At 43.7% G+C, this 57,006-nt stretch carries 59 protein-coding genes, 9 pseudogenes and 1 other annotated feature (1 of these 69 running past the window's edge); of the genes and pseudogenes, 51 read left to right on the top strand and 17 right to left on the bottom strand.

The genetic code is table 11. The features are described 5' to 3' along the window. Positions 1-105 precede the first annotated feature (105 nt). From Y79_RS1000000121575 to Y79_RS0117560, 4 genes are all read left to right on the top strand, one after another. Complete coding sequence (locus tag Y79_RS1000000121575; RefSeq protein WP_162829238.1) at positions 106-261, top strand: hypothetical protein; 156 nt, start codon at positions 106-108, stop codon at positions 259-261. A gap of 171 nt (positions 262-432) precedes the next feature. Continuing rightward, complete coding sequence (locus tag Y79_RS0117550; RefSeq protein WP_016938850.1) at positions 433-972, top strand: class I SAM-dependent methyltransferase; 540 nt, start codon at positions 433-435, stop codon at positions 970-972. Between the two features lie 205 nt (positions 973-1,177). Continuing rightward, a complete protein-coding gene (locus tag Y79_RS0117555; RefSeq protein ID WP_016938851.1) occupies positions 1,178-1,744 on the top strand; it encodes a TetR/AcrR family transcriptional regulator in 567 nt (188 codons plus the stop codon). A 27-nt stretch (positions 1,745-1,771) separates the two neighbouring features. Next, on the top strand, positions 1,772-4,933 hold the full coding sequence (locus Y79_RS0117560) for a bifunctional cytochrome P450/NADPH--P450 reductase (protein WP_016938852.1): 3,162 nt from the start codon (positions 1,772-1,774) through the stop codon (positions 4,931-4,933). Between the two features lie 149 nt (positions 4,934-5,082). Here the strand turns inward: Y79_RS0117560 and Y79_RS0117565 are convergent, their stop codons facing one another. After that, positions 5,083-6,291: an MFS transporter gene (locus tag Y79_RS0117565; protein ID WP_016938853.1), complete on the bottom strand. Its 1,209-nt coding sequence runs from the start codon at positions 6,289-6,291 to the stop codon at positions 5,083-5,085. Positions 6,292-6,506: 215 nt separating this feature from the next. Here Y79_RS0117565 and ybaK point away from each other — a divergent pair, with 215 nt between their 5' ends. Together ybaK and Y79_RS0117580 are read left to right on the top strand one after the other, a co-directional pair. Continuing rightward, a complete protein-coding gene (gene ybaK, locus Y79_RS0117575; RefSeq protein WP_016938855.1) occupies positions 6,507-6,989 on the top strand; it encodes a Cys-tRNA(Pro) deacylase in 483 nt (160 codons plus the stop codon). A gap of 45 nt (positions 6,990-7,034) precedes the next feature. Further along, positions 7,035-7,952: an MBL fold metallo-hydrolase gene (locus Y79_RS0117580; RefSeq protein WP_016938856.1), complete on the top strand. Its 918-nt coding sequence runs from the start codon at positions 7,035-7,037 to the stop codon at positions 7,950-7,952. A 136-nt stretch (positions 7,953-8,088) separates the two neighbouring features. Here Y79_RS0117580 and Y79_RS0117585 read toward each other — a convergent pair whose 3' ends face one another. Then, the gene (locus Y79_RS0117585; RefSeq protein WP_016938857.1) at positions 8,089-8,814 is read right to left on the bottom strand and encodes a MurR/RpiR family transcriptional regulator; all 726 of its coding nucleotides are present in this window, start codon (positions 8,812-8,814) and stop codon (positions 8,089-8,091) included. A 220-nt stretch (positions 8,815-9,034) separates the two neighbouring features. Between Y79_RS0117585 and Y79_RS0117590 the strand changes: the two genes are divergently transcribed. The 9 genes and pseudogenes from Y79_RS0117590 (at position 9,035) to Y79_RS0117625 (ending at position 15,150) form a co-directional block, all read left to right on the top strand. After that, positions 9,035-9,847 (top strand): Cof-type HAD-IIB family hydrolase, encoded by an 813-nt coding sequence (locus tag Y79_RS0117590; RefSeq protein WP_016938858.1) that lies wholly within the window; start codon positions 9,035-9,037, stop codon positions 9,845-9,847. 32 nt (positions 9,848-9,879) lie between these two features. Then, the gene (locus tag Y79_RS0117595) at positions 9,880-10,704 is read left to right on the top strand and encodes a Cof-type HAD-IIB family hydrolase (protein ID WP_016938859.1); all 825 of its coding nucleotides are present in this window, start codon (positions 9,880-9,882) and stop codon (positions 10,702-10,704) included. A 247-nt stretch (positions 10,705-10,951) separates the two neighbouring features. After that, complete coding sequence (locus Y79_RS0117600; RefSeq protein WP_016938860.1) at positions 10,952-11,215, top strand: DUF2651 family protein; 264 nt, start codon at positions 10,952-10,954, stop codon at positions 11,213-11,215. A 176-nt stretch (positions 11,216-11,391) separates the two neighbouring features. After that, positions 11,392-11,892: a DinB family protein gene (locus Y79_RS0117605; protein WP_016938861.1), complete on the top strand. Its 501-nt coding sequence runs from the start codon at positions 11,392-11,394 to the stop codon at positions 11,890-11,892. A gap of 156 nt (positions 11,893-12,048) precedes the next feature. Next, a pseudogene (locus Y79_RS1000000120420) lies at positions 12,049-12,556 on the top strand (GNAT family N-acetyltransferase). Positions 12,557-12,657: 101 nt separating this feature from the next. Further along, entirely contained in the window at positions 12,658-12,720 is a 63-nt protein-coding gene (locus tag Y79_RS1000000122020) for a tetracycline resistance efflux system leader peptide (RefSeq protein ID WP_134816631.1), read from the top strand. A 33-nt stretch (positions 12,721-12,753) separates the two neighbouring features. Next, entirely contained in the window at positions 12,754-14,130 is a 1,377-nt protein-coding gene (tet, locus tag Y79_RS0117615) for a Tet(L)/Tet(K)/Tet(45) family tetracycline efflux MFS transporter (RefSeq protein WP_016938862.1), read from the top strand. 98 nt (positions 14,131-14,228) lie between these two features. Then, positions 14,229-14,447 (top strand): hypothetical protein, encoded by a 219-nt coding sequence (locus tag Y79_RS0117620; protein WP_015240260.1) that lies wholly within the window; start codon positions 14,229-14,231, stop codon positions 14,445-14,447. Between the two features lie 166 nt (positions 14,448-14,613). Continuing rightward, a complete protein-coding gene (locus tag Y79_RS0117625) occupies positions 14,614-15,150 on the top strand; it encodes an ATP-binding protein (RefSeq protein ID WP_016938863.1) in 537 nt (178 codons plus the stop codon). Between the two features lie 439 nt (positions 15,151-15,589). Here the strand turns inward: Y79_RS0117625 and Y79_RS0117630 are convergent, their stop codons facing one another. Together Y79_RS0117630 and Y79_RS0117635 are read right to left on the bottom strand one after the other, a co-directional pair. Then, positions 15,590-16,117: a PadR family transcriptional regulator gene (locus tag Y79_RS0117630; protein WP_029575366.1), complete on the bottom strand. Its 528-nt coding sequence runs from the start codon at positions 16,115-16,117 to the stop codon at positions 15,590-15,592. Continuing rightward, on the bottom strand, positions 16,114-16,956 hold the full coding sequence (locus tag Y79_RS0117635; RefSeq protein WP_016938865.1) for a sialate O-acetylesterase: 843 nt from the start codon (positions 16,954-16,956) through the stop codon (positions 16,114-16,116). Before Y79_RS0117635 ends, Y79_RS0117630 begins: the two co-directional genes overlap by 4 nt. Before the next feature lie 102 nt (positions 16,957-17,058). Between Y79_RS0117635 and Y79_RS1000000120425 the strand changes: the two are divergent. From Y79_RS1000000120425 to Y79_RS0117650, 4 genes and pseudogenes are all read left to right on the top strand, one after another. Beyond that, positions 17,059-17,636: pseudogene (locus Y79_RS1000000120425) on the top strand (recombinase RecT); the annotation flags it as partial. After that, a pseudogene (locus tag Y79_RS1000000122025) lies at positions 17,582-17,812 on the top strand (ATP-binding protein); the annotation flags it as partial. The pseudogenes Y79_RS1000000120425 and Y79_RS1000000122025, both read left to right, overlap by 55 nt. Before the next feature lie 304 nt (positions 17,813-18,116). Next, positions 18,117-18,460: pseudogene (locus tag Y79_RS1000000120430) on the top strand (RusA family crossover junction endodeoxyribonuclease). 77 nt (positions 18,461-18,537) lie between these two features. After that, a complete protein-coding gene (locus tag Y79_RS0117650) occupies positions 18,538-18,744 on the top strand; it encodes an XtrA/YqaO family protein (RefSeq protein ID WP_016938868.1) in 207 nt (68 codons plus the stop codon). Between the two features lie 61 nt (positions 18,745-18,805). Here the strand turns inward: Y79_RS0117650 and Y79_RS0117655 are convergent, their stop codons facing one another. After that, positions 18,806-19,072: a hypothetical protein gene (locus tag Y79_RS0117655; protein WP_016938869.1), complete on the bottom strand. Its 267-nt coding sequence runs from the start codon at positions 19,070-19,072 to the stop codon at positions 18,806-18,808. 259 nt (positions 19,073-19,331) lie between these two features. Here Y79_RS0117655 and Y79_RS1000000120435 point away from each other — a divergent pair. Continuing rightward, positions 19,332-19,775: pseudogene (locus Y79_RS1000000120435) on the top strand (sigma-70 family RNA polymerase sigma factor). A 130-nt stretch (positions 19,776-19,905) separates the two neighbouring features. On the opposite strand, the gene Y79_RS0117665 reads toward Y79_RS1000000120435, so the two are convergent. Then, positions 19,906-20,346: a hypothetical protein gene (locus Y79_RS0117665; RefSeq protein WP_016938871.1), complete on the bottom strand. Its 441-nt coding sequence runs from the start codon at positions 20,344-20,346 to the stop codon at positions 19,906-19,908. Positions 20,347-20,861: 515 nt separating this feature from the next. On the opposite strand from Y79_RS0117665, the gene Y79_RS1000000121335 reads away from it, so the two are divergent. Together Y79_RS1000000121335 and Y79_RS1000000121415 are read left to right on the top strand one after the other, a co-directional pair. Beyond that, complete coding sequence (locus Y79_RS1000000121335; RefSeq protein ID WP_016938873.1) at positions 20,862-21,035, top strand: hypothetical protein; 174 nt, start codon at positions 20,862-20,864, stop codon at positions 21,033-21,035. Positions 21,036-21,224: 189 nt separating this feature from the next. Further along, positions 21,225-21,334, top strand: a pseudogene (locus tag Y79_RS1000000121415) (phage terminase small subunit); the annotation flags it as partial. Between the two features lie 212 nt (positions 21,335-21,546). On the opposite strand, the gene Y79_RS0117685 reads toward Y79_RS1000000121415, so the two are convergent. After that, positions 21,547-21,996 (bottom strand): MerR family transcriptional regulator, encoded by a 450-nt coding sequence (locus tag Y79_RS0117685; protein WP_016938874.1) that lies wholly within the window; start codon positions 21,994-21,996, stop codon positions 21,547-21,549. Between the two features lie 170 nt (positions 21,997-22,166). Here Y79_RS0117685 and Y79_RS0117690 point away from each other — a divergent pair, with 170 nt between their 5' ends. Beyond that, positions 22,167-23,018 carry an aldo/keto reductase gene (locus Y79_RS0117690; protein WP_016938875.1) on the top strand — a complete coding sequence of 284 codons (852 nt, stop codon included), beginning with the start codon at positions 22,167-22,169 and terminating at the stop codon, positions 23,016-23,018. A 372-nt stretch (positions 23,019-23,390) separates the two neighbouring features. Here the strand turns inward: Y79_RS0117690 and gdh are convergent, their stop codons facing one another. The 5 genes from gdh to sigK all read right to left on the bottom strand — a co-directional run bounded on the left by gdh (position 23,391) and on the right by sigK (position 27,901). Continuing rightward, positions 23,391-24,176: a glucose 1-dehydrogenase gene (gene gdh / locus Y79_RS0117695; RefSeq protein ID WP_016938876.1), complete on the bottom strand. Its 786-nt coding sequence runs from the start codon at positions 24,174-24,176 to the stop codon at positions 23,391-23,393. A 67-nt stretch (positions 24,177-24,243) separates the two neighbouring features. Beyond that, positions 24,244-25,095: a RhaT/GlcU family sugar-proton symporter gene (locus tag Y79_RS0117700; RefSeq protein WP_016938877.1), complete on the bottom strand. Its 852-nt coding sequence runs from the start codon at positions 25,093-25,095 to the stop codon at positions 24,244-24,246. Positions 25,096-25,610: 515 nt separating this feature from the next. Then, positions 25,611-26,246 (bottom strand): FMN-dependent NADH-azoreductase, encoded by a 636-nt coding sequence (locus tag Y79_RS0117705; protein ID WP_016938878.1) that lies wholly within the window; start codon positions 26,244-26,246, stop codon positions 25,611-25,613. Positions 26,247-26,317: 71 nt separating this feature from the next. Then, positions 26,318-26,635: a winged helix-turn-helix transcriptional regulator gene (locus Y79_RS0117710; protein ID WP_016938879.1), complete on the bottom strand. Its 318-nt coding sequence runs from the start codon at positions 26,633-26,635 to the stop codon at positions 26,318-26,320. A 537-nt stretch (positions 26,636-27,172) separates the two neighbouring features. After that, positions 27,173-27,901, bottom strand: a complete 729-nt coding sequence (gene sigK, locus Y79_RS0117715) for an RNA polymerase sporulation sigma factor SigK (protein ID WP_016938880.1) — start codon at positions 27,899-27,901, stop codon at positions 27,173-27,175. 179 nt (positions 27,902-28,080) lie between these two features. Then, positions 28,081-28,310: a binding site (T-box leader), on the top strand. A gap of 47 nt (positions 28,311-28,357) precedes the next feature. Between sigK and Y79_RS0117720 the strand changes: the two genes are divergently transcribed. Together Y79_RS0117720 and Y79_RS0117725 are read left to right on the top strand one after the other, a co-directional pair. Next, the gene (locus Y79_RS0117720) at positions 28,358-29,614 is read left to right on the top strand and encodes an MFS transporter (RefSeq protein ID WP_016938881.1); all 1,257 of its coding nucleotides are present in this window, start codon (positions 28,358-28,360) and stop codon (positions 29,612-29,614) included. Beyond that, complete coding sequence (locus Y79_RS0117725; protein ID WP_016938882.1) at positions 29,580-30,050, top strand: GNAT family N-acetyltransferase; 471 nt, start codon at positions 29,580-29,582, stop codon at positions 30,048-30,050. The genes Y79_RS0117720 and Y79_RS0117725 overlap by 35 nt, the downstream gene beginning before the upstream one ends. Before the next feature lie 16 nt (positions 30,051-30,066). Here Y79_RS0117725 and Y79_RS0117730 read toward each other — a convergent pair whose 3' ends face one another. Beyond that, positions 30,067-30,693, bottom strand: a complete 627-nt coding sequence (locus Y79_RS0117730) for a TVP38/TMEM64 family protein (protein ID WP_016938883.1) — start codon at positions 30,691-30,693, stop codon at positions 30,067-30,069. Positions 30,694-31,063: 370 nt separating this feature from the next. Here Y79_RS0117730 and Y79_RS1000000121585 point away from each other — a divergent pair. The 3 genes and pseudogenes from Y79_RS1000000121585 to Y79_RS0117750 form a co-directional block, all read left to right on the top strand. Next, positions 31,064-31,297 (top strand): annotated as a pseudogene (locus tag Y79_RS1000000121585) (peptidoglycan-binding domain-containing protein); the annotation flags it as partial. A gap of 113 nt (positions 31,298-31,410) precedes the next feature. Then, positions 31,411-32,145 (top strand): polysaccharide deacetylase family protein, encoded by a 735-nt coding sequence (locus Y79_RS0117745; protein ID WP_016938884.1) that lies wholly within the window; start codon positions 31,411-31,413, stop codon positions 32,143-32,145. Positions 32,146-32,217: 72 nt separating this feature from the next. After that, the gene (locus Y79_RS0117750; protein WP_016938885.1) at positions 32,218-32,949 is read left to right on the top strand and encodes an SGNH/GDSL hydrolase family protein; all 732 of its coding nucleotides are present in this window, start codon (positions 32,218-32,220) and stop codon (positions 32,947-32,949) included. A 339-nt stretch (positions 32,950-33,288) separates the two neighbouring features. On the opposite strand, the gene sda is transcribed toward Y79_RS0117750, so the two are convergent. Beyond that, entirely contained in the window at positions 33,289-33,429 is a 141-nt protein-coding gene (gene sda, locus Y79_RS0117760; protein WP_003152850.1) for a sporulation histidine kinase inhibitor Sda, read from the bottom strand. A gap of 360 nt (positions 33,430-33,789) precedes the next feature. Between sda and Y79_RS0117765 the strand changes: the two genes are divergently transcribed. The 8 genes from Y79_RS0117765 to Y79_RS0117800 are packed head-to-tail and all read left to right on the top strand — an operon-like array spanning position 33,790 to position 38,794. Next, positions 33,790-34,308, top strand: a complete 519-nt coding sequence (locus Y79_RS0117765) for a YqeG family HAD IIIA-type phosphatase (protein ID WP_014470710.1) — start codon at positions 33,790-33,792, stop codon at positions 34,306-34,308. A 2-nt stretch (positions 34,309-34,310) separates the two neighbouring features. Next, on the top strand, positions 34,311-35,411 hold the full coding sequence (gene yqeH, locus Y79_RS0117770; protein WP_016938887.1) for a ribosome biogenesis GTPase YqeH: 1,101 nt from the start codon (positions 34,311-34,313) through the stop codon (positions 35,409-35,411). A gap of 19 nt (positions 35,412-35,430) precedes the next feature. After that, positions 35,431-36,273, top strand: coding sequence for a shikimate dehydrogenase (gene aroE / locus Y79_RS0117775; protein WP_016938888.1), 843 nt, complete (start codon positions 35,431-35,433; stop codon positions 36,271-36,273). Next, a complete protein-coding gene (gene yhbY, locus Y79_RS0117780; RefSeq protein ID WP_003152858.1) occupies positions 36,267-36,557 on the top strand; it encodes a ribosome assembly RNA-binding protein YhbY in 291 nt (96 codons plus the stop codon). The genes aroE and yhbY overlap by 7 nt, the downstream gene beginning before the upstream one ends. A 10-nt stretch (positions 36,558-36,567) precedes the next feature. Next, positions 36,568-37,137 (top strand): nicotinate-nucleotide adenylyltransferase, encoded by a 570-nt coding sequence (locus Y79_RS0117785; RefSeq protein ID WP_016938889.1) that lies wholly within the window; start codon positions 36,568-36,570, stop codon positions 37,135-37,137. Further along, complete coding sequence (yqeK, locus tag Y79_RS0117790) at positions 37,127-37,687, top strand: bis(5'-nucleosyl)-tetraphosphatase (symmetrical) YqeK (protein WP_016938890.1); 561 nt, start codon at positions 37,127-37,129, stop codon at positions 37,685-37,687. The genes Y79_RS0117785 and yqeK overlap by 11 nt, the downstream gene beginning before the upstream one ends. A gap of 16 nt (positions 37,688-37,703) precedes the next feature. Further along, positions 37,704-38,060, top strand: a complete 357-nt coding sequence (gene rsfS, locus Y79_RS0117795) for a ribosome silencing factor (RefSeq protein WP_016938891.1) — start codon at positions 37,704-37,706, stop codon at positions 38,058-38,060. Then, positions 38,057-38,794 carry a class I SAM-dependent DNA methyltransferase gene (locus Y79_RS0117800; RefSeq protein ID WP_016938892.1) on the top strand — a complete coding sequence of 246 codons (738 nt, stop codon included), beginning with the start codon at positions 38,057-38,059 and terminating at the stop codon, positions 38,792-38,794. Before rsfS ends, Y79_RS0117800 begins: the two co-directional genes overlap by 4 nt. A gap of 68 nt (positions 38,795-38,862) precedes the next feature. Here the strand turns inward: Y79_RS0117800 and comER are convergent, their stop codons facing one another. Further along, on the bottom strand, positions 38,863-39,684 hold the full coding sequence (comER, locus tag Y79_RS0117805; RefSeq protein ID WP_016938893.1) for a late competence protein ComER: 822 nt from the start codon (positions 39,682-39,684) through the stop codon (positions 38,863-38,865). A 57-nt stretch (positions 39,685-39,741) separates the two neighbouring features. Between comER and Y79_RS0117810 the strand changes: the two genes are divergently transcribed. From Y79_RS0117810 to Y79_RS0117820, 3 genes are all read left to right on the top strand, one after another. Then, positions 39,742-40,356 (top strand): helix-hairpin-helix domain-containing protein, encoded by a 615-nt coding sequence (locus tag Y79_RS0117810; RefSeq protein ID WP_016938894.1) that lies wholly within the window; start codon positions 39,742-39,744, stop codon positions 40,354-40,356. Positions 40,357-40,421: 65 nt separating this feature from the next. Next, entirely contained in the window at positions 40,422-40,991 is a 570-nt protein-coding gene (locus Y79_RS0117815) for a ComE operon protein 2 (RefSeq protein ID WP_016938895.1), read from the top strand. Further along, a complete protein-coding gene (locus tag Y79_RS0117820; protein ID WP_016938896.1) occupies positions 40,992-43,343 on the top strand; it encodes a DNA internalization-related competence protein ComEC/Rec2 in 2,352 nt (783 codons plus the stop codon). 18 nt (positions 43,344-43,361) lie between these two features. Here Y79_RS0117820 and Y79_RS1000000121050 read toward each other — a convergent pair whose 3' ends face one another. Further along, a complete protein-coding gene (locus Y79_RS1000000121050) occupies positions 43,362-43,496 on the bottom strand; it encodes a YqzM family protein (RefSeq protein ID WP_003152870.1) in 135 nt (44 codons plus the stop codon). A gap of 40 nt (positions 43,497-43,536) precedes the next feature. On the opposite strand from Y79_RS1000000121050, the pseudogene Y79_RS1000000121345 reads away from it, so the two are divergent. Both Y79_RS1000000121345 and holA read left to right on the top strand, forming a co-directional pair. Beyond that, positions 43,537-43,691: pseudogene (locus Y79_RS1000000121345) on the top strand (hypothetical protein). Positions 43,692-43,730: 39 nt separating this feature from the next. Then, positions 43,731-44,772, top strand: a pseudogene (gene holA, locus Y79_RS0117830) (DNA polymerase III subunit delta); the annotation flags it as partial. Between the two features lie 17 nt (positions 44,773-44,789). Here holA and rpsT read toward each other — a convergent pair. Continuing rightward, a complete protein-coding gene (rpsT, locus tag Y79_RS0117835) occupies positions 44,790-45,056 on the bottom strand; it encodes a 30S ribosomal protein S20 (protein WP_003152876.1) in 267 nt (88 codons plus the stop codon). Positions 45,057-45,258: 202 nt separating this feature from the next. On the opposite strand from rpsT, the gene gpr reads away from it, so the two are divergent. From gpr to prmA, 10 genes are all read left to right on the top strand, one after another. Then, positions 45,259-46,365 (top strand): GPR endopeptidase, encoded by a 1,107-nt coding sequence (gpr, locus tag Y79_RS0117840; RefSeq protein WP_016938898.1) that lies wholly within the window; start codon positions 45,259-45,261, stop codon positions 46,363-46,365. A gap of 67 nt (positions 46,366-46,432) precedes the next feature. Further along, entirely contained in the window at positions 46,433-47,626 is a 1,194-nt protein-coding gene (spoIIP, locus tag Y79_RS0117845) for a stage II sporulation protein P (protein ID WP_016938899.1), read from the top strand. 16 nt (positions 47,627-47,642) lie between these two features. Beyond that, complete coding sequence (locus Y79_RS0117850) at positions 47,643-47,981, top strand: YqxA family protein (protein ID WP_016938900.1); 339 nt, start codon at positions 47,643-47,645, stop codon at positions 47,979-47,981. A 131-nt stretch (positions 47,982-48,112) separates the two neighbouring features. Then, positions 48,113-49,948 (top strand): translation elongation factor 4, encoded by a 1,836-nt coding sequence (lepA, locus tag Y79_RS0117855; RefSeq protein WP_016938901.1) that lies wholly within the window; start codon positions 48,113-48,115, stop codon positions 49,946-49,948. A gap of 58 nt (positions 49,949-50,006) precedes the next feature. Further along, on the top strand, positions 50,007-51,146 hold the full coding sequence (gene hemW, locus Y79_RS0117860) for a radical SAM family heme chaperone HemW (protein ID WP_029575368.1): 1,140 nt from the start codon (positions 50,007-50,009) through the stop codon (positions 51,144-51,146). A gap of 80 nt (positions 51,147-51,226) precedes the next feature. Continuing rightward, a complete protein-coding gene (gene hrcA, locus Y79_RS0117865) occupies positions 51,227-52,258 on the top strand; it encodes a heat-inducible transcriptional repressor HrcA (RefSeq protein ID WP_016938903.1) in 1,032 nt (343 codons plus the stop codon). Between the two features lie 59 nt (positions 52,259-52,317). Then, positions 52,318-52,893 carry a nucleotide exchange factor GrpE gene (grpE, locus tag Y79_RS0117870; protein ID WP_016938904.1) on the top strand — a complete coding sequence of 192 codons (576 nt, stop codon included), beginning with the start codon at positions 52,318-52,320 and terminating at the stop codon, positions 52,891-52,893. 24 nt (positions 52,894-52,917) lie between these two features. Next, positions 52,918-54,756 carry a molecular chaperone DnaK gene (gene dnaK, locus Y79_RS0117875; protein ID WP_016938905.1) on the top strand — a complete coding sequence of 613 codons (1,839 nt, stop codon included), beginning with the start codon at positions 52,918-52,920 and terminating at the stop codon, positions 54,754-54,756. Positions 54,757-54,936: 180 nt separating this feature from the next. Beyond that, the gene (gene dnaJ / locus Y79_RS0117880) at positions 54,937-56,064 is read left to right on the top strand and encodes a molecular chaperone DnaJ (RefSeq protein WP_016938906.1); all 1,128 of its coding nucleotides are present in this window, start codon (positions 54,937-54,939) and stop codon (positions 56,062-56,064) included. A 23-nt stretch (positions 56,065-56,087) separates the two neighbouring features. Further along, positions 56,088-57,006, top strand: the 5' portion of a protein-coding gene (prmA, locus tag Y79_RS0117885) for a 50S ribosomal protein L11 methyltransferase (protein ID WP_016938907.1). 17 nt of this gene lie beyond the right edge of the window; the window shows 919 of its 936 coding nt (coding positions 1-919); the start codon lies at positions 56,088-56,090; its stop codon lies off the right edge, out of view.

Raw genomic sequence — 57,006 nt, forward strand, 5'->3', positions numbered from 1 at the left:
ATTACACAATGGAGAAGGACCAGGTTTAGCTGGAATTTTGCTGTCACCGCGCAGACGGCCTGCATACCATGGTAAAGAAAGATAAATCGGTAAGCGGGTGATAGCATGCAGAGCGGACAGAACAAAATTCCATCTATCGGACACGGGTATGCGTCAATGCCCCATTCATTTAAACACGGCTACGGCAACCCGTATCGCCGTCAGAGAATGGCGGCGCTTTCCCGGCAGACAAGATATATAACACCGTATTATTGGTACTAGAGCAGGCGGAAAACCTATGTTTTCCGTCTTTTTTTATGAAAACTGATATAAATTTCAATTAAATCGAAACATTTATGAAGAGAAGTGCGTCTAATTAGCACCTCGTACTAATAGGAGGTAATATTATTTCTGAATAATAAATCTCAGAAATAGAAAAGCGGGTGTTATACAATGTTGCAACATACATCTTCAGCATTAAAACGAATGCGCGCGAAATACTTTGCTACATCAGAACCGGCACAACCAGTCATTCGGCAAATTATGATGGATATACAGGAATACGACCGCATTCTGGAAATTGGAACCGGAAACGGCTCAATGTTTAAACAAATCATCGGACAGCTTGAAAAGGGCAGTCTTAAAAGTATAGAAACATCAAAACGTAAAATACGGAAAACACAGCGCGCAAACCGTTCGGCCATAAAAGCCGGACTCGGAAACATTCAGCATGGGCGGCCTGAAAGCATTCCGTTCGACGACCGCAGCTTTCATAAAGTCTTCTCGTTACATACTGCTGAAACGGTCAGCGATTACCGGACAGCATGTAAAGAAGTGTACCGCGTGCTTCAAATTGACGGGTCCTTTTATATGGTTTTGAAGCCTTCACGAATGAGCGAAAATGATGTAATTCAGGTGCTGCGTGATCAGCATTTCAGAGACATTTCAGTAGTCAGCAGAGATGCATTCCATTTTATTACTGCCATTAAATAGAATATTTCTTGGGAAATAAAAGAGCTGCTTAAGTCATGGCAGCTCTTTTTTATAATTTGGGCATATTTCCTTATTTTTGGCTATTTCACACATGTTTTATATTAAAAAAAGTTTTTTTCTTATACAATAATGATCAGATGACCGTACATTAAAAATTTTGAACAAACGGAATGAATATTCATTCCGTATTTAAAAGGGGGATTAGATGACAGCTTCAAACAAAGTTGAACTCATTATGAAAGCGTCGCTTACTTTGTTTACAGAGAGAGGATTTGACGCAACGACGATCCCGATGATTGCCGCTCAGGCGGATGTCGGAACCGGCACAATTTACCGTTACTTTGACAGTAAAGAAACGCTTGTTAATGTGCTGTATCAGGAAAGTGCGCAGCGTTTTATGAAAAAAGTCAAAACTGATTTTTCGAAAATATCTGTAAGAGAAGGGTTCCATCACCTTTTTTATTGCCTGATTGATTTTACAAAGGAAAGCGAGTATGCATTGTTTTTTCTTGAAACGAATAAGGACGCCTACTTTCTGAATGAAACGAGCCGTAAGCTTCTTGATGAAATCACACAGATGCTTGACGTCTTTTTTCAGCGCGGCAAGTCTGAAGGCGTGCTCCGGAATCTGCCGTCCGATGTGCTGATGGCGATTTTGCTGGGGGCATATCTCAAACTCTATCAGCTTGTCCGGACGGGAAGCGTTGAAATCACAAAACCGTTTCTGAAAGAATTGGAGCAATGTTCTTGGGACGCCATCCGAACTCATTAATTATTCGCCGAAGGAAGGAAGATCGATATGAAACAGCTAAACGCTATACCGCAGCCGAAAACATACGGACCACTGAAAAATCTCCCTCACTTGGAAAAAGAAAAACTTTCACAATCGCTTTGGAAAATTGCCGAAGAATACGGCCCGATCTTTCGTTTTGAATTTCCGAGCTCTGTCGGGGTTTTTGTATCAGGCCGTGAACTTGCGGCAGAAGTCTGTGATGAAAAGCGATTTGACAAAAACCTCAGCAAAGCCTTGCTCAAAGTCCGTGAATTTGGCGGTGACGGATTATTTACGAGCTGGACAAACGAAAAGAATTGGCAGAAAGCGCATCGGATTTTACTGCCGAGTTTCAGCCAGAAAGCAATGAAAGGCTATCACTCAATGATGCTTGATATTGCCATGCAGCTCGTGCAGAAGTGGAGCAGATTAAATCCGAACGAAGAAATTGACGTCGCTGAAGATATGACGCGCCTGACGCTGGATACAATCGGTCTGTGCGGATTTCATTACCGCTTTAACAGCTTTTACCGCGATACACAGCACCCTTTTATCACGAGCATGCTTCGTGCGCTGCAGGAGGCAATGCGCCAATCACAAAGACACAGCCTGCAGGACAAGCTGATGATCAAAACGAGGCATCAGTTCCAGCAGGATATTGAAGTGATGAATGAACTCGTAGACCGGATTATTGCTGAGCGGAGGGAAAATCCGGATGAGAATCTGTCTGACCTTTTATCATTGATGCTTGAAGCGAAAGATCCTGTAACGGGTGAAAGGCTGGATGATGAAAATATCCGCTATCAAATCATTACTTTTTTGATCGCTGGGCATGAAACCACAAGCGGACTGCTTTCATTCGCGATTTACTGCCTGCTGAAAAATAAAGATAAATTGGAAAAAGCCGTTGAGGAAGCTGAACGGGTGCTGACCGGAGAGACACCTGAATATAAGCAGATTCAGCAGCTGACATATATCCGCATGGTGTTAAACGAAACATTGCGGCTTTATCCGACTGCCCCGGCATTTTCCCTGTACGCGAAGGAAGATACCGTTCTCGGCGGAAAATATCCGATTGAGAAAGGACAGCCGGTGACGATTCTGACTCCGCAGCTGCACCGGGATAAAAGCGCGTGGGGAGAAGATGCCGAGTTATTCCGCCCCGAAAGGTTCAGTGATCCCGCGGCAATTCCGGCCGATGCGTATAAGCCGTTCGGAAACGGACAGCGCGCATGCATCGGGATGCAGTTTGCCCTTCAGGAAGCGACAATGGTGCTCGGGCTTGTCCTTAAACACTTTGAACTGATTGATCACACGGATTATGAGCTTACGATTAAAGAAGCTTTAACCATTAAGCCCGGTGATTTTAAAATCCGTGTGAAAAACAAGGACGTGTCCAATCAGCAGCCCGCACAGAACCATAAAGCTGAAAACAGCGGTCACAAAGAAGAAACGGAAGAAATACCGTCTCACGGAATTCCGCTTCTCATTCTTTACGGATCAAATTTAGGAACTGCGGAAGGAATCGCGGAAGAGCTGGCTGACATCGGCAGAAGCAAAGGTTTTTCAACTGAAACCGGCCCGCTCGATGATTATGCCGGGAAATTGCCTGTAAATGGCGCTGTCGTTATTGTTACGGCTTCTTACAACGGAGCGCCGCCTGATAATGCGGCGGGTTTTGTGAAATGGATGGAAACCCTTGAAGACCAGGAATTAAAGGGTGTTTCTTACGCCGTCTTCGGCTGCGGAGACCGCAACTGGGCCTCCACTTACCAGAGGATCCCACGCCTTATAGACAAAGTGCTTGAAGAAAAAGGGGCAGCACGGCTGACCTCTCTCGGAGAGGGCGACAATGCCGATGATTTTGAGTACAGTCAGGAAGCTTGGGAAGACTCATTCTGGCAGGACATCATCAAGGCTTTTCATATAGAAGCCGCTCCAAAACAGCAGAATAAATCACAGTTATCAATAGAATATGTAAGTGAAGCAGCTGAAACGCCGATTGCCAAAACGTATAAAGCATTTGAGGCGGAAGTGATTACAAACAAAGAGCTTCATACCGAAAGCAGCAAGCGCTCAGTCCGGCATATTGAGCTGCGTCTTCCGGAAACAGAAACTTATCAGGAAGGAGACCATCTTGGGGTGCTTCCGCAAAACAGCGGGAAACTGATCAGCCGTGTTATTCGCCGGTTCGGTCTTGATCCGAATCAGCCTTTTAAGATCAAGGGACGGCAGTTGCCTCATCTCCCAATGGACCGGGCAGTTAATGCGCCGGAGATTTTGGCGTCATATGTAGAGCTGCAGGAACCGGCAACGAGAGCCCAGCTTCGCGAACTCGCGGCTCATACCGTATGCCCGCCGCACCAAAAAGAATTGGAGCATCTTTATTCTGATGACGCGGCATATAAAGAAAACGTGCTGAAAAAACGAATGACCATGCTGGATCTGCTTGAAGAATATCCGGCTTGTGAACTGCCGTTTGCACGCTTTTTAGAACTTCTGCCGTCATTGAAGGCGCGCTATTATTCAATCTCAAGCTCACCGAAGGCAAAAAGCGGAGAGCTCAGTATCACAGTCGGCGTTGTGACGGCTCCGGCGTGGAGCGGCCGTGGAGAATACCGGGGCGTGGCTTCGAACTATTTAGCCGGATTACAGAATGGCGATCATGCCGTATGTTTCATCCGCTCACCGCAGTCCGGTTTTTCACTGCCTGAAAATACGAAAACACCTCTCATTATGGTCGGGGCGGGCACCGGAATTGCGCCGTTCAGGGGGTTTATCCAGGCGCGGGCTGCCGAAAAAATGTCCGGTCACAGCCTGGGCGAAGCTCATTTATACTTCGGCTGCAGGCATCCTGAAGAAGACGACCTGTACAAAGATGAATTCGACCAGGCGGAGAAAAACGGCCTTGTGACCGTGCATCGGGCGTATTCCAGGTTAGATCAGGATTGTAAAGTATATGTACAGGATGTCCTGCTTCGCGAGGCTGCACAGATTATTGCGCTTCTTGACCAAGGCGGCCATCTCTATATATGCGGTGACGGAAGCAAAATGGCTCCGGCTGTGGAAAACGTACTGCTTCAGGCGTATGAAAAGGTGCATAACACTGATTCAAAAGTTTCCTTGAATTGGCTTGAACAGCTGCAAGCGGAAGGAAGATATGCGAAAGATGTTTGGACAGGTGTGTAACAGAAGCGTGAGGCAAATGAAGAATGTTATTTAATTGAAGAAAGCCGGCACGATATTTGAAATCTACTGAATCAAAAGGAATAGTTATAGGGAGTATCGTGCCGGCCTTATTTTTATTATCGGACAAAAGACACAAACCTTTAATGTTTTTATTGATTTATATGCAGGCGGCTATGTTTTCTTTTTTTGAATTCCGCCATAAATAAAATCGGATAAGACAATACCAGCAAAGCCGAAATAAAAGAAATGATGCCGATCCAATGAAAATGCGTCCAAAAGAAACCGCCGCAAGACCCAGCCGCACTTGAACCGATATAATATGCAAGCAGATATAATGAAGAAGCTTGCGCGCGATGATCACCGGCTGCCCGGCCGACCCAGGCGCTTGCGATTGAATGTGCGCCGAAGAAGCCGAAGGTAAACAAGGCAATGCCTGCAATTTTAAGGGCAAGCTGGGGCAAAAGTGTCACCGCTGCACCGGCCAGCATAATCAAAATCGCAATCTTAATCATTTTTGAGCTTCCGAAAAGGTCCGCTTTTTTCCCCATATAGACAGAGCTGAACGTTCCCGCGAGATAGACGATGAAAATAAAGCCGATCACAGTCTGCGACAAATGATAAGGAGCAGCCATTAGATGAAAACCGATATAGTTATATAAAGTGACAAAACTCCCCATTAATATAAACCCCAGAGAAATTAATAAAAGCAGCCGCTTGCGGTGTATGACCGCTCCATATTCTTTAAATGCCGCTTTTACGCCAGCATGCCGCTGAGATGAGTGGCGCGGAGCCGGAAGAAAACGCCAAAACAAATAGCTTAATATTATAGAAAGAATACCGATGATGGCAAGCGCCGGCCGCCAGCCGAATAAATCGGTCAGAAGCCCAGTTAACAGCCTCCCGCTCATTCCCCCGATGCTTGTGCCGCTGATATACAGGCCCATCATTTTCCCGAGGCCCTTCGGATCAAACTCCTCGCCTACATATGTCATAGCGACAGCCGGAACGCCTGCCAAAAAAATACCGAGCAGACCTCTCATCGCCAAAAGCGCCGGAAAAGCCGGACTGAACGCTGTTAATAGACCTAAAACAGAAGTGGCGGTTAGCGACAGCACCATCAATTTTTTTCTTCCGAATCCGTCAGATAACGAAGCGGCTGCCAATAATGAAAATGCCAAAACGGCTGTTGAGATGGATAAAGTTAAGCTGGCGGCCGCAGCGGAAATATGAAACTCTTCCGAAAACAAAGGCAAAAGCGGCTGTGTCGTGTAAAGCGTGGCAAATGTCACAAATCCGCTGATAAACAGAGCCAAGCTGGCCTTTCTGTACGCCTTTGTATGAGGCTGAATAAACGTCATGAATGTCCCTCTTTTCTCACTGTTGCTTATATGTGTATCGTACGCTTTTCATTTCAATGTGTCTAATTTATAATAACTATGGAATTAATGCGTGTAGGTTATGAAGGAAGGAGAGAAGCCGAAAATGAACTTTCATCATCAAATTGACAGCTTCATTGCAGCGGCTAAAATAGATCATATAAAACAGAAAGAAATACAGGTAACGGAGGAGCGTCATGGCAAAAAAAACAGTTAAAACAAATGCCGTCCGTATCATTGAACAGCAAAACATTTCCTATGAGCTATTAAGTTACAAAACAGATGGGGGACAGCCTGCAGACGGCCTTTCCGTTTCGGAGAAAATCGGATATCCCGCCGAAAATGTCTATAAAACGCTAGTAACATCGGCAGGAACAGAGCGTTATTACGTTTTTGTTGTTCCCGTTGCAAAGGAACTGAATCTGAAAAAGGCTGCAAAGGCAGCAGGTGAGAAGAAAGTAGAAATGATTGCCATGAAGGACCTTTTGAGAATCACCGGCTATATGCGCGGAGGCTGTTCTCCGATCGGCATGAAAAAATGGTTTCCGACTTTTATTGATAAATCCGCCGAAACACTGGAGTTTATGATTGTCAGTGCGGGGAAAATCGGATTGCAGGTGAAACTAGCGCCTCAAGATTTAGCCGCAGCAAGCCGGGCATCCTTTACAGACATTGTATAAATGTCCAATGAATCGAACGAAATACACGTTTCAAGGGAGAATGATATGAGAAAAAGATACGAAAACTTGAATGGCGTGAAGAATGAACATGGATTCAGGGACATGTGGAAATGGATGAAGGAACGAAGAGAGAAAAGTAAAGACTTAAGTGAGAACATTCCGAAAGCGGCCGGCAGGGATGTTCATGATGTTGCCGTCAATCGGACAAAAACGGCCATTACATGGATCGGCCATTCTTCATTTCTGATCCAAATACAAGGGCTTAACATGATCACCGACCCTGTATGGGCGCGGCGGATGGGCTTTCAAAAACGGCTGACAGATCCCGGATACGAATTGAGCGAACTGCCTGAGATTGATGCCGTGCTCATTTCACACGGGCATTATGACCATCTTGATTTTCCGAGTATAAAAAAACTGAGAGGAAATCCGGATTTTTACGTGCCTGCGGGACTGAAAAAGCTGTTCATCAAAAAAGGCTGCAAAAAGGTGTTTGAAATGAATTGGTGGGATCGTTTTGAGATGCGGGGAGTGAACATATCATTTGTGCCTGCCCAGCACTGGACACGGAGAACGCTTTGGGATACCGATACCTCCCACTGGGGAGGCTGGGTCATAGAAAGCGAAAACGGTGAATCCATCTATTTTGCAGGAGATACAGGCTATTTTGAAGGCTTCAAAGAAATCGGAGAAAGGTTTCATATTAAGGCGGCTCTGATGCCGATAGGCGCGTACGAACCGGAATGGTTTATGAAAGTGTCACATATCAATCCGGAAGATGCCGTGAAAGCGTTTTTGGAGCTGAAGGCTGACAGCTTCATTCCCATGCATTACGGGGCATTCCGGCTTGCTGATGATACAGGCCCGGAAGCATTAAGCAGACTGCACAGCGAATGGGACCGACTTGCATTACCTCCGGAAAAACTGAAAGCATTAGCGCTCGGAGAGACATTTTGGCTGTAACGAATAGAGAAGAAGTCATTTCCGAGACGAAAAACCGCTGTTCGGCTGTTTATAGTTTCTGGTTCAGCTTAAGCTGTTTAACATATCGATTTTCCTGCCCCCCAGTTCTCTTGCTGGGGGTATTTTGCATGAGTGTTTATTCTCTCAGCTTGTATACTTCCCGTGCCATGGATTCAAGTATGTACATGGCGGGGATTTGGGTGGTGATATTCGCATTTTCAACCCATTCTTCCGTCACGTAATATGAAAGGTTTACATCGGACATTTTGGCGATGGTCGAGTGTTTATGGTTTGTAATACTGATGACCCGGCTGCCTTCTTGTTCCAGCTGATTCAGATGAGTGACCGTAGAGTGGCCTTCACCTGAAACCGACAGAGCGATTGTTATGCTGTTTTGGCGGAAATGGGAATGGACCGGAAAGTAAGGATCTTTAATGTACATGGAGAGTTTCCCTAAGCATGAAAAATATCTGGCCCCGTATTCGGCAAGAATTCCCGAACTTCCCACTCCGATAAAAATGACGCTTTCTGCATCGGCCGCAAGGGCTGCGGCTTTCTTCAGCTTTTCTTCCATCCCCCTGCTCATTGTCCTCTCAAAAAATTCGGCAACGGAATGATGGGGGCTCTTTACATTTGTTTTTTTATTTGCCTCCGCATGCATTTTCAGCTTGACCTTAAATTCCGAAAACCCTTCACAGTTTATTTTTTTGCAGAAACGTAAAATAGAAGCCGTAGATACGTGGGTTTCATCTGCCAGCTCACGGATCCGCATATAGACGACTTTCTCGCTGTTTTGAGAAATATAGTTGTATAAAGAAGTTTCAAGCTCGTTAAATGAAGCAATCATTTCGTGTGTGAACATGCAGGGGGATTCTCCTTTTCATGAGAATGGTGAATGTACATCTAATCGTAACATATCATTTTAAAAGAAACATAGCGTGATATGTACGTGACAAATCACTTATTATGTCATTCAGAACAAGACGTCACCCAATGATTTACGGGATGAATAAAGTGCGGATATAATTCGTTCATACGCTATTCGAATCAATTCTTCAAGGGTCTGAAAAAAGGAGGACAATATGGGTGTTAAGCTGATAGCCGTTGATATGGACGGGACGTTTCTGAATGATGAAATGACATATAACAAAGAGCGTTTTATGAATCAGTATCGTGAATTAAAAGCGCGGGGAATTAAATTTGCCGTAGCAAGCGGCAACCAATATGCCCAGCTGAAATCTTTCTTTCCGGAAATCGAAAGTGAAATCGCTTTCGTTGCTGAAAATGGCGCCTTCGTCGTGAATGCCGGAGAAGAATTATTCGCGGGTAAAATGTCTGAAGATACAATACAAGCGGTATTCGATGCTTTAGAGCGGTATGATGTGAAAAACGTCATTGTCTGCGGAAAAAATAGCGCGTATATTCATGAAAATGCCGGAGAAGATGAATATCTGCATGCCGGTAAGTATTATCATGTGTTAAAAAGGGTGCCGCATTTTGAAAACATTGATGATGACATTTTAAAATTTTCCATCAGTTTTCCCGCCGAACATTGTTCCGCACTACTGAGCCATTTGAAAAACGACATCGGATCTTTCATGACGCCTGTATCAAGCGGGCACGGTGACATAGATCTGATCATGCCGGGGCTTCATAAAGCAAGCGGGATGAAGCTTCTCCAGAAACAATGGGGGATAAATGATGAAGAATGCGCGGCCTTCGGAGACAGCGGGAATGATTTGGAGATGGTGTCCGCCGTGAAATACGGAGTCGCCATGGACAATGCGCATGAAAGCATTAAACAGGCTGCCGTGCATATCACGCAATCCAACAATGAAGAAGGGGTCTTAAACGCGATTGATGCCATTCTCAAAGATGAAAAACCGTTTGTCTGAAAAAGACGTTTTAACTGCGGAGGTGCTGAACGATGATTAAGTTAGTGATTACGGATTTAGACGGCACATTTTTAAATAATCAAGGCGATTTTGACCGAACATTATTTGAAGAGACTAAACGAGTAATGGCGGAACAGCATGTCGCTTTCGCCCTCTGTACCGGAAAGCAGTGTGAAAGGGTGGAGGCTTTATTCGGAGAAGATGCGAAAGATTTTTGGATTTTAGGAGACAGTGCCACACGTATGAAAAAGAACGGCAAATTCATATATGAATCTTTGATCAGCAATGAAGCGGGACTATCAATTATAAAGGTTTTGGAAAAAATCAGCTGCGGGCACAGCATTATTGCCTGCACAAAAAAAGGCGCGATGGTGAAAGAGAACCTGTCTGAAAGTGAAATGAAATTCGTGAATGCCTCTTATGCTCATGTAACAAAAATAGCTGATTTCACTGAGATAAAAGACGACTTTATCAAGATTACGGTTCATGACCCCGACGCCAACTGCCAGGAAACGAGAGAAAAGCTGCATGAATTTTTTCATCAATTATATATCGTAGCATCAGAAGACACCTGGATGGACATTTCAAATATCGGAATACACAAAGGAACAACCGTACAGGAACTGCAGCGATTGTTAGGGGTTTCGCCCGATGAAACAATGGCCTTCGGAGACGGACGCAATGACAAAGAATTGATGGAAGCGGCATCCTACAGCTTTGCGGTCAAAAACGCCATTGACGAAATAAAAGATGCGGCGCATTTTGTCATTAAATCAAATGAGGAAAGCGGCGTCATGCATACGATTATGAGAATATTAGCGCTGCAGAAACAGAACATGAAGACATCACATGGGTAAATCGCGTGTGCTGAAGTCGGTGCGCAAGGACTTACTAGGGGACGAAAAAAAGCAGACCATCCGAAGGCTGCTTTTTTTCTGCAATAATGAATATATATCTATAAATGATTGAGTGTATCGGTGTAATATGTAATAAATGGAACGTAATAATGAGATAGGGAAAATCACTTCACATCACTTGATATTAGACAAAGCGCTGAATAAAAGCAGGGAATTTTCCCTTTTGAAATCATGAGGAGGTGTTTGTATGAGTCCGCTGTTGAGTCCTGCGTATATCATTCTCATCTTTCTTCCGGCGGCTTCTTTTCTGTTGGGGATTTTAGGATATTTCATCTTCAAAAAAGTATGGATGATGGTTGGTATTGTTTTTATTTTGTCCTTGATATTTATGTTTATTGTAATAGGTGCCGAGCCGACATTTTTCATTTGGGTGGCTATGATGACGGGGAGCTGTTTTATCTCCGGTTCAATCACTAAGACGATATGGACTTTTGCAAAGCGAAACAATTAGATAGAAGAATCCTGTTTGCACAGCTATACTTCTTTTTATCGATTATCTGTCGGATTCTTATTTTGTATGTTATTGTCAGATCGGGCTTTCTGTTAAAAATGTCATTAGACATGTCTGTTTTAACTTAAGGGAGCACTATTATTGAACTCGGGCGCATGGAAAAAAGGAGGATTTTTATGTTTCAAACCTTAGACCATTTTTTGAAATCTTGGGAGTTCGAAGCCGATGCGACACAGAAACTATTAAATACTCTGACTGATAAATCACTAAAACAAGAAATCACCTCACAGAACTGGACTTTAGGCCGTATTGCTTGGCATACTGTTGCTGCTATTCGCATCATCACATTAAACACAGATTTAACGTTTCGCGCCCCAGCTGAAGATTATCCTGTTCCCTCTTCGGCCCAGTTGATAGCTGACGGCTATCATCAAGCAAGCAATGCGTTCGTGCAGGCGTTAAAAACGCAATGGACTGACGATACACTTGAAGAACGTATCAACTTTATGGGACAGCAGCTGCCCAATGGTTCACTTTTACTGTTTTTAATTCAACATCAAAGTCATCATCGTGGACAAATGACCGTTCTTATGAGACAGGCGGGTTTACCTGTTCCGGGTATTTATGGCCCGGCAAAAGAGGAATGGAAAAAGTTTGGGTTGGAAGCTCCGGAATAAGATGTTGTTGTAAGAGCTCGAATGAAGAGATAATACCAATCGATGTTGGTATTTTTTTGTTTTAGTCTTAGAATTATTAAACCGGGATCCATGAAATGCCACGAATCACAGTTAAAAAGACGTAAAGCAAGGTGAATAAATGCAGAAAGGTGATTAATGATAACTAAAATGACTCGATTCAATATGAAAGACTTCAATAAACCAAACGAACCTATCGTTGTTTCAGGGAGAATCATCCCTTCATTTGAAAAATGTGTGGACATATACAGAGGAGATATTTGCTGAACCTTATGTCAAAAAATATGACGATGAAGAAATTGATGTCAGTTATATTGAAGAAGAGGATAAAGTTGTCTTTTTTTATTACGCAGAGAACCACTGTGTCGGCCGGAGTAAGCTTCGTTCTACTTGGAATGGATACGCACTGATTGAAGACATTGACGTTGCAAATAGAAAAAATGGTGTCGGGACGGCTTTATTACATAAAGCGATTGAGTGGGCAAAGGAGAATCATTTATGCGGTCTCATGCTTGAAACACAAGATATTAACATTTCAGCTTGTCATTTTTATGCTAAAAATAACTTTGTCATAGGAGCGGCCGATACAATGCGTTATTCCAATTTTTCAACAGCATATAGCGGGAGTGTCGCAATGTATTTATAATATCGGATTGAGGATTTTTCTTTTTTTGCATCGAGCCTTATTGTCGTATACCTTAATCTGTATATAATAAGATATATCAATCTATGCAGGGGGAGTTAAGTATGAAGTGCAAAAAAATGAACAGGGTACAATTAAAAGAGGGAAGCGTATCAATGGCCCTATAAACTGCGTCTGCCCTCATTAATGGAGGGGAAATTGTGAATACCCCTTATTCACAATCAACTTTACGGCACAACCAAGTGTTCATTTGGCTTTGTGTTCTGTCATTTTTCAGCGTATTAAATGAAATGGTTTTGAACGTCTCGTTACCTGATATCGCCAACGACTTTCATAAACTGCCAGCGAGTGCAAACTGGGTGAACACGGCCTTTATGCTCACCTTTTCCATCGGAACTGCTCTGTATGGGAAGTTATCGGATCAACTGGGCATCAAAAAGCTGCTCCTGTTTGGGATTATGGTCAATGGCTTCGGATCAATCATTGGATTTGTCGGACACTCTTTCTTTCCTTTACTCATTCTGGCCCGATTTATTCAAGGGGCTGGTGCTGCCGCATTCCCGGCACTTGTAATGGTTGCAGTCGTACGCTATATTCCGAAAGAAAACAGGGGTAAAGCATTTGGTCTGATCGGGTCGCTGGTGGCAATGGGGGAAGGTGTCGGACCAGCTATTGGCGGAATGATCGCTCATTATATTCACTGGTCATATTTGCTGCTTATTCCAACAGCAACAGTTATCACTGTTCCATTCCTGATAAAACTGCTTGAAAAGGAAGAAAGAATCAGCGGGCGCTTTGATATGGCGGGGATTATATTAATGTCTGCAGGCATCGTATTTTTTCTGCTGTTTACAACGTCATATAGAATGTCTTTTCTGATCATCAGTATTCTAGCTTTCCTGATATTTGTGAAACATATTAGGAAAACTCAAGATCCCTTTGTTGACCCTGCAATGGGGAAAAATGTCTTGTTTATGATGGGCGTCCTTTGCGGAGGCCTGATATTCGGCACTGCTGCAGGATTTGTGTCTATGGTTCCTTATATGATGAAAGATGTTCACCATTTAAGTACTGCGGTAATTGGAATCGGGATTATGTTCCCCGGGACGATGAGCGTCATCATCTTCGGTTACATTGGAGGATTGCTTGTTGATCGGAAAGGTTCTTTATATGTGCTCACCATCGGGATTGTATTGATGTCTTCCAGCTTTTTAATCGCTGCCTTTTTTATAGATGCGACACCTTGGCTCATGACCGTTATAATCGTTTTTGTTTTTGGGGGACTCTCCTTCACAAAAACGGTTATATCTACAATTGTGTCTGGCAGTTTAAAACAAAAGGAAGCCGGGGCCGGAATGAGTCTGCTTAATTTTACGAGCTTTCTATCAGAGGGAACGGGCATTGCGATTGCAGGCGGTTTATTATCGATCCGCTTGCTGGATCAAAGGCTGCTGCCTGTTAACGCTGATCATTCTGCTTATTTGTACAGTAATATGCTGATCCTATTTGCAGGAATCATCGTTATGAGCTGGCTGGTAACCCTGAATGTCTATAAACGTTCGCGGAGAAATGACTAAAAAGGGAAAAGGATCAAACTTGATAAAAGTTTTGATCCTTTTTTTGAGGAGCTTCCTTATTCCGAAACCTTTTGTCGATCAATGAAAGGAGAGTTAAGGTGAATTACATTTATAAGAAAAAGGAAAAGAAAAATGGAAATTGTATCATTTCAATCAGAGATAAATGGGAGAATGCACTTATTGAGTTTGAACAAAAAAATAATCAAATTGAGATCGTGATCAATTACCGTAACGAGAAAACAACTAAGTTTTCACTGCCAATCGAGACTTTTGAAAAAGTGTATGAGGATATTAAAATAGGCCGGAGAGAAAGTTAATCATTCTGTTTGAAAATGACCATGAAGTTCGTAAGCAGTATGGTTTTAACATGCATCTGGATTCCCCTAGAAAAGCAAAGGTTTTTGGGGATTTATGTTAAAATATAATAGTAAGAACCTTATGCAGCGGACAGGGAGTATTGTTGCTTAATAAGGAGATGGATCAATGAAAAAAAATATTCACATACTAGGAGCCTCTGGAGTCGGAACTTCAACATTGGGTGCTGCATTATCAAAGCATTTGCCTCATACGCATCTTGATACTGATGATTACTATTGGACAGATAAATTCACTAAAAAAAGAGAAATTCCTGAAAGAAGAAAGCTGCTTGATAAAGACTTAACAATAAATGAGAAATGGATTCTTTCCGGCGCAGTGTGCCGCTGGGGCGATGATCTAAAAAGTGATTTTGACCTTGTCATCTTCTTATGGATTCCGCAAGATATCCGGCTTAAGAGATTAAGGCATAGGGAATTTCAGCGTTATGGAAACGAAGTGTTAGCCGGCGGCAGTAAATATGAAGAATCAAAAACATTTTTAGAGTGGGCATCGCTATATGATAATGCTGGAATGGAAGTTAGAAGTAAAGCTTTACACGAACATTGGATGGCAGATTTATCTTGTCCAGTGTTAAGAATTGAAGGAGATTACTCAGTCAATGAAAGAGTTGACCGTGTCTTGGATTATTTGAATTCTAATTAAACTAACGGAGATAACTGCATAAGAGAAATTCAATTGAAAGTAGCTTTCGCAGAGGTATATAAAAAATTTTAGTTTATGTTGAGAACGATGTTCACCTTCACTGCTTGTTCAATTAGAGGAAGTGATTCTTCCTTAAGGGAGATCACTTTTGCTTATTCGACTAAAGCAGCAGTTTAGCGGAAGAAGGAGAAAAATCAGAATACTAAATGGTGTAAAACGAGGTTATTAATACGAAGGATTGAAAAAAGAAGAACACGCAACAGATTCACTTGCTCTTGTTGGGGGGGGCAAGTGTTGACAACCCTATTACTGGTTTAATTAAAGAAGGAGTATAAAACCTGTGTCAATGATGTTACGAGATATCTGCGACACAGGTTTTATATGTAGGTAACTCATCTTCTTATATATTTAACATTGCATTTTTTTATTATGCAATCGTTCATTCTATTTCTGCTTTCAATTTTTCGAACCATTCTAAATTAACCAAGTGATGTGAACGGGAATTTTCGTTCATACGGCGAAAGTAATTGATTGTGCCCGGAATTTCTTGAGTGACAGACAGGTATTCATCAAGGAGCTCGATTCGAGTTTTAGTCTGATCGATTTGTGATTGGATCAGATCCAGTAATTTATTTTTGTCGAATTCATCGGCAAAGAGTAACGCCCCATAAAATTGCAGGTTCACATATTCCGATTTGGTGCCGTATTTGATCATTAATTTCTCGAATTCTGCCCTTCCCGATTCTGTGACGTTAAAGTTACGGATTTCACGCCCGCTGGCTGAGGGTTTCTGATGAATCTGTTCGATAAAACACTTTTCTTCAAGTTGCTGCAGATTGTAATAAAATGAACCTTTTGTGAAGTTAACAATGTATTTGTAATGACGTTTTTCCATTAAGGCCAGAAGTTCATAGCCATGTGCGCCGGGATTTTGGATGAGCAGGCCAAGGATAAGTAAGGGAATTATGGTTTCATCACCTTCGCCATCCGCGCCTCAAATTCCGCGTACGTGATTTTGCCCGAAGCCAAATCCATACTATGAAGGTAAATCTGTTCTGTTTTAGAATAGCCACCCTTCACTCTCAGTGATTGCTCCTCTCCCGAAATAGGTTTCAGGATATGGCACTTTTTCGAAAAAGCCTCGAAATAGCGGTAACCGAATTTGCGTTGTGAAGCTGCGTCTAAATGAATGCCATCAGGATTCGCAGTCAAACCTGTTGCCGTAACAAAATAACAATTCGGTTGTTCATTAGCGAAACGCAGCAATTGTTCATTAACCTGTCGAAATTCGGTCGCATGCTGTCCAAAACCGGTCTTCCCAAGAAAGTCACCAAGCCCTCCAATCATCAACGGTACCTCATCAAGTTTCAACTCGTTTCTTAGCGTCTCGATGATAAGGGTTAATTTCTCGTAATAAGTTTCATGCAGCGAACGATAACTGTCACTCTCACCTTGGTGCCAAAGGATTCCGCAAATTTGACTGGACCGGAGGGCGAAGCGGGCTTCGGACAAAGCATGCTGAAAAAGGATGCCTTCCGGATGCCAGTCATTCAATGAACTGCCACCTTCCGCACAAGGGATCAAGCCAATTTCTTCATCGGGATGAGCTTTCGACCATGCATCTGCAAAAGATGCCGCCAGGCCAACGCCGGAAACCGGACGGTCGTAATTGATCGGCTCTGTCATCATCTGCCACTGTCCATTGCGCAGCATTTTTATTTTTTCATTATAGATAGGATCTACTTCATTCAAAAATCCACGGCCCGCCATATTCGACTGCCCCAACATCAAAAAAGACTTTATCATCTTATTTTTCACTTCTTTACATCAATATTTGGTCTAATTAGACTATAGTCAATTCAGTTTGTCTTGTAAAGTTTTAACAAGGTTTTATTAGTATGTATGATAAGCGCTCCTGTGGCAGCTACACTCAACCTGCCTATACATAAAAACTTAGGGTTATGCCTGGAAAGGATCAATTCCAGCTTGGATACAAAGGGTACATACAGCTTGCTTTGCAACGTCCATCAATTGCATACCGATTCATGAAGGCGAATTGCAGAAGTGGAATCCGCTGACCGAGGAGATAGAGATTGATTTTGAAAAACGAGAATCAGATGCGGTAATTGGTTATGCAGCTTATTTTGAGTTGATAAATGGCTTCCGAAAAACAGTGTACTGGACAAAGTCACAAGCAGAAAAGCACAAAAAGAAATTCAGTAAGTCTGATGTTGGATGCAAAAATGACTGGGATGCGATGGCTCTTAAGACTGTATGAAAAGCAGTTTTGAGCAAGTGGGGGATTCTTTCTAAAAAGCAGTTATTAATGAAACAGACAGTTCAGAAATTATCGATTCCGAGCCTTCAAACAAAGAAAATACAGAAAACCAAGCGTGCAAGAAGCCGATCCTTTTGATGGCAAGCCTGTAGAAACAGTGATCCAAGGGCAAACGATTGGCAGGTTGATCAAATCCAGTCAGTCTTAAATTATCGATATTTGAATCACAAGCTTTTGCTGATTTCTTCGGAGTTAATACTCGATGAGATTTTGGACATTGACGAGGCTCTTGGTTCACGAATTTACCAGATGTATCGTGATTACATAGTGATTATTAAAGGCGATCGAATGCAATTAAATCATAGGTTAGGTGCTTGGGAATGAAGGGAAAAACGAATGTAAAAGCAGCTGATGGACTTTATATATTTGGACCTCTAAGTCTTACAGAATTACTCTAACTAATCCGTTTACTTGAGGAAAAAATAAATAGAGCGGTTGCTGAGTGCTTAAAGCAGTCGTGTCTCTGCTGACAATTTTAGTCTCCGCACCGAGAATAGAAAAAGAAATTCAGCTATGGGAACAGCTTGACGGGAGGTAAAGAACAGTTGAATTGCATTAAGTTCATTGTTTATGGTGAGCCAATCGCACAGGGGCTGCCAGTGGATCAATACGAAATGGGAAGGTGCATATGCGTGATCCAACGAAATCAAAGTATTTCAAACAGTATGTGGCATTGGTTGCGTCTCAGCATCGTCCAGAAACAATTATTACTGGTCCTGTCTTTATGGATGTCAGAGTGTATAGACCTATGCCGAAATCAATTTCAAACTCAAAAAAGAAGAAAGAACAAGCTGAAAAGGGACTTCTGCAGCCGACAACTAAGCTTGATATTGATAACTATGTAAAGGGTGTAAAAGATCCCTGAATCATCTTATTTACAAAGATGATAGTCAGGTTGGGGATCTGAAAGTAAGCAAGTTTTATAGCGCAGAGCCGAGAGTGGAGATCAAGATAAAAGAGGTTTCTGCCTAAAAATAAAAAACACCGAAGCGCTTAGCCTCGGTGTTCATGATATGGACTGGTCCTTCATAACACAGGGGGCGCTTTTAGTGTACAACCCGAGAGAAATAAGCATCAAAAAAGACTTCAATATTCAGCAGAAAATTGACCCAGGGAAGGTTAAGATAATTGTTTTAGATGGGAATCAAGGAACTGCCCATGTTTTAGATGATCTGGAGCATGGTAAAACAGTGATTCAAACTGTAAAGGGTAGCTTTGCGCGGGGTGATCATGAGATAGGTTACAAAGTTAGATAAACAATCGAATGGATTGGAGTAACTAGACTAGGGGTAGAGGAGGCTGTGAGCCTCCTCATAGTTAACTTGAATAGTAGGCGATATAAGTTCCATCAGGATAAAAAGTAACACTGTCTAAATAATATGTTATACCTTTATGAATAATTGTTTGTGCTGGATCTGGATCAGAAGCTGTTCCATAAATAACCAGTGTATCTAAAGCAGAAACTTCCTTCGTTGTAACTTCTCCAGAATGAGTATCAGTAGGGCTTGCGGCAAAGGCAGGAGCTGCAGAAACAAGTAAAGCAAGTGATAAAGCAGAACCAGTTAAAACTTTTTTCAATCTCATTTTAAGCACTCCCTTTTTTTTTTAGTACAACTGCATTATCACATAATATGAAAAAATAACCAAGGGATTTTTTGTTAATATTTTGTGAACTTAGTTTAAATATAGAATCCTACCGAATGCCTGCTGCCGGAAATGAGGGTGCAGTCTGGGTCCTGTGGAGGAAATATTGTCCAAGACGGAAAGCCTGCGGACACTAAACTTACAGTATTACACTGTTTGTTTGGTGTCCGTTTTTTATTTGGAAAAGGAAGACACAACCGTGAATCGAAAAGACATTGAAAATCTAATCAATAACTATCACTGGATGGTGAAAGAGGTTTATCTTGCAAAAGGTACTTTATGGTTCAACAATTCCTATGAAGAATTGGGGTGTTGCTCAATATGGATTAGAAGCAGCTATGCCAAAAGGAAGTTCTGGGAAGAGTCAGGCTGAATTGCGGCAAATGGATATGAGAGAGGAACGTTTTTTCAAACGTCTTAAGTATTATCAAGAACGAGTATATGCAGTTGAGTTGGGGGCAGAAAAGATCAAAGGAGAGCAGCATAAAGTTTTATGATTGCATGATGGAGGGATGAGTTACCGTGCTATTGGTCTTCACCTTGGCGGGAAACTGTACGCAAAATGAAAGACGAGTTAATCAGTCAATTATGCCAAGATTGCCACTTTGAGTGTTTGTTGAATCCGAAAAAATCTGTAGTGTAAAATGGGAGGAAGGTCGGCGCGGCAGGTTCCTTGGATTGCCCTCCATTCAAATAATTTGAGATAAAGCGGCACTGCTAAGAGCGAGGCCGCTTTTTTGTGGGATTTGATTAAGGTATATAGAAAAAGGTTATTAGAATCTGGCAAATCCTGCAGGGTACCAGTTCCCGTTTTGAGCTTTTGCCCAACCGTAGACTTTTTCTCTAGGGGACAAAATGGCTTCCATATCTGAAGCATCTTCTATGGACTCTGCACAGTAATCGTCATTATATTTTGGGGCGATGTCATAAGTAACAATATTGCGGCTGTTTGGTTCTTGGCTATTATCAGTCCAAGCAACTCGTTGATAGTAGGTTTTGTTAAATGGAGACTGTAAGCCTTCAACTCTGAAGATGTAGGAGTCAATATCTGAATCATATTCTATAGTGGTATAGGCCATGCTTTCTGAGAGCGGTTTAATTTGATTGAATGATTCAACTTTTAGAGTTTGAGAAGTTTCTGCGGCCGATACTCCAACACCTCCAGAAAATAACATACCTGTTGTTAATGCTAAGAGTCCAAGCTTTTTAATCATAATAAACATCCTCCTTTAAATTTTGATACATTAGCAGGATTCTCCGGAAGGTAAAAACATCCTTTGTAAAAATTGTAAATTCGAAATTCGGTCACAAATTAATGAGGTATAGGTGGATTTATTGTTCGACAAATTTTGCAAAATGTTCTTTGTCATAATCTCTTACCCGATATTAAGGTAAGGGGAAAAACATGACTAAAACAATTAATGTCAACCAGCAACATATGCTTGAACAACTAGCAGGCGGATCGGTAAACCGTCAATGCACAATAGAACACTAATTGATATTCTCATCGATAAAAAGGTGTTTACTGAAGACGAATTCGTTAAATATCAAATGCTTCATTTAGAACAGTCAGCAGATGTGCATTCTGCGGAGCTTTTAGGTATCAGTAAAGAAGATTATATAAAGAGCAGAAAATAATTAGCTGTCCTTAGAGAACAGGAATTAAGATTAAATCATGAGAAGGGTCTGTTAGAACAACAGTACCAACAAGAGATAGAAAAATATAATATTGCAAACATTAGATCAACAATTAGATAACATTATTATCGGTGAGTATGATGTGAATAAAATTAGTGAACAATTAGAAGGATTAGGAGAGGTACTTGAACAACTAGAGAAGTTGGATAAGATAGCGAAAAGTGGAACGTTTAAAAATTCTAATCATCCGGCTGACAAAAGATAAACACTATCCTATTAAACATTTTGTTGATTACGTCTTTCTAATCGGGAAGGCGTTTTTTCATGTTTTCAATAGACTGTTTCAAATCATAGGATAGAAAATTTTTTGCTGGATTAATAACTTGGTGTCAGTTTTTAGAGAGAATATCTTTTCCAAAACAACTCAATTCAAAGGAGGCGGCGATGGATGCAGATGGCAGAAAAGTACATTCAAGCGCATAAAGACTACCTTAAAGGTATGAAATACAAGGACCTTGCCGAGAAGTACGGAGTGTCAGTAACATCATTAAATCGTGGAAACAACTGACACACTTGAAAACAACATCTAACAAGAAGTCGCATACAGATGCGACTTCTATCAATAGAAAGTAACCGTAAGAAAAAATTTAAGGATTTGCAGCCCTATGGCCGTATAAACAATTTTAACCTCTCATAATATGTCATCAAACTTAGCATACTCAATATGGATTCCAATTTAGGAGTTTAAGAGCCATTGATGTGCTCACCAAGATCTCTCACACTTTCCGAGCATCCGGCGAGTAAAATACGTCACTATGCATATGCTGTATTTTTTCCCAGTTGGCGGGATTGGTTGTATCAAAAGAGCGGTGCTCCATAATGGCCTGATATAGGGCGGTTTTTTGTTCCAAATGGGCAATGTGCTGTTTGGCTTCTTCGAGCTGGGCGAGCGCATCTTCTTTATGTTCCATCATGAGTGTGTACCGTTGTGGAATGGTCGAATCTCCTTCAAGACAGAGATTCACGTACGTTTTAATGTCTTCAATCGGCATCCCGGATTGCCTGAGGCATTTGACGCCAAACAGCCAGTTAATTGATTCTTCGTCGAACAAACGAATATTGTTTTTATTGCGTCGTACGCTCGGCACCAGGCCTTTATCCGTGTAAAAGCGCACCGCATGCTCGGTGAGTCCGGTTATCATCGCTGCTTCTTTGACTGTATGCATGTGTAATCCTCCTTTAAAAAATTTTTTAAAAAGTGCTTGCCTTCGTGTTACACGAAGATAATAAGCTTATTATAACGCAAACCAGCCGCAACGGAATTCATTCTGCAGTGCCCGATTTTCGGGATGCGTGCCGTTTGTCGTTCTACATTTGAACAATAGGAGGAATTACAATGCAAACCGTAACATTAAACAATGGAGTGAAAATGCCAATTATCGGCTTCGGTGTGTACCAAGTCCCCGATGCTCAAGAATGTGAAAACGCAGTATATGAAGCACTGATGGCCGGTTACCGCCTGATTGACACCGCTTCCGGTTACCTAAACGAGGAAGCAGTTGGACGTGCAATTAAGCGGAGCGGCGTACCGCGTGAGGAGCTATTCATTACGACCAAGCTCTGGATTCAGGATGCCGGCTATGAAAGCGCCAAAATAGCATTTTCCAAATCATTGAGTAAGCTGCAGCTGGATTATCTTGATTTATACCTTATTCACCAACCATACGGCGATTACTACGGCGCTTGGCGTGCGATGGAGGACCTGTACCGCGAAGGAAAAATCAGGGCAATCGGAGTCAGCAACTTCTATCCCGACCGTCTTATGGATCTCATCATGCATAATGAAATCGTGCCAGCCGTCAATCAAGTCGAAACACATCCATTCTATCAGCAAAAAGAAAGTGCTGCTTTTATGAAAGAGCAGGGAGTACAACACGAGTCGTGGGCACCGTTCGCTGAAGGACGCAATAACATGTTCAGCAACGAAGTGTTGACTTCCATTGCGGAAAAACACAATAAATCCGTCGCCCAGGTCGTGCTGCGTTGGCTTGTTCAGCGTGAAGTCGTTACGATTCCAAAATCGGTGCGCAAAGAACGGATTGTCGAAAACTTTGACATTTTCGATTTTGAGTTGAGCTTAGAGGATATCGAAAAAATTTCCGCCCTTGATAAAGGAGAAAGTCTTTTCGGATCGCATCAAGATCCGAAAATTGTAAGATCGATAGGCGCCATGAAATTCGATCTGTAGCTTTTGATTGAACCGTAAATTGATCATCTATTTATTTGCTATCATAATAGCAGAATTGTACTAAGTGTGTTGCGAAAATTCTGTCAATAAAGCGCGATCCAGCTTTAAATGTTGGTTTTAAAATTGAAGGAGATCAAGTTAGGGCTAAAGGAAGGGAAGGACCCTTCCTTTTTTACTTGGACGGACTGAAAACAGTGCCCTTTTTCTGGCCAAATATAAAAAAACACACAAGTGGATAAAATGAACCTATTTGTTCAATATAATCAGCTGCTTTGAAAGTATATAAAAAAGGACACCAAACCAACAGCACCAGTGCTATAAGTTCAGTGTCCGCAGACTTCTATTTTTTATTTCTCTAAAGCCTTATTCTTATTAACCTCTTCCAGCTTGGAAAGAAGGATATTTCGTCATACCGCCATCTGCAAAGAGTGTAATACCCGTTACATAACTTGCTTCAGAAGATGCTAAGAATGCTGCTACAGAGGCTACTTCTTCTGGTTTACCGATGTAACCCATCGGAATCATGCTTTCAACATCTGCACGTTGTACCGGATCTGCAAATTTTTCAGCATTGATTGGTGTGTTCATTGCTCCTGGTCCAATATTGTTCACGCGAATTCCTTTTGGTGCATATTCGAGTGCCAATGTTTCTGTCATTAGCTTCATACCGCCTTTACTAGCTGCATAGTGAACAAATAGCGGCCAAGGAATCATTTCATGTACACTGGACATGTTAATGACATTTCCTTTAATATCATTTTCTACAAAGTATTTGATCGCTTCACGGCTGCCAAGGAATGCTCCTGTTAAGTTTGTGTCGATTACCTTGTTCCAATTGTCTAAAGAAAGTTCATGAGACGGTACAGGGTTTTCAACACCAGCATTGTTAATCATTACATTCAATGTGCCGAATTCTTTTACAGCTGTTTGTACAAGGTTGATGACATCTCCTTCTACTGTTACATCACCAGGTACAATAATAGCTTGTCCGCCTGCTTCTTCCACTTCTTTTTTAGCTTCTAATGCTTCATTTTCATTATTACGATAGTTAATGACCACTTTTGCTTGTTCTTGACCGAAGCGAACAGCCATTGCACGTCCAAGGCCTGTAGCTCCGCCTGTGATTACGACTACTTTATCTTTTAAATCTTTATACATGATAAGTTCCTCCTGGTTCTAACGATTATTTTTTAATAGATATTCTTACTGTTTAGGTTAATGTATTTTAACTTTTTGCTATTCCCAGCAGCACTCCGCCCAAAATAATGAGCACAATGCCAATTGAAATCGAAATAAGCTGACGGTTTGTTTTCTTTTCGCCTAGTAAGAAGATACCTCCAAGCGTTGAAACGACGATTCCCATTTGTGATAGTGAAAAACTTGTCGCTACCCCTACCTTAGGTTGGGAAATAAATAAGAACATATTACCCGCAGCCCATATAAGACCGGGAATAATGTTGCGAATTGTGTATTTATTAAAAGGCTTATGTTTATAAGTGAGGATGAGTCCGCCGATAAACATACCGATAGCTTGAGGGAATAAAGCCACCCAGCCATCAACGTTAAACAAACGTGCAACGACCACATATACTAAATATCCAATCGTAGATATGATGAGTGTGATAATGCCCTTTTTAAATTGCCCAGATTGCTCTTTACTTTTTTTGCTTTCAAGAGAGGTTAATACAATCCCAATCACGATAAAAATGAGAGCTAGTATTCCCAATAGAACTGTAGTGACTGTTGACCACTCATGAAAAACAATCACCCCAAACAAAGCTGTTGATACGAGCTGCATACCTGTTGAAATCGGCATCGTTTTAGAAACACCAATATATTCAATGGTTTTTAACTGATTACTTTGTCCAACAGCCCAAAACAACCCAGAAACGATTCCTACAATAAAGATAAAAGGCGTCAACACAGGATGGATAACGAGATAGATAACAGCTGAAAAGATCAGTGCTCCAATCGTTGTTCCAAGTGTTTGACTATAAGGTCCTCCGCCTAACTTGACATTGAAGAGGACGATACTTCCCCAAAATATTGCAGGAAGAATGGCTAAGAAAATATCCATTTGATGCAAACCTTCTTTCCCAAACCCTTGATGTATTGAAAGTGGCTAGTTTTGTTTCGTCACTTTACGTTACTAATAGTAACCTAGGTAACTAAAATAGTCAATGATTTCATCTTGCATTTCTTTTTTTCTGATTAGTTCTTCAATTAGACCTTTCTTGATGTTTCGGGTCTGGAATAATAAAAATGGTTCATTTATAAGAAATCTGATTTCAAAAGAAAAAATCAGTCGCAACGAAAAAAACTAACCTAAGTTACTATTGGTTACTTAGGTTAGTTTATCGCATAGGTATGAGTGGTTTGTTAACTAACATAAAAAGAAAGGTGAAACTCAAGTGGCAGAAACATTAATATCTGCTGGGAAAGTGTTTATTGAGGGCACAGTCGTATAAATCATGCAGGTTGGGGTGTGCGGCAGCTATTTATGTTTAAAGAAAAAGAGGAATCAGTATAGGAAGATGTATAAAACAAAATTGAAGGGCCTTGATAAGGTTCAAGGCCTTATGATGTGTTGGATTAAAATTGTTTAGCCATCTCTTTGGCTTGCTGCATTGCTTTATCTTTAATTAGAGAAGTTTGTTCCGGAAACTTCATTTGCCCTTCAATAATAATACTTTCAAACGATTTTATACCAAAGAAATCCATAACCGCTTCTAAGTATCGGTTTCCCATCTCTCTTTCCATTTCAGGACCATGTGAGTAGATGTCTCCCCGCGATTGTATATGGAGAGCTTTTTTTCCTTTTAGTAATCCTTTTGAACCTTCTTTAGTATATTTGAAGGTTTTACCTGACACTGCGATTGCATCAATATAGGTCTTCATGATGGCCGGAACGGAAAAATTCCACATAGGTGTTACAAAAATATATTTATCAGCTAACAAAAATTGTCCGCCTAATTCAGCTAAACGGGCGACTTTTAACCGTTCATCTACTGATAAATCTTGAAGTGAAGCTTGAGAGCGAAGTTTTTTCCAACCATTAAATACATCTGCGTCTAGATAAGGAATATCAGCTTTATATAAATCTAAATGGACAACATCATCTTCAGGATGTGTTTGTTTGTAACTTTCAATGAATTCTTTTCCTACGGTCATGCTGAGTGATTCATCTTCAGGCAGAGGATGTGCTGTGATATAGAGAACATTAGACATGGAGATCTTCCTTCCTTATTAGATAATGAAAAACAGCGCTGTGTTTATTGGCATAGATACTAAAAGAACTGTCAATCCTTGACCCAGCTTTCCGCCCATTGACTAATCGGTCCTAATATTTTTCCTAATTCTGTTCCTTTTTGAGTTAAAGAGTACTCAGAACGTATCGGACGATCGGGGATTACATTTCGGACAACAATTCCCTGTTCTTCTAATTCTTTAATCCGTTCCGTTAATATCCTTCTGCTTAAGGAAGGCATGCTCTCGCTTAGCTCACTAAAGCGCTTAGGACCGCTCATTAGCACATAAATAATTAATCCTGTCCACTTTTTCCCAATTATCTCGAAACTTTTTTCTACTTTAGGTTGTAAATCTTTCGACTCGCCCATATTATATGTCCTCCTTCAATAAATATGGATGAAAAATAACTTATGCATTTATTGTAACAAAAATAATAGAAATGTATTTGGGTACTTTGAATTAAAAAGGTTGATATCTCTTTTTTTAGTTACTTTTTGTCACTTTAGTTCCTTTTAGTATCAGGTGAATGAGCAGAATTTCTAAAATAATCAAATCATGATTGTGAAATGAAATATATTTTATTGATAACAATGTGCGGATATTAAAGGGAAATAATTCAATAACTTAAGTATATATGAGTATTTATAATGGTTAAATAAATTAACTCTAAGAGGGAAATGAAATACAACTTATGTTGTATTGATCATGCCGCGTTCGTTATACCTGAATGAACATATAATTGATGAGATATCAAGCTGCATGTGGAGGGGAATACACAGGGGGGGACTCAGCTTTTTGATCCAGGTTGATAGAGTATATGTAAGGAACGATTTTTCATATATTCTGCTGCTTGTGTTGAAAAAGATAAAACAGAAAAAGCCGGGATGTCAGATCCGGCTTTTCGCTTACTTTCCCTTCGACTTCTTCCGCTTCTCTTTCTCCGCCCGGTAAAACTCATGAAACATCTTCATGAGCGCGCGTTTTTCAATCCGAGATACATAGCTCCTTGAAATGCCGAGCTCTTTCGCGATCTCGCGCTGCGTCTTTTCTTTTTTTAAATCAAGGCCGAAGCGGCCGACGATCACTTCTTTTTCGCGGTCGTCTAAAATGTCGATATATTTTTTGACCTTTTCAAGCTCCATGTTGAGCTGAATAGTGTCAATCACATCTTCGCTTTCCGACTTGAGCACATCGATCAGGCTTATTTCATTCCCTTCTTTATCCTGGCCGATCGGATCATGAAGGGAAACGTCTTTTTTCGTTTTTTTCAAGGCGCGCAGATGCATTAAAATCTCATTCTCAATACATCGTGCGGCATATGTCGCAAGCTTCGTGCCTTTTCCGGCTGAATAGCTTTCGATGCCTTTAATCAGACCGATTGTACCGATGGAGATCAGATCTTCTGCGTCTTCCCCCGTGTTTTCGAATTTTTTTACAATATGGGCGACTAAACGGAGATTATGTTCGATCAGCATATTGCGGGCGTGTTCATCTCCTTCGGCCATAAGGTCTAAGTATTTTTTCTCCTCACTATTTGAGAGCGGTTGTGGAAAGGCATTATTTTTCACGTATGATACTAAAAACACGAGTTCTTTCACAATAAACCCGAGCGCTGCAAAAACACCTGTCACCATCCTCACCTCCACAAAGTTATGTAGGCAAAAGCCTATATGTAACTGTATGTGGCAGTCAGGCTGTTTGTGTCTGTACAGGGAAATTAATCAAAGGCAAGTTTTATTTCTTACAGCCTCTTGATTTTTTCTGATTGAGCCTGTATATTGTTAAAAAAAGTAAGTTCGAAAAGAATATAACGTGAAAAGCGCTGAAGAGAAGAGTAGACAGATATCATTCATGACAGAGAGCTCCGGGAGCTGGGAAGGAGTATGAATGGATGTGTTGAAACAAACCTCTTAGCTTCGCATCGGAATCATGCAAAACGAGGATGATGCGGCGGATACTCCTGTTACCGAGTAAGCTTTGTACCGGCAAGGCCGGCGCCAAACCGAATTGAGGTGGCATAGCGGGCTGTTTCCCGTCCTCAAGACTTCATTGTCTTGAGGGCGTTTTTTATTTTCTGAGGGAGGGATAAGATGAAAAACTGGAAGTCTTGGCGGCACCCGGTGCTTTTGTTAACCGGAATCGGGGTGGCGAATATTGGTGAATGGATTTATTTTTTGTCTCTTAATCTTATTGTCTTAAAAGAAACAGGGTCTGCTTTTGCAGTTTCCATTCTTTATTTAATCAGGCCTGCGGCTGTTTTGATGACAAATGGGTGGGCGGGCAGCATCATCGACAGGTGTAACAAACGGAGTATGATGATGTCGCTTGATTTCATCCGGGCTGGATTCATTGCCGTTCTGCCGCTGATGTTTACTGCATGGTCTCTATATTCCGTTTATTGTATCGTGTTTTTGATTCATATGGCTAATGCGATGTTTCGTCCGTGTTCCATGGCGTATGTGACGATGCTTATCCCGGCTGAAAGGAGAAAACGATTCAATTCACTAAGGGCTTTGCCGGAATCAGGGGCTTTTCTCCTCGGGCCGGCTGCGACCGGGCTGCTTTTTATCGTCGGCACGCCGATTTTTGCGATTTGGGTGAATGCGGCTGCTTTAATGCTGTCCGGTTTAATCACGATGATGCTGCCGAATCTTGAAAATGAGCCTCACGTACATTCTCCCAGACAGAAGCTTTCTTTGGCAGTGTGCAAAGAAGATTGGAAGCTCGTATATCGCTTCAGCCGAACGGCGCGAAACGTCATGATCATTTATTTTTTATTCAGTCTGGTCATGACCGTGATGTTGTCTGCACTTGATTCGCTTGAAGTCGCTTTTTCAAAAGAGGTTCTTCAGCTGACTGATGCTGATTACGGTTTTCTCGTCAGTGTGTCAGGGGCAGGGGTTATAGCGGGGGCGCTTGCCAATGTGTTCTTTAATAAAAAAATGCCGGCTTCTTTATTGATGGGAATGGGCTCTTTTTTCACAGCGGCGGGATATATGATTTATGCGTTTTCTCACGTTTTTTGGACGGCTGCTTGCGGGTTTTTCATTCTGGCTTTTTTCTTGGCATTTGCCAATACGGGATTTCAGACGTTTTATCAAAAAAATGTTCCGGTGGACATTATGGGGAGGGTGGGCAGCTTTTATTCATTAGTTGAAGCCGTCTTCATTATATTGATAACGGCGGTTTTCGGAGCGGCGGCAGTCAGTTCTTCCGTCCGCCATATCGTCATCACAGGCGCAGCCGTTATGCTGATGTTAGCAGCCGTTTTATGCTCATTCTTACTTGCTGCCGCAAAAAGGAGGACACTTGATGGATTTCAAGCGAATCAATTTAAACAAACATAAAGAGACGGCCGTTTCATTTCGCAAAGATTCGTTTCTCGTCAGCTTTGGCACGGCGGATCATTTTAATAAGGATGAGTATCTCAGATGGCTGTCATCTCAAATCAAGAGCTTTCCCGGCGGTTTTGTGCTGCTTTTTCATAACGGGCAGCCGATCGGACAGCTTGAAGCCTCCATTAAACCTTATCGCGATCAAAAAATCGGTTATGTGCACCTTTACTATATTACTGAGCGGCAGAGGGGAATGGGGTACGGGACGAAGCTCCATCAATACGCGAATCAGTTTTTCAGAACGAACGGTGTTTCGGAATATCATCTTAGAGTTTCTCCGGACAATAAAGCGGCCCTGTCATTCTACAAAAAGCAAAACCTGAAAGTGCTCGGTTCAGAATTAAACGGAAAGGTTCTCAGAATGAGAGGAGCCGTACCGCCGGTATAAGGGGGCGGTACGCGCTTCATTTTTTCGTCGTTTTTAAAAGGCCGGGAAACTTTTTATAAATGACCGCCATTAACACGAGCATATACATTCCGTAAATTCCGAAAGACAGCAGTTTGTTGCTTGTAAATGAAGCGCCTGCGACTGTCACGATCACAATGTTCGGAATTTTGCCGAGCGTCGATGCGGAAAAAAAGATCGGCCATCGTATGTTGCTCAGCCCGCATACGGTATTCATGGCAAGCGACGGTATAATCGGAATCAGCCGCCCGAAAAGCACCGCCGTAAATGCGTGCTGATGAAATGAATCTTCATATTGGGCCGCGGCCGGGTAAGACCGCAGCTTTTTTCTGGCCCAGTCTCTGAATCCGTACCGGACGAGAAAAAACAAGGCCATTGTCCCGAGCATCGCGCCTGACAATGTAATCCACACCCCGTTTACAATCCCGAAAACCGCTCCGTTTAAGGCCGCGATAATGGCGAATGGAACAATCGGGAAAAATACGTCAGCTGCGACCAGCAGGATACTCATAAGCACGGCGTACATTCCGCCCGCCCGAATCATGCCGAGCCAGACGTCTTTTTGCATAAAACCGATCACCACAACAGCAATGATAACGGCAAGACTGAATCCTTTTTTTATCATCTGTACGTTCACCTCTTTTCAAATAGTATACAGTACAAATCTATCTCCTTCTATTAAAAAAGGGTGTCCGATAAGCGTGCTTTTGCATTGTTTAATAGGAGAGGGATAAAATGATATCCATAAAAAAAGACCCGATACCGAAATCAAACGGCAACCGGCCGAGATATGCAATGGACCCGGGTTATATTACCGTCTATAGACATCCAACACGGACAAGGGCGCAGACGCGAAGATGCGCGCAAAAAGCTCATGAAAGATCATAATATACCTCTTGATCGCGTCGTTCCCCATAAAAGATTGCCCCGGCAGGCTGCTGAACAGCTGGGAAGCCTTTTAAAGGCGTAAACGGCTCTGACGACTCTGCAAATAAATCATTAAACTGACGACCCCTTATACAAAGGGCGAAAAGGTGACTCAAGTGCAAAGAGTCCTTGCCGCCGCTTATTTTTGCCCTGATAAAAATACGGAAAATCATGGAGTTGACGGAATATACGGACCCAAAACCGCCAATGCTGTAAAGCGGTTCCAAATCATGAACAGCTTGCAGGCTGACAGGATTTACGGTCCCAAAACGAAAGACAAGCTGGCAGCAGTGCTGTCATAATTCAGAATCACCTGTTTCTTATAGCAGAAGCGGGTGATGTACATTATTTGCGCGAGAATGATTTTTTAAAAAAGGGGACACGTTAACAGTAGTGTTTACTGGAGGTGTAAACGTTGAGATGCTTTCATCTGATCATTATGATATGCGTCCTCACGAGTCTCACTGCCGTGTCCGCCGATGCGAAATCATTAAAAAGAAGTGACATGGAGAAGACGGGAAACGTGTATTGGGATATAAGGTCTGAAAAAAAGAAACTGTCTTTAACCTTCGATGACGGCCCCCACCCTGTCTATACAGAGGCTGTGTTAGACGTGCTGAAACAGTACAATGTTAAAGCGACTTTTTTTTGTATCGGAAGCCGTATAGACAATTACCCTATAACGGCAAAGCGCATTATTGAAGAAGGACATGAAATCGGCAACCATACGATGAACCATGTTTATTTTCACCGTCTGAAACGCAAAGACATTTTAAAAGAGCTTCACAGCTCAGCGCATCATATCACATCGCTTCAGCCGGAAGGGGACAAGTTATTCCGCCCGCCGGGAGGATCGCTGAATCGTACGGCTTTCAAAAGCATCTTAAAAGAGGGCTATCATATCATCATGTGGTCTTGGAACCAAGATCCGAGGGACTGGAGAAGGCCCGGAAAAGGAAAAATCGTCAGACACGTTGTTTCACATGCCAGAGATGGAGATATTATTCTTCTGCATGACGGCGGAGGCAACCGGCGCCAGACGGTTGAGGCTTTGAAAGAAATTATTCCCCAGCTGAAAAAGCAGGGCTACACGTTTGTTAAGGTTTCGGATTTGATCGGAGAGGATGCCGGCCCTTTTCATATCCAGTAAAGAGAGCGCCGCGTTGAAAGCCGCAAAAGAGACGTGTACCATATAGGATGTAAGGTTTGGGGGGAGAAAAAAATGAAGTTTGCTGTTCTTTTTATTACGATAGCCTGTCTGTTATCAGGATGCGCCGCGGGCAAAGAGAAAAGCGCTGTCGCTTTCGGTGACAGCAATACGCGCGGTTCCAATTGGGATTATCGTGATTATCCAAAGGCGCAGCAGTGGGTAAACATGTTAAAAACAACGGAACGCGGCCGTCTTACGGTTATAAATGCGGGAATAGGCGGTCAGACGACTGAGGATGCGCGCCTGCGATTTCAAAGCGACGTGCTTGACCGGAAGCCTCAATATTTATTTATCATGTTCGGAACAAATGATGCGGGCATTTTGACGGGACATCAGCCGCGAGTATCAAAGAAACGGTTTGAAGAAAACCTGACTTATTTTGTAAACGAAAGCCGGAAGCACCGCATAAAGCCGATTTTAATGACGTGCATCCCAGTTATAGAAGGAAACGGAACGCATCATCTCTATTACTATTCAAGATATAAAGCTTCAGCCTTTAAAGAAAAAGGTGGAGCGAGAAAATGGCATAATTCCTATAACGGTATTACAAGGCAGGTTGCAAAAGAGTTAAAAGTGCCTCTGGTGGATAATTGGAAACACTTTATACGCGCGGACGGCGGCAAAGATACAGACCGGGCGCTCATCCAATCCGGACTGATAGATCCTTCCGGAAATCACATGACGCCAAAAGGGGCCAGAATCTTAATTGAAGGCATAAAAAATAGGCGGATTTTGGAGCGCTGACGCCGTCAGCTGCCTAAGCCGTTTTGCCCGTGCATCATAGGCTGTAGAAAAACATCTTTTTGGAGGCGATTTGCTATGAACCGCGGTTTCCCTCCGCCATATCCTGTATGCCCGCCTCCTCGGGTGAATGCGGGGTACTGGTACGCATTTTTTGTTGTGCTGCTCGTCGTTTTTCTCGTTCTGGGCGGCCTGTATTGGTTCAAAATTTAACAGCCGTCCTCTTAAACACCTCTGTAAGGGGTGTTTTTTGTTGAAAGTGGTAGTAAAGCGTATAACCGAAGTGATATAATATCAGTCATCTGAGTAAAAAAAGGAAATTCGCCCGGAAAATTTTTCTGTTTAAGAAGAAACGGAAATAATGTGTCCGAGCGATCTTCTTTTGATTTCGTTTTCAATTAACTCGATAAATTCACGGCTCAAATTCATTTCATTGGCTTTGAAATAAGATTCTATTAGTAATTCATCAGAAAGCTTTCTCATGCCGGGGACCCAATTAATGGGAGTGGCACCTCCTTAACAGTTGTAATCAATCATCAGACGCGAGCATATGATGGAAGGTTGCGTTTCAATCATGGTGAGGTTATCTTTAATCTACCATGAAATACAAATAAGAACAATCGTTCTGTTATCCACACTCATAAGTGGATAACTTGTTAGTATCTTGTTTATAATCTGGATAAATCCGGATGTAATAAGAGTGGATAATGTGTGTAATTTTATCCACAACTGGTGAAGAAACCCAATTTTTGTCGAAATTTTTTTGCTGAGTCCGACTTTGTTTTTAAATCCGACAGGTTTCGACATATAGATGATAGAAAGAAAAAGGGAAGGGTGCGGGTTTTGTTAAAAAAGTTTTTTTTACCTGACGAATTTGTGAAAAATATATTTCATATCACACCGGAAAAGCTCAAGGAGCGCAATGTGAAAGGGATTATTACAGACCTTGACAATACGCTTGTGGAATGGGACAGACCGAGTGCGACACCTCGATTAATCGAGTGGTTTGAAGAAATGAAGGAGCACGGCATTAAAGTCACGATCGTCTCCAATAATAATGAACGAAGAGTGAAATTATTCTCGGAGCCGCTTGGCATACCGTTTATTTATAAGGCAAGAAAACCGATGGGACGCGCCTTTAAAAGAGCCGTCAGCAGCATGGATCTGAAAAAAGAAGACTGTGTGGTCATCGGCGATCAGCTGCTTACTGATGTTCTCGGCGGAAACAGACACGGGTATCATACGATCCTCGTCGTGCCGGTCGCTTCCTCTGACGGGGTCATGACGCGCTTTAACCGCCGGATTGAACGGAGAATATTGAGTTCTTTGAAACGTAAAGGCCATATTCAGTGGGAGGATTAGAAATGGAAAAGGTTGTTTGCATCGGCTGCGGAGTAACGATCCAGACCGAGGATAAACAAGGTCTCGGGTATGCGCCGAAGGCATCGCTCACAAAAGAGAATGTCATCTGCCAGCGCTGCTTCAGACTGAAAAACTACAATGAAATTCAAGATGTTTCATTAACGGACGATGACTTTTTAAATATCTTGCACACAATCGGCGATACTGACTCTCTTATTGTCAAAGTCGTTGATATTTTTGATTTTAACGGAAGCTGGATAAACGGACTGAACCGCTTTGTCGGCGGAAATCCGATCATTCTTGTCGGCAATAAGGCTGATATCCTTCCCAAATCCGTAAAACGGGAACGGCTCGTTCAATGGATGAAACGCGAAGCGAAAGAATACGGCTTAAAACCTCTTGATGTCTTTTTAATCAGCGCTTCACGCGGACAAGGGATGAAAGAAGTCATTGACGCCATTGAACATTACCGCGAAGGCCGCGATGTGTATGTGGTGGGCTGTACGAATGTCGGCAAATCAACGTTTATCAACCGGATTATTAAAGAGGTCTCAGGGGAAGAGAATATCATTACCACCTCTCAATTTCCGGGCACGACGCTTGATGCAATTGAAATCCCGCTTGATGACGGGTCCGCGCTTTATGATACTCCGGGAATCATTAACCATCACCAGATGGCGCATTACGTGGACAAGCGTGACTTAAAGGTGCTGACACCGAAAAAAGAACTGAAGCCGCGCACTTTCCAGCTGAATGAGAAACAAACGCTTTACTTCGGCGGGCTTGCCCGGTTTGATTATGTTTCAGGCGATAAATCGGCGTTTGTCTGCTATATGCCGAATGAATTGATGATTCACAGAACAAAGCTTGAAAATGCTGACGCCTTATACGAAAAGCATGCGGGTGAACTGCTCACCCCGCCCGGGAAAGATCATTTGGATGAATTTCCGGAGCTTACGGCTCACACGTTTACGATTAAAGAAGGAAAGACGGATATCGTTTTTTCCGGTCTCGGATGGGTCACGGTGCAGCAAGCAGATAAAAAAATAACGGCATACGCTCCGAAAGGCGTACACGTATTTGTCCGCCGTTCATTAATATAGAGAGAAGGGGAGAGGGAGCATGAAACAATTGTACGGAGTAATCGGAAATCCGATCGGGCATTCAATGTCACCCGATATTCATAACGCGGCTTTGAAAGATAAGAACATCAACGGGCAGTATTTTGCGTTTCAGGTGGAACCTCACAACCTCAAGGACGCCGTTAACGGAATTAAAGCACTGGGCATCTGCGGAATTAACGTTACAGTCCCGCATAAAGTCGCGATCATGGAGCATCTGGATGAAATACATGAAAGCGCAAAAGTACTCGGAGCCGTAAATACCGTCAAAAGAGAGGGAGACAGGCTCATCGGGTATAATACTGACGGAGATGGATTTTATAAATCCTTAGTCAAAGTTTTGGACAAACCGATATCAGAGCTCTCCATTCTAATGATAGGAGCGGGAGGGGCGGCAAGAGCGATTTTTACGACGATCGTCCGCAAAGAGCCGAAACAGTTTGACGTTTGCAACCGCACGCCGGAAAAAGCAGAAAGTCTGATTGCGGCCGCTCCCTCTTTTCAGCAGAAACGCGCTCTTACATTAGAAGAAGCTGAAAATCAGCTTGAGCAATATGACGTCATTATTCATACAACATCTGTCGGCATGTATCCGAACACGGATGCCGTGCCGCTCTCACTGGAACGGGCCAAAGCGGGCGCCATCGTTTGTGATATCGTATACAACCCGATTCAAACGGCGTTATTAAAAGAAGCCGAAAAAAGAGGTTTGACTACCCTTGACGGCATCGGCATGTTTGTAGAACAGGCCGCACTGTCCTTCAAGCTGTGGACGGAACAGGAGCCTGACAGCGGCCTGATGAGAGCAATTGTTGAAGGAAAACTAGGAGGAACACAATGTTAACAGGAAAACAAAAACGTTTTTTGCGTTCAAAAGCGCATCATTTAACGCCTATTTTTCAAGTGGGAAAGGGCGGAGTCAACGAAAACATGGTGAAACAGATTGCCGAGGCTTTAGAGGCAAGAGAGCTGATTAAAGTCAGTGTGCTTCAAAACTGCGAAGACGATAAAAACGATGTCGCAGAAGCCCTTGTGAAAGGCAGCCGTTCACAATTGGTGCAGACGATCGGAAATACGATCGTATTGTATAAGGAATCAAAGGAAAATAAACAAATCGAGCTTCCGTAAGGTGGTTGACATGAAGAAAATCGGAATATTCGGGGGCACATTTGACCCTCCGCATAACGGTCATCTTCTGATGGCTAATGAAGTCCTTCATCAGGCGGAGCTCGATGAGATTTGGTTTATGCCGAATAAAATTCCCCCGCATAAGCAGAATGAAGACTTTACCGACAGCCGGCACCGGGTTGAGATGCTGAAGCTTGCCATCAGCTCAAATCCCGGTTTTAAGCTTGAGCTGGCGGAAATGGAGCGGAAAGGTCCTTCTTATACCTATGATACTGTCCGTTTACTGAAGGAGCGGCACCCGAACGACAAGCTTTTCTTTATTATCGGGGCGGATATGATTGAATATCTGCCAAAATGGTACAAACTGGACGAACTGCTTACACTCATTCAATTTATCGGAGTGCGGCGCCCGGGGTATCATATTGAGACCCCGTATCCGCTGCTTTTTGCTGACGTTCCGGAATTTGATGTTTCGTCAACGATGCTGAGAGAACGTCTCAAAGCAAAAAAAACGACGCAATACTTAATGCCGGATAAAGTGAGGCAGTATATAGAGGAGAATGATTTATATGAATCGTGAGGAAGCACTTGCCTGCGTCAAAGAACAGCTGACCGAGCATCGCTACATCCACACAATCGGCGTGACAGATACGGCGGTTATTCTCGCAGGCCGGTTCGGAGCAGATCCAAAAAAAGCGGAAATGGCGGCTATTTTTCATGATTACGCCAAATTCCGGCCGAAAGAAGAAATGAAGCAGATCATCGTGCGGGAAAAAATGCCGGCTGAGCTTTTGGATTACAATGCCGAGCTGTGGCATGCTCCTGCGGGGGCGTATCTGGCTGAGAAGGAAGCGGGGATCACTGACCCCGAGATCTTAGACGCGATCCGCTATCACACGTCAGGGCGTCCCGGTATGACCCTTTTAGACAAAGTCATTTACGTGGCGGATTACATTGAACCCGGCCGCCATTTCCCCGGAGTGGAAGATGTGCGCCGCCTGGCAGAAAAGGATCTGAACGAAGCGCTTATACAAGCGCTGAAAAATACAATGATATTTCTGATGAAAAAAAACCAGCCGGTCTTCCCGGAGACATTTGCAACCTATAACTGGCTGGTGTCTCAAAATTGACAGGAGGAATATGGAAATGGATCAAGCTTCCGTATTAAAAATCGCAGCAAAAGCATGCGACGATAAACGTGCAGAGGATATTTTAGCGCTCGACATGGAAGGAATCTCACTTGTAGCGGATTACTTTTTAATCTGCCACGGGAATTCTGATAAACAGGTTCAGGCAATTGCACGTGAAATTAAAGATCAGGCAGAAGAAAACGGCATTGATGTCAAAAAGATGGAAGGGTTTGATGAGGCCCGTTGGATTTTAGTTGATCTCGGCGATGTCATTGTTCACGTTTTCCATAAAGATGAAAGAAGCTACTACAATCTTGAAAAGCTATGGGGCGACGCGCCGCTCGCAGAGCTTGAACTCGGCTTGAACTCATGATTTACCAAGGCTTCGCCGGCGTATATGACGAGTTAATGTCCCATGCGCCGTATGATGAATGGGCGGGCTGGATCGAAGCCTCTCTTCCGGAAAAGGGAAGGGTGCTTGATCTTGCCTGCGGAACCGGAGAAATATCCATCAGGCTTGCCGAAAAAGGCTGCGAAGTCACGGGGATTGATTTGAGTGAAGACATGCTGAGCTGTGCCCAGCAGAAAAAAACGGGAAAGCCGATTCTTTTTCTCCAGCAGGATATGAGGGAGCTTTCCGGTTTTGAAGAACAGTTTGATGCCGTAGTCATCTGCTGTGATTCCCTCAATTACTTAAAAACGAAAAATGATGTCTTGAGCACCTTCAAAAGTGTTTTTCAAGTTTTGAAGGAGGGCGGCCTGCTTCTGTTTGACGTCCATTCCCCATATAAAATGACGGAGCTTTTTCCGGACAGCACCCATGCGGACCAGGATGAGCAGATCAGCTATATTTGGCAAAGCTTTGCCGGCGATGAAGAGCTTTCTGTCATCCATGATATGTCCTTTTTCGTATGGAACGGACAAACTTATGACCGCTATGACGAGACGCATGAGCAAAAAACATTTTACATTGAAGAATATGAACAAATGCTTGCAGAGACAGGATTTGAACTGAAGAAAGTGACGGCTGATTTTACAGACCGGCCTCCTTCAACAGAGTCCGAGCGTCTTTTCTTTACGGCAGGCAAACCAAAAACCATCGTTTAAACAAAACGATGGTTTTTAAAATGCATTTTTGCCGATTGGCGCGTTATAGCGTTTTATGGCATACTCATTTACACGTGAAATTGCTTCTTCACTAAAGATATATCTTCATCGTATTTGTCATGTGTACGCTGAAAGACACGGTTGAACATATCCTGTACACCGCTTTCAAGCGCCTTCAGTCCTTCTCCGGTGACGCCGCCTTTTACGCATACTTTTTCCTGCAAGGCGGGAAGGGTGTAATGCCCTGTTTCCAGAAGCTTTCCGAGACCGACAAGCATTTCCGTCGACATAATTACGGCTTCTTCTTTGGTAATGTCCGTTTCTTCCACTGCCGCGTCAATAAAACGCTGAACGAGATAACTCATAAAAGCAGGGCCGCAGCTGACAATGTCTGACGCCGCCCTTGTTATGCCGCTGTTGATTTCTACAGGCTTTGAAATATGAGTGATCAGCGTTTGGATATCCGCTTTTGCAGCCTCACTGCAGCTATTGCCGAATGTAACAAGCGAGACGCCGGCAAAGGCGCGGTTTGTGATGCTCGGAATGACACGGGCCGTCTGGCACGGAACCATATGTTCAATCTGTTCCGTTTGAACAGGGCTGGTAATGGAGATTAAAATGTGATCTTTTCGTAAATGAGGTGTGAGCTTCTTCAGCAAAGGATATATATCCAGCGGTTTTACACAAATGAATATCATTTCATTTTCCTGTACGAGCTTTTCCTGATCCTCGGTGACTTGGATGCCGCTGAAACGCTCTTTTAGTTTTAATGCTTTTTCGATTGTTCTGTTTGTGATGGTGATATGTGAGGGATCGGCAGCGTTTGATTCAATTAACGATTCAATCAGGATCGTTCCCATGTTTCCGGTGCCGATAAAGCCTATTTTCAATGAATTCCCCTCCTTTTCCCTTAATCCTCTAAACCTTATGCGGGGAGGCAATGCAATATGACGAAAGCAATGATGACGGAGCAGATGCGGCGGAACCTGAAAATTCTGGGTGTTTGTCTTGCGGCAGGAGCGATTTTTATCTGCATTTGGCTGTTTCGTCCTGAAAAAGAAGAACCGGTCAAACAGCAGTCCGTGCTCGGCCAAACAGCCTCAGCATCCGGCACGGACAAAACAGACACCGCAGACGATAAGATTATGATTGATATGAAAGGCGCGGTCCGAAATCCCGGCGTGTATGAAATGAAGGCGGGAGACAGAGTGACACAAGCCATTGAGAAAGCCGGCGGCCTGAAGGAAAAGGCAGATGAACTGAATGTTAATTTAGCAGAGCAGCTGCAAGATGGGACGGTCGTTTATATTCCGAGTAAAGGCGAAGAGGAGAATCGCCCGAAAACTGCAGCAGGTGAAAAGGAAGATGCCCCTGTCAATATCAATACGGCAACTCTGGACGAACTTCAGGCGATTTCCGGTGTGGGACAGAAAAAAGCGGAAGCGATTATCGCCTACCGGGAAGAAAACGGACGGTTTCAGACTGCTGACGATTTGATGAAGGTATCAGGTTTTGGAGAAAAGTCATTTGAGCGGATAAAAACTTCCATTACGGTAAAGTGAATTGACGGTTTTGCTCAAAACTATGTAAACTTAGAAAAGCAACAAGACTTTTGGAGGGAACACTTGTGGAACGAATCTCATGGAATCAATATTTTATGGCGCAAAGCCATTTGCTGGCGCTGAGAAGCACATGTCCGAGACTGTCAGTCGGAGCAACCGTTGTCAGAGACAAGCGGATGATTGCCGGCGGGTACAACGGTTCAATTGCCGGCGGCGTCCATTGTGCAGATGAAGGATGTCTTTTAATTGATAATCACTGCCAGCGGACCATACATGCAGAGATGAATGCAATTCTGCAATGTTCTAAGTTCGGTGTGCCGACCGAGGGCGCCGAAATTTATGTGACGCATTATCCTTGTATTCAATGCTGTAAATCAATTATTCAGGCGGGCATCAAAACGGTCTATTATGCCGAAGATTACAAAACACAGCCATACGCAAAAGAGCTGTTCACCCAAGCCGGAGTCAAGGTGGAGCAGGTTGAACTTGATGAAATGATCATTGATCTGAAAAACCGCGAAAAATTGTCTTTTGTAGCCGGTCTGATTCAGCAATTATCTGATGCGGGAGTTAAGGCGGATGAACTGAAAAAAATTCATGAACAGGCCAATGAGCTGTTTACCAGTTACGTATAAATGAAATATAAATACCTTCTTCTGCCTCTGGCGGCGGTTTCTGCAACCGCGGGAATTGCCGCCGCAAATTTCTTCTGGGTTCTATTCTTTTTCCTTCTGTATCTTCTCTTTATCTTTGTAAAAACAAAGCAGTACACACCGTTTATCGTCAGCCTCGTTTCTTTTTGTCTTTATTTCTTTCTGTATACGGTTTATGACGCGGCGAATGTATCCCGGTATCAGGCCGGGAACTATACTGAACAGGCCGTCATCACAAATATTCCGAAGGTTGACGGGGCGAAAATGTCAGCCGTTATCCGAACTCATGACAAAGAAAAATGGGCCGCTTCATACAAAATCCGGTCTCTTGAAGAAAAAAGTCTCATTGAACAGCTGGAGCCGGGGATGCACTGCGTGTTTACCGGCTCTTTGGAACAGCCCAGACATGCGACGTCTCCCGGAGGTTTTGATTATAAGGAATATCTTAATTCTCAGCATATTCACTGGTTATTTTCCGTGACTTCCATTCAGCAGTGTGAAAAATCCGGCATGCCGCTGTATAAACTGTTGAACATCAGAAAGAATTTGATTTCGATCATTCAAAATCACGTGCCTGAATCCTCTGCCGGAATTGTCGAAGCGCTGACCTTGGGTGAAAGATTTTCTATAGAGGACGATATACTGAACGCTTATCAAAATCTGGGAGTCGTTCATTTAATGGCCATTTCCGGAATGCATGTCGGTCTGATTACCGCAGGAATATTTTATGTTCTGATCAGAATCGGGCTGACAAGAGAAAAGGCGGGGGTTTTACTGCTGTTTTTTTTACCGGTGTATACGCTGTTAAGCGGTGCGGCCCCGTCCGTATTGCGCGCATCCCTCATGCTGGGATTTTATATCGCCGGAACTCTTTTTAAACGCAGTATTCATTCTTCGGCTGCATTGTCCGTGTCTTATCTGCTGCTCCTGCTGCTTAATCCTTACCTCCTTTGGCAGGCGGGCTTCCAGCTTTCTTTTGCGGTAAGCGCCGCTTTAATTCTGTCATCCTCCATTTTAAAGAAAGCAGGGAAAAGAAGACTTGCCGGGCTTGCGATGGCCTCATTCATTGCGGAGCTCAGTTCGCTTCCGTTTCTGCTCTATCATTTTCAGCAGATTTCGCTTGTCAGTTTTCCGATGAATATGGTAATGGTGCCTTTTTATACGTTATTTGTCATTCCGTTTTCGGTCATCGGTTTCCTTCTTCTCTTACTTTCAAGGCAGGTTGGGGAATGTTTGTTTTATATGTTTGACCTTGTGATGAAGCCTGTGCATGATTTCATGACATATGCGGCATCCGTTGATTTATTTACAATGATTGTGTCAAAGCCTGACTTTCTTTCCCTCCTTCTGCTTGCGGTTTCCGTGTTTACGCTTTTTGCAGCTTTGGAAAAGGGAGGTTTTTTGAAACTCAGGAAATCGCCTCTTTTTTTCTGCACGGTTTTGGTTTATTTAATGTTCCGTCCTTATTTCAGTCCATGGGGAGAAGCGGATATGCTTGATATCGGGCAGGGAGACTCGCTGTTTATAAGTGCGCCGCACCGCAAAGGAACCGTAATGGTTGATACAGGGGGAGTGGTGGCTTATCCGGAAGAATCATGGAAAGAAAAACGCCACCCGTATTCTATCGGTGAGAAGGTTTTGATTCCGTTTTTGAACGGAAAAGGGGTGAAAAAGCTGGATGCGCTGATTTTAACCCATGCGGATCAGGATCATATCGGGGAAGCCGGAGTATTAATCAAAAAACATAGAGTCAGCCGGTTGATTGTTCCCGTGGGGTTCGTGAAGGAACCGAAGGATCAGGACATATTGAAGATGGCGAAAGAAAACAACATTCCCGTTGTCGAAGCAAAGCGGGGCGACACCATTACAGCCGGTAATCTTCAATTTCAGGTGCTGTCCCCGGAGTCATCTGACGTAAAGAGTAAAAATGATTCGTCACTGGTGCTTTGGACGGTTTTAGGCGGAGTGAGCTGGCTTTTGACGGGAGATTTAGAATCGGACGGCGAAACGGAAGTGCTGAAAGCGTATCCGAATCTGAAGGCTGATGTATTGAAGGCCGGTCATCACGGCAGCAAAAGCTCTACGAGTGAAGCTTTTTTGAAACAGCTTCAGCCGGAAGCGGCACTGATTTCGGCAGGTGAAGATAATCGTTACCATCATCCGCATGAAGAGGTGCTGGATCGTTTGAAAGCGTACTCTGTCAATGTACTTCGTACCGATCTCAGCGGAACGATTCAATACAGATTTAAAAAAGGCGCCGGAACGTTTTCTGTCTTTCCTCCATATGATATAGAAGAAACCAGGGCGCAGGAAGTAAAAAAGACTGCCGATTGACAGCAGCCCGGAATGCGGCTAAGAGCCGATAAGATGGATGGCTGTTGCCATCACGAACAAAAAGGCGAAAAATCCGAAGGACACGACAAAACCGACAGCTGAGTCAACAGCATCATTTCGTTTGCTTTGAACGTTTTTTTCAAAATCATTCAATTTCATCCCTCCTGACTTCCCTAAGTATACTGGAATTGTTTTGAAAAATCTAGAAGTGATGGTAACGTTTTCTGTTCTTGTGATTATCGCCTTTTTACAAGCAGCCCCGGGAGCTTGTGAATCAGGCGTTTATTATAAATGAGGAAGCTGTCCTTTTTAAAGCTTCCTCTTTACTATTTGCCTGACTCAATTTAGGATAGAAGGGGATCAAGAAAGAGAGGAAGTCATACGATCATGGTATTTGATGTTTGGAAAGCCCTGAAAAAAGGGGATGTCCGCTCCGTTTATTGTTTATACGGAAAAGAAACGTATCTTCTCCAAGAGACTGTCAGCCGGGTCAGACAAGCTGTCGTTGATGAGGGGACAAAAGATTTTAACCTGTCTGTTTTTGATCTTGAAGAGGATCCGCTTGACCAGGCGATAACCGATGCGGAAACGTTTCCGTTTATGGGGGAGAAGCGGCTGGTCATTGTGAAAAATCCGTCTTTTTTAACAGGGGAAAAAAAGAAAGAAAAAATAGAGCACAATACAGCCGCTCTTGAGACTTATCTGAAGGAGCCTGCGCCTTATACGGTTTTTGTGATTGTGGCTCCGTATGAGAAGCTGGATGAGCGGAAAAAACTGACGAAGGCGCTGAAGCAGCAAGCTCTGATGATTGAAGCGAAGGAGCTGAATGCAAAGGAGACGACTGACTTTACGATTAATCTGGCAAAATCCGAAAATAAAACGATCGACGCAGAAGCTGCCGAGCATTTGGTTCTGCTTGCAAACGGCCACCTGTCCTCCATATACCAGGAAATACAAAAACTCTCCGCCTACACCGGAGACAGACATGAGATTACGCTTGAAGATGTCCGGGAGCTTGTCGCGAGAAGTTTGGAGCAGAATATTTTTGAGCTGATCAACAAAATCGTGAACCGAAAACGGACGGAAAGCCTTCAAATATTTTATGATCTTTTAAAACAAAACGAAGAACCGATCAAAATCATGGCGCTGATCGCCAACCAGTTCCGTCTCATTATGCAGACGAAGTATTTTGCCGAACAAGGATACGGTCAAAAGCAAATCGCATCCAATTTAAAGGTTCACCCTTTCCGGGTAAAGCTGGCGATGGACCAGGCGAGGCTTTTTTCTGAAGAAGAGCTCAGGCGTATTATAGAGAAACTCGCAGTGATGGATTACGAAATGAAAACCGGGAAAAAGGACAAGCAGCTCTTGCTGGAGCTCTTTCTTCTTGAACTTCTCCGGACCGAATGAAAAAAACGATCCCCGTTACCAGGGATCGTTTTTGTATTATGCAGAAAGTCCGTTCACTTGTTTCGCAAGTCTAGATTTGTATCGAGCTGCGGCATTTTTGTGTACAAGACCTGTTTTCACTGCTTTATCAATGCGTTTCGCTGCTTCAGAAAGAGCAGTTTTCGCTTTATCCGCTTCGTTGTTGGCAACAGAAGCTTCTACTTGTTTGATTGCAGTACGCATAGCAGATTTGATTGTCGCGTTATGAGCGCGGCGTTCGTTGTTTGTTTTTGTACGTTTAATCGCTGATTTAATGTTTGGCATGTGTTTCACCTCCTAAGATACAACCTGTAGCACAGTGTCTTAAGGTTAAATCTTCTTCACAATAGAACAAATTGTATTCTATCAAACAGAACTTTAGATTGCAATATAAATGTAAAGTATTTTTCGTTGATGGGTAAATTCGCATGATTCGTTTTACAAATGGCCACACTATGTACCACGATGATTGAAGGAGGTCTTCCCCGTGAAAAACAACGAACTGGATGTCAATCAATTTCTGATACGGACGGATTTAGCGGTAGAAACAAAACAGGCGGTAAAAGACGGACAAGCCGATCAGAAAAAAGAAATAAACGGGTTTATTGAAAAAGAACGCGACAAGGGCGGCATTAAAGTCAGAACTGTGGATATTACAAAAGAAGGCGCCGAGCTATCGGGCAAAAAGCAGGGGCGCTATGTCACGATCGAAGCGCAGGGTGTAAGGGAGCATGACTCTGAAATGCAGGAAAAAGTAACGGAAGTGTTTGCCGAGGAATTTTCTGCCTATCTGTCGGCATTAAACATTCCAAAGGATGCAAGCTGTTTGATCGTCGGTCTCGGCAACTGGAATGTGACGCCGGATGCACTCGGCCCTCTCGTGACCGAAAATCTGCTTGTGACGCGGCATTTGTTCAGGCTTCAGCCGGAAAACGTGCAGGAAGGGTACAGGCCGGTCAGCGCGCTTGCTCCCGGAGTGATGGGATTAACGGGAATTGAAACGAGCGATATTATTCAAGGCGTGATCAAAGAATCGAAGCCGGATTTTGTGATTGCTGTAGATGCCCTTGCGGCAAGAGCCGTTGAAAGGGTGAACACGACCATCCAATTTTCTGATACGGGCATTCACCCGGGATCAGGCGTCGGCAATAAGAGAAAAGAATTAAGCAAAGAGACGCTCGGCATCCCAGTCATCGCAATCGGTGTCCCGACTGTCGTTGATGCGGTTACGATCGCAAGCGATACAGTGGACTACATATTAAAGCATTTCGGCAGAGAAATGAAAGATGACAGCCCGTCGAGGTCTTTGGTGCCCGCCGGAATGAACTTCGGCAAAAAGAAGGTGCTCACAGATGAAGACCTTCCCGGAGAAAAAGAGCGCCAATCTTTTTTAGGCATTGTCGGGACGCTGGACGAAAACGAAAAACGCCAGCTGATTCATGAAGTCCTTTCTCCGCTCGGCCATAATCTGATGGTCACGCCGAAGGAGATTGACACCTTTATTGATGATATGGCGAACGTGCTAGCAAACGGGCTAAACACCGCCCTTCATGAAAAGGTCTCACAAGATAACAAAGGTTCTTATAATCATTAAAATGGTTCTACCTCCTCTAGCTTGTTCATAGAGTAATTACTAGACAAGCGCTGGAGGGATTCAAATCATGAGAAAAAAACGCAGAAACCGTCAAATTGTCGTTGCGGTAAACGGTGGAAATGCGCTCAAGGGCATGTTTTTGTTTATGACAAGCCTTATCGTTATTTTCGTATTATCCGGTGTGCTCACATCGCTTCGCCCTGAACTGAGGCTTTCTTCCGATTCTCTTCACGGAATTGCCGGAGAGCTTCCGGGTGACGCGTTTGCACACCTCCTTGGCATGGAAAATCATTATTTCGCATCAGAGCTTCCTGAAAAAGACTCATTTCAGCTGTCACGGCTTTCCTTAAAACTGGCGACAAGCATTAACCTGGAAGACCCGCGGAGCTTCTTGGGACGCGAGCTGCCGGGATTCGCCCAATACGATACGGAGATCCTGTTGGCGGGGCAGGGGACGGATTATACGAATATGCCGGCTGAATCTCCGCCGCCGTCAAAGGTGATGGAAAAAGAAAAAGAAGTGAACCTTGCAGAAATCGAAAATAAAACGAAAAAAGAAGAAACGGCGCCGCCGAAGCATTCGACCGGCAGCAAAAAAGTCGTCTTTATTTATCACACTCACAATACCGAATCCTATCTCCCTCTGTTAAAAGGGGAAACAAATCCGGATAACGCCCGCCATTCGAAGGCCAATGTCACGCTTGTCGGAGATATGTTCGGAAAAGCGCTGGAAGCGCAAGGCGTAGGAGCGGACGTAGATAAAACCGACATTCAGGGCCGCCTGAACAAAGACGGTTTAAATTATGCGCGAAGCTATGACGAATCAAGACCGGTTGTAAAAAGCGCGCTCGCCAAAAATAAAAATCTGCAATATACCATAGATATTCACCGGGATTCCCGCCGCAAGAAAAATACGACAGCGGATATTAAAGGAAAAAGCTATGCCAGAGTGGCTATCGTCGTCGGCAAAAAAAGCGCCAATTTTGAAGAAAACTATAAACTCGCAAGTGAACTTCATAAGCTCATGGAGAAAAAATACCCCGGCTTAAGCGTCGGTGTTTTATCAAAAGGCTCTCCGGGAGATAATGGAGTATACAACCAGGATTTAAACGACCGGTCGCTTCTGCTGGAATTCGGAGGCGTGGATAACAACCTTGAAGAACTGAGACGCGCATCCGAAGCCGTAGCCGATGTATTCAGCGAACTGTACTGGGATGCTGAAAAAGTCAGCTCGCAATCAGGAGAGAAGAAAAAACAATAGAAATCAGGTGATGCAAATGATCCGATTTACCGGCAAATGCCTGCTGATCGCCATCGTCATGTTTGTCGGCGTTTTGTTCGGCATGCAGCAGGCAAACAGCGGAATGCTTGATATGAAAGGATACAAAGACCCCTCCTTAAAAGGTGCATTCACGCTTAGCGGCGGAGAGGGTCAGGAAAAAGAGGCATCCATTTTGGGCCAAACCGTTACGGCGAAAGATCTGGAAGAAAAACAAAAACAGCTGGAACAGGCGGAAACCTTCAACCTGTTTTCAAAAGCCGGGGAAACCCTTTCAAATACCGTGACGGACTCAGCCCAGGCGATGTACGAGTGGGTTTCGAAACTGAACCGATAGCATTTTAAGGAGAAAAGCGGACGATTCCAAACAGGAAGCTTTTCTCTTTCTTGTTTTAATTGAATGTTTACAATCCTATTGATATAATCTAAGCTAGTGTATTTTGCGTTTAATAGTAGGAGTGATAGATTGTGACAGATAAAGAAAAGCGTTTAGAGAGGCAGTCAAGAATCCGGAATTTCTCGATCATCGCCCATATAGACCACGGCAAATCGACCTTGGCGGATCGGATTTTAGAAAAAACATCGGCGATTACCCAGCGGGAAATGAAAGAACAATTGCTTGATTCAATGGACCTTGAACGCGAACGGGGAATTACCATCAAATTAAATTCCGTTCAGCTGAAATACAAAGCAAAAGACGGAGAAGAATATATATTCCATCTCATCGACACGCCCGGACACGTCGACTTTACATATGAAGTATCACGAAGCCTGGCTGCTTGTGAAGGCGCGATTCTCGTTGTTGATGCGGCCCAGGGAATTGAAGCGCAGACATTGGCGAACGTCTATCTGGCGCTTGATAATGACCTTGAGATTCTTCCTGTCATTAATAAAATCGATCTCCCGAGCGCAGAGCCAGAACGTGTGCGTCAAGAAGTTGAGGACGTTATCGGCCTTGACGCTTCAGACGCCGTCCTCGCTTCAGCGAAAGCGGGTATCGGCATCGAAGACATTTTAGAGCAGATCGTAGAAAAAGTGCCTGCTCCCTCAGGAGATCCGGAAGCTCCGCTGAAAGCGCTCATCTTTGACTCCCTTTATGACGCGTACCGCGGAGTCGTCGCGTATATCAGAGTCGTAGAAGGAACGGTAAAACCTGGCCAGAAAATTAAAATGATGGCGACCGGAAAAGAGTTTGAAGTCATCGAAGTCGGCGTCTTCACGCCGAAAGCACAGCCGGCTGACGAATTGACAGTCGGTGATGTAGGCTATTTGACAGCCGCAATTAAAAATGTCGGCGACACCCGAGTCGGTGATACGATTACAAGCGCGGTTAAACCTGCGGCAGAAGCGCTTCCGGGCTACCGCAAACTCAATCCGATGGTCTATTGCGGACTTTATCCGATTGACACAGCCAAATATAATGACTTGCGCGAGGCTCTGGAAAAACTTGAATTGAATGACTCCTCCCTTCAATACGAGGCGGAGACGTCACAAGCTCTCGGCTTCGGCTTCCGCTGCGGCTTTTTAGGAATGCTTCACATGGAGATCATTCAAGAACGGATTGAACGGGAATTTAAAATTGATCTCATTACGACCGCGCCGAGCGTTATTTATGACGTATATATGACGGACGGTGAAAAGATCGTCGTCGATAACCCGTCAAACATGCCTGACCCGCAAAAAATAGAACGGGTGGAAGAGCCTTATGTCAAAGCGACGATGATGGTTCCGAACGATTATGTCGGAGCGGTTATGGAGCTTTGTCAGGGGAAACGGGGCAACTTTATTGATATGCAGTACTTAGACGCCAACCGGGTCAGCATTGTATACGAGATGCCTCTTGCGGAAATTGTTTATGAATTTTTTGATCAGCTGAAGTCCAGTACGAAAGGGTACGCCTCTTTCGATTACGAGCTGATCGGCTACAAGCCGTCTAAACTCGTCAAAATGGACATTATGCTGAATGCAGAAAAAATTGATGCGCTGTCATTTATCGTCCACCGCGATTACGCATACGAGCGCGGAAAAGTCATCGTCGAAAAATTAAAAGAGCTGATCCCGCGCCAGCAATTCGAAGTGCCGGTGCAGGCGGCGATCGGACAGAAAATCGTGGCGCGCTCAACCATTAAAGCCATGAGGAAAAACGTTCTTGCAAAATGTTACGGCGGAGACATCTCGCGGAAACGGAAGCTTCTTGAAAAACAAAAAGAAGGAAAACGCCGGATGAAGCAGGTCGGCTCAGTCGAAGTGCCGCAGGAAGCGTTTATGGCCGTCCTTAAAATGGATGACAGCCCGAAAAAATAACGGAAGCCGCCGCAGTCCCGCACTGCGGCTTCTTTCTGTAAAGAAGAAGGTGTTTCAAATGAAATCAGCTTATATTCATATTCCGTTTTGTGAGCATATCTGCCACTATTGCGATTTCAATAAATATTTTATTCAGAGCCAGCCTGTCGATGAGTACTTAAACTCACTCGAAAAGGAAATGATAAATACGATAGAACGTACGGGCCGCCCTGATCTTCGCACAATTTTTATCGGGGGAGGCACGCCGACATCGCTCTCACCCGCCCAGCTTGAAAAACTGATGGATTCCATTCACCGCGTGCTGAAGCCTTCTGACGGACTCATTGAATTTGCCGCGGAAGCGAATCCGGATGACTTGTCCTCGGAAAAATTAAAAATCCTGAAAAATGCCGGTGTCAATCGGCTGAGCTTCGGTGTTCAAACTTTCGAAGACGCGCTTTTGCAGAAAATCGGCAGGGTGCATAAACAAAAGGACGTGTTCAGCTCCTTTGAACGGGCGAGGGCGCTCGGTTTTGACAACATCAGTCTCGATTTAATGTTCGGCCTGCCGGGACAGACGCTGGCTGACCTTGACAATTCTGTTAAAACGGCTTTGTCGCTGGATGCGGAGCACTATTCCGTTTACTCGCTGATCGTCGAGCCGAAAACGGTGTTTTATAATTTAATGCAAAAAGGCCGTCTGCATCTCCCGGCGCAAGAACAAGAGGCTGAGATGTATGAAACGGTCATGAGGCAGATGAGTGAAGCGGGCATCCGTCAATACGAAATCAGCAACTTTGCAAAGCCCGGGTACGAGTCGCAGCATAATCTGACCTATTGGAGCAATGAAGAGTATTTCGGTTTTGGCGCAGGGGCTCACGGATATATCAGCGGCACCCGCACCGTCAACGCCGGTCCCGTGAAACATTACATTCAGCTCATCGAAGAAAAAGGGCTGCCTTACCGGGACACGCACGAGGTGACACGTGAAGAGCAGATTGAGGAAGAAATGTTCCTCGGTCTCAGAAAAATGTCAGGCGTGCAAAAAAAAGCTTTCTTGGATAAATTTGGACGTTCAGTCGACGAACTGTTTCCTGATATTCTCAAAGATTTAACTGAAAAAGGCCTGATCTGTGACTCGGAAAAATCGGTAGCATTAACGCATGAAGGCAAATTATTAGGAAATGAGGTTTTTGGCGCTTTTTTGGGTGAGTTATAATTGACATTTTTCTTTTCGTTTGTTACTTTTGATATAGAATTAGCACTCGCTGACCTTGAGTGCTAACAGGGGTGATGATGATGTTAACAAATCGTCAGCTGTTGATCCTGCAAGTGATTATTAATGATTTTATACAATCAGCGCAGCCTGTAGGATCAAGAACTCTTTCAAAAAAAGACGAGATTACATTCAGCTCTGCAACGATCAGAAACGAGATGGCTGACTTGGAGGAATTGGGCTTTATTGAAAAAACCCATTCATCCTCAGGACGGATTCCGTCGGAAAAAGGGTACAGGTATTATGTCGATCATTTGCTGTCACCTGTCAAGCTGACAAAAACTGATCTGGATTTAATTCACTCGATATTTAAAGAAAAAATCTTCGAGCTTGAAAAAACAGTCCAAAAATCAGCGCAGATCCTGTCCGAACTGACAAACTACACATCGATTGTTCTCGGGCCGACGCTGAGCGAGAATTATCTTAAGCAGATTCAAATCGTTCCGATCCAGCCGGATAAGGCGGTCGCCATCCTCGTTACGAATACGGGGCATGTCGAGAACCGCACGATCAATTTCCCGGCTAAAGTGGATTTGGCCGATATTGAAAAACTGGTCAATATATTGAACGACCGATTAGCGGGCGTTCCGATGGACGAACTGAATGAGCGTATTTTTAAAGAGGTTGTCACATATTTAAGGCAGCATATCGCCAACTATGACAGCATTCTCGAATCGCTCCGCTCCACATTCCATCCGGCGGGCCATGTGGAGAAATTATTTTTCGGCGGAAAAATCAATATGCTGAATCAGCCGGAGTTCCATGATATTGAACGGGTCCGCTCGCTCTTATCCTTAATTGAAAAAGAGCAGGATGTTCTGAAGCTGTTTCAGTCGTCAAAAGCCGGGATTTCAATTAAAATCGGAAAAGAAAACGACTACGAAGAAATGGAAAACTGCAGCCTAATCACGGCCACCTATACGGTTGACACGAAGCAGATCGGATCAATCGCCATTATCGGGCCGACGCGCATGAATTATTCAAGAGTCGTCAGCCTGCTGCAGCATGTGACTTCGGACTTGTCAAAAGCATTCACAAGTTTGTATGATGAATAAGGGAATTTTGGCAATCATTTTCAGTCATCTTTTTACAGCATTTGAGGGAGGTGAACACAATGTCAGAAGAAAAACAAACCGCAGAACAGGTTGAAGCAGCAGAACAAGAAGAAACGACAGAACAGGCAGAACAAGCCGCTTCACAAGAACAGCATGAAGAAACGGCAGGTCAGGAAGAAGCCCTTCAGCACCAAATTGATGAATTGCAGGGTTTGCTTGATGAAAAAGAAAATAAGCTTTTGCGTGTTCAAGCAGACTTTGAAAACTATAAACGACGCAGCCGCCTTGAAATGGAAGCTGCTCAGAAATACCGTTCTCAAAACGTCGTAACGGAAATCCTTCCGGCTCTCGACAACTTTGAACGGGCCTTACAGGTAGAAGCTGAAAGCGAGCAGACAAAAAGCTTGCTGCAAGGTATGGAAATGGTCCGCCGCCAGCTGATGGACGCTCTTGAAAGAGAAGGCGTTGAAGCCATCGAAGCTGTCGGTCAGGAATTTGATCCGAACCTTCACCAAGCCGTCATGCAGGTGGAAGATGAAAACTTCGGCAGCAATATTGTTATCGAAGAACTGCAAAAAGGCTACAAACTGAAGGACCGCGTCATCCGTCCTTCAATGGTTAAAGTGAATCAATAACTACATAGCAGGAGGTAATTCAAAGTGAGTAAAGTAATCGGAATTGACTTGGGTACGACAAACTCATGTGTGGCAGTGCTTGAAGGCGGCGAGCCGACAGTTATCGCCAACGCTGAGGGTAACCGTACTACTCCGTCAGTCGTTGCATTTAAAAACGGCGAGCGCCAAGTAGGGGAAGTGGCAAAACGCCAATCTATCACAAACCCTAACACAATCATGTCTATCAAACGCCATATGGGTACTGACTATAAAGTAGAAATCGAAGGAAAAGACTACACACCTCAAGAAGTGTCAGCCATTATCCTTCAGCATCTGAAAGCATACGCTGAAAGCTATCTTGGCGAAACAGTTTCTAAAGCTGTTATCACGGTTCCTGCATACTTCAACGATGCAGAACGCCAAGCGACAAAAGATGCCGGTAAAATTGCCGGTCTTGAAGTAGAGCGTATTATCAACGAGCCGACTGCAGCAGCGCTTGCATACGGACTTGATAAAACGGACGAAGACCAAACGATTCTTGTTTACGACCTTGGCGGCGGTACGTTTGACGTATCTGTGCTTGAACTTGGCGACGGCGTGTTTGAAGTCCGTTCAACTGCCGGTGACAACCGTCTTGGCGGGGACGACTTTGACCAAGTCATCATCGACCATCTCGTAGCAGAATTCAAAAAAGAAAACGGCATTGATCTGTCAAAAGACAAAATGGCGCTTCAGCGTTTGAAAGATGCGGCTGAGAAAGCGAAAAAAGATCTTTCCGGCGTATCATCTACGCAAATTTCTTTACCGTTTATCACAGCGGGAGACGCAGGTCCTCTTCACCTTGAACTGACACTGACCCGCGCTAAATTCGAAGAGCTTTCCGCTCATCTCGTTGAGCGCACAATGGCTCCTGTCCGTCAGGCTCTTCAAGATGCGGATCTTTCTGCAAGCGAAATCGACAAAGTTATCCTTGTCGGCGGATCTACACGTATTCCTGCCGTACAGGAAGCAATCAAAAAAGAAACAGGCAAAGAAGCGCATAAAGGCGTAAACCCTGATGAAGTTGTAGCGCTTGGTGCTGCAATTCAAGGCGGCGTCATCACAGGAGACGTAAAAGACGTTGTTCTTCTTGACGTTACACCGCTGTCACTCGGTATTGAAACAATGGGCGGCGTATTCACGAAACTGATCGATCGCAATACGACAATTCCGACAAGCAAATCACAAGTGTTCTCAACTGCTGCTGATAACCAAACAGCCGTTGACATTCACGTGCTTCAAGGTGAGCGCCCGATGTCTGCCGACAACAAAACACTCGGCCGCTTCCAGCTTACTGATATCCCGCCTGCACCGCGCGGCGTACCGCAAATCGAAGTTTCTTTCGATATTGACAAAAACGGTATCGTAAACGTAAGAGCGAAAGACTTAGGCACAGGCAAAGAACAAAACATTACAATCAAATCTTCTTCAGGTCTTTCTGATGACGAAATCGAACGCATGGTGAAAGAAGCGGAAGAAAACGCTGACGCTGATGCGAAGAAAAAAGAAGAAATCGAAGTCCGCAACGAAGCTGACCAGCTTGTGTTCCAAACGGAAAAAACATTAAAAGACCTGGAAGGCAAAGTGGATGAAGAGCAAGTGAAAAAAGCAAACGACGCGAAAGACGCGCTGAAAGCAGCTATCGAGAAAAACGAAATTGAAGAGATCAAAGCGAAAAAAGATGAGCTTCAAACAATCGTTCAAGAGCTTTCCATGAAGCTTTATGAAGAAGCGGCAAAAGCGCAGCAGGCTGAAGGCGCAGCAAACGCTGAAGGCAAAAAAGCGGACGATAACGTTGTCGATGCGGAATACGAAGAAGTAAAAGACGACGAAGCGAAAAAATAAGTTCTTTCCGCAGAACGCGGAAGAACACACAGCATATTCTGATTCAACAGACAGAAAGTCAAAGTCAGGCATCTCTTGGCTTTGACTTTTTTTTCTTGCCCGGGATAAAAGGAATTGAAAAAACATAATTCAAAATGATACAATCTAATTTATGTGAGAAATTCGGGAGAGTGAAGCGAGATGAGTAAGCGTGATTACTATGAAGTGCTTGGAGTAAGTAAGAGCGCTTCAAAGGATGAAATCAAAAAAGCCTATCGGAAGCTTTCAAAAAAATATCATCCTGATATCAATAAAGAATCCGGAGCAGATGAAAAATTCAAAGAGGTAAAAGAAGCATACGAAGCGCTCTCAGATGACCAAAAACGGGCTCAATATGATCAATTCGGCCATACTGATCCTAATCAGGGCTTTGGCGGCGGTTTCGGCGGCGGAGGAGACTTCGGCGGCTTCGGTTTCGATGACATCTTCTCAAGCATCTTCGGCGGCGGCACGAGACGCCGTGATCCGAACGCGCCGCGGCAGGGCGCGGATCTGCAGTATACAATGACACTGTCATTTGAAGATGCGGCTTTCGGAAAAGAGACGATCATTGAAATTCCTCGCGAAGAGAATTGTGAAACATGCAAAGGCTCAGGCGCGAAGCCGGGGACAAAGCCGGAAACGTGCTCGCATTGCGGCGGTTCAGGCCAGCTGAATGTCGAACAGAACACGCCGTTTGGCAAAGTGGTTAACCGAAGAGTCTGCCACCACTGTGAAGGAACAGGAAAAATCATCAAAAACAAGTGCTCTGACTGCGGCGGCACGGGCAAAGTGAAAAAACGGAAAAAAATCAACGTTACGATCCCTGCCGGTGTGGATGACGGACAGCAGCTCCGCGTTCCGGGTCAAGGTGAACCAGGTGTAAACGGAGGCCCTCCGGGAGATCTGTTTGTCGTATTCCATGTGCGCGCCCACGAGTTCTTTGAGCGTGACGGAGATGATATTTACTGTGAAATGCCGTTAACGTTTGCCCAAGCGGCACTCGGAGACGAAGTTGAAGTGCCGACGCTTCACGGAAAAGTGAAATTGAAAATTCCTGCCGGCACACAAACCGGCACAAAATTCAGATTAAGAGGCAAAGGCGTGCAGAATGTCCGCGGCTACGGACAAGGCGACCAGCACATTGTCGTCCGCGTCGTTACGCCGACGAATCTGACAGATAAACAAAAAGACATCATCCGTGAGTTCGCTGAAGTCAGCGGCAACCTGCCGGATGAACAAGAAATGAGTTTCTTTGACAAAGTAAAACGCGCATTTAAAGGCGAGTAATGATTGGATAGGAGTTGGTAGTTTTGAAATGGTCCGAAATCAGCATTCACACAACACATGAAGCGGTTGAACCCATCTCAAATATTTTGCATGAAGCTGGTGCGAGCGGGGTTGTCATCGAAGATCCGCTTGATTTAATAAAAGAGCGTGAGAATGTTTACGGGGAAATCTACCAGCTCGACCCCAATGATTACCCCGATGAGGGTGTCATTGTCAAAGCGTATCTGCCGATTAACAGTTTCCTCGGCGAAACGGTCGACGGCATTAAAGAGACGATTAATAATCTGCTTTTGTATGACATTGATTTAGGCAGAAACACAATCACCATTTCTGAAGTTAATGAAGAGGAATGGGCGACAGCTTGGAAAAAGTATTATCATCCAGTGAAAATTTCTGAAAAATTCACGATCGTACCCACATGGGAAACGTACACACCCGTGAATACCGATGAACTGATTATCGAAATGGATCCGGGCATGGCATTCGGTACGGGAACGCATCCGACAACCGTTCTGTGCATTCAGGCGCTTGAGCGTATCGTTCAAAAAGGCGACCGTGTCATTGATGTCGGCACCGGTTCAGGAATTTTGAGCATTGCAGCCGCCATGCTTGAGGCTGAATCGGTTCATGCGTATGATCTTGACCCGGTCGCTGTCGAAAGCGCGCGTCTGAATGTGAAATTGAACAAAGTAAGCGATACGGCCGAAGTGAAACAGAACAATTTGTTAGACGGCATCACAGGCGAACACGATGTCATTGTCGCGAATATTTTGGCGGAAGTGATTCTCCGCTTTACATCGCAGGCGTACGACCTGCTCAAAAACGGGGGCCACTTTATTACTTCAGGCATTATCGGCCAGAAAAAACAGGAAGTAAAAGAAGCGTTGGAAAAAGCCGGTTTTACCATTACAGAAATTCTGTCTATGGAAGATTGGGTCAGCA

The sequence above is a fragment of the Bacillus siamensis KCTC 13613 genome (genome assembly GCF_000262045.1).
Classification (GTDB): Bacteria; Bacillota; Bacilli; order Bacillales; family Bacillaceae; genus Bacillus; species Bacillus siamensis.

Coding starts and splice junctions, on each gene's coding strand:
- Y79_RS1000000121575 (WP_162829238.1), top strand. CDS start 106: ATGCAGAGCGGACAGAACAAAATTCCATCTATCGGACACGGGTATGCG.
- Y79_RS0117550 (WP_016938850.1), top strand. CDS start 433: ATGTTGCAACATACATCTTCAGCATTAAAACGAATGCGCGCGAAATAC.
- Y79_RS0117555 (WP_016938851.1), top strand. CDS start 1,178: ATGACAGCTTCAAACAAAGTTGAACTCATTATGAAAGCGTCGCTTACT.
- Y79_RS0117560 (WP_016938852.1), top strand. CDS start 1,772: ATGAAACAGCTAAACGCTATACCGCAGCCGAAAACATACGGACCACTG.
- Y79_RS0117565 (WP_016938853.1), bottom strand. CDS start 6,291: ATGACGTTTATTCAGCCTCATACAAAGGCGTACAGAAAGGCCAGCTTG.
- ybaK (WP_016938855.1), top strand. CDS start 6,507: ATGGCAAAAAAAACAGTTAAAACAAATGCCGTCCGTATCATTGAACAG.
- Y79_RS0117580 (WP_016938856.1), top strand. CDS start 7,035: ATGAGAAAAAGATACGAAAACTTGAATGGCGTGAAGAATGAACATGGA.
- Y79_RS0117585 (WP_016938857.1), bottom strand. CDS start 8,814: ATGTTCACACACGAAATGATTGCTTCATTTAACGAGCTTGAAACTTCT.
- Y79_RS0117590 (WP_016938858.1), top strand. CDS start 9,035: ATGGGTGTTAAGCTGATAGCCGTTGATATGGACGGGACGTTTCTGAAT.
- Y79_RS0117595 (WP_016938859.1), top strand. CDS start 9,880: ATGATTAAGTTAGTGATTACGGATTTAGACGGCACATTTTTAAATAAT.
- Y79_RS0117600 (WP_016938860.1), top strand. CDS start 10,952: ATGAGTCCGCTGTTGAGTCCTGCGTATATCATTCTCATCTTTCTTCCG.
- Y79_RS0117605 (WP_016938861.1), top strand. CDS start 11,392: ATGTTTCAAACCTTAGACCATTTTTTGAAATCTTGGGAGTTCGAAGCC.
- Y79_RS0117625 (WP_016938863.1), top strand. CDS start 14,614: ATGAAAAAAAATATTCACATACTAGGAGCCTCTGGAGTCGGAACTTCA.
- Y79_RS0117635 (WP_016938865.1), bottom strand. CDS start 16,956: ATGATAAAGTCTTTTTTGATGTTGGGGCAGTCGAATATGGCGGGCCGT.
- Y79_RS0117655 (WP_016938869.1), bottom strand. CDS start 19,072: ATGAGATTGAAAAAAGTTTTAACTGGTTCTGCTTTATCACTTGCTTTA.
- Y79_RS0117665 (WP_016938871.1), bottom strand. CDS start 20,346: ATGATTAAAAAGCTTGGACTCTTAGCATTAACAACAGGTATGTTATTT.
- Y79_RS0117685 (WP_016938874.1), bottom strand. CDS start 21,996: ATGCATACAGTCAAAGAAGCAGCGATGATAACCGGACTCACCGAGCAT.
- Y79_RS0117690 (WP_016938875.1), top strand. CDS start 22,167: ATGCAAACCGTAACATTAAACAATGGAGTGAAAATGCCAATTATCGGC.
- gdh (WP_016938876.1), bottom strand. CDS start 24,176: ATGTATAAAGATTTAAAAGATAAAGTAGTCGTAATCACAGGCGGAGCT.
- Y79_RS0117700 (WP_016938877.1), bottom strand. CDS start 25,095: ATGGATATTTTCTTAGCCATTCTTCCTGCAATATTTTGGGGAAGTATC.
- Y79_RS0117705 (WP_016938878.1), bottom strand. CDS start 26,246: ATGTCTAATGTTCTCTATATCACAGCACATCCTCTGCCTGAAGATGAA.
- Y79_RS0117710 (WP_016938879.1), bottom strand. CDS start 26,635: ATGGGCGAGTCGAAAGATTTACAACCTAAAGTAGAAAAAAGTTTCGAG.
- sigK (WP_016938880.1), bottom strand. CDS start 27,901: ATGGTGACAGGTGTTTTTGCAGCGCTCGGGTTTATTGTGAAAGAACTC.
- Y79_RS0117720 (WP_016938881.1), top strand. CDS start 28,358: ATGAAAAACTGGAAGTCTTGGCGGCACCCGGTGCTTTTGTTAACCGGA.
- Y79_RS0117725 (WP_016938882.1), top strand. CDS start 29,580: ATGGATTTCAAGCGAATCAATTTAAACAAACATAAAGAGACGGCCGTT.
- Y79_RS0117730 (WP_016938883.1), bottom strand. CDS start 30,693: ATGATAAAAAAAGGATTCAGTCTTGCCGTTATCATTGCTGTTGTGGTG.
- Y79_RS0117750 (WP_016938885.1), top strand. CDS start 32,218: ATGAAGTTTGCTGTTCTTTTTATTACGATAGCCTGTCTGTTATCAGGA.
- sda (WP_003152850.1), bottom strand. CDS start 33,429: ATGAGAAAGCTTTCTGATGAATTACTAATAGAATCTTATTTCAAAGCC.
- yqeH (WP_016938887.1), top strand. CDS start 34,311: ATGGAAAAGGTTGTTTGCATCGGCTGCGGAGTAACGATCCAGACCGAG.
- aroE (WP_016938888.1), top strand. CDS start 35,431: ATGAAACAATTGTACGGAGTAATCGGAAATCCGATCGGGCATTCAATG.
- yhbY (WP_003152858.1), top strand. CDS start 36,267: ATGTTAACAGGAAAACAAAAACGTTTTTTGCGTTCAAAAGCGCATCAT.
- Y79_RS0117785 (WP_016938889.1), top strand. CDS start 36,568: ATGAAGAAAATCGGAATATTCGGGGGCACATTTGACCCTCCGCATAAC.
- yqeK (WP_016938890.1), top strand. CDS start 37,127: ATGAATCGTGAGGAAGCACTTGCCTGCGTCAAAGAACAGCTGACCGAG.
- rsfS (WP_016938891.1), top strand. CDS start 37,704: ATGGATCAAGCTTCCGTATTAAAAATCGCAGCAAAAGCATGCGACGAT.
- Y79_RS0117800 (WP_016938892.1), top strand. CDS start 38,057: ATGATTTACCAAGGCTTCGCCGGCGTATATGACGAGTTAATGTCCCAT.
- Y79_RS0117810 (WP_016938894.1), top strand. CDS start 39,742: ATGACGAAAGCAATGATGACGGAGCAGATGCGGCGGAACCTGAAAATT.
- Y79_RS0117820 (WP_016938896.1), top strand. CDS start 40,992: ATGAAATATAAATACCTTCTTCTGCCTCTGGCGGCGGTTTCTGCAACC.
- rpsT (WP_003152876.1), bottom strand. CDS start 45,056: ATGCCAAACATTAAATCAGCGATTAAACGTACAAAAACAAACAACGAA.
- spoIIP (WP_016938899.1), top strand. CDS start 46,433: ATGAGAAAAAAACGCAGAAACCGTCAAATTGTCGTTGCGGTAAACGGT.
- Y79_RS0117850 (WP_016938900.1), top strand. CDS start 47,643: ATGATCCGATTTACCGGCAAATGCCTGCTGATCGCCATCGTCATGTTT.
- hemW (WP_029575368.1), top strand. CDS start 50,007: ATGAAATCAGCTTATATTCATATTCCGTTTTGTGAGCATATCTGCCAC.
- hrcA (WP_016938903.1), top strand. CDS start 51,227: ATGTTAACAAATCGTCAGCTGTTGATCCTGCAAGTGATTATTAATGAT.
- grpE (WP_016938904.1), top strand. CDS start 52,318: ATGTCAGAAGAAAAACAAACCGCAGAACAGGTTGAAGCAGCAGAACAA.
- dnaJ (WP_016938906.1), top strand. CDS start 54,937: ATGAGTAAGCGTGATTACTATGAAGTGCTTGGAGTAAGTAAGAGCGCT.